51 protein-coding genes (1 of these 51 only partly in view) are annotated in these 57,671 nt (G+C 67.3%); 32 read left to right on the top strand and 19 right to left on the bottom strand.

All coding sequences use genetic code 11. The annotated features are described in order from the left end of the window. Positions 1-76 precede the first annotated feature (76 nt). From Pla123a_RS20085 to Pla123a_RS20055, 8 genes are all read left to right on the top strand, one after another. The gene (locus Pla123a_RS20085; protein ID WP_146590342.1) at positions 77-3,109 is read left to right on the top strand and encodes a hypothetical protein; all 3,033 of its coding nucleotides are present in this window, start codon (positions 77-79) and stop codon (positions 3,107-3,109) included. Positions 3,110-3,115: 6 nt separating this feature from the next. Then, positions 3,116-4,150, top strand: coding sequence for a hypothetical protein (locus Pla123a_RS20080; RefSeq protein WP_146590341.1), 1,035 nt, complete (start codon positions 3,116-3,118; stop codon positions 4,148-4,150). Positions 4,151-4,353: 203 nt separating this feature from the next. Further along, complete coding sequence (locus Pla123a_RS20075) at positions 4,354-5,142, top strand: MotA/TolQ/ExbB proton channel family protein (protein ID WP_146590339.1); 789 nt, start codon at positions 4,354-4,356, stop codon at positions 5,140-5,142. 50 nt (positions 5,143-5,192) lie between these two features. Continuing rightward, positions 5,193-5,660: an ExbD/TolR family protein gene (locus tag Pla123a_RS20070; protein WP_146590337.1), complete on the top strand. Its 468-nt coding sequence runs from the start codon at positions 5,193-5,195 to the stop codon at positions 5,658-5,660. An 83-nt stretch (positions 5,661-5,743) separates the two neighbouring features. Next, positions 5,744-6,232, top strand: coding sequence for an ExbD/TolR family protein (locus Pla123a_RS20065; protein ID WP_146590335.1), 489 nt, complete (start codon positions 5,744-5,746; stop codon positions 6,230-6,232). A gap of 157 nt (positions 6,233-6,389) precedes the next feature. Next, positions 6,390-6,521 (top strand): hypothetical protein, encoded by a 132-nt coding sequence (locus tag Pla123a_RS25205; protein WP_261342767.1) that lies wholly within the window; start codon positions 6,390-6,392, stop codon positions 6,519-6,521. A gap of 21 nt (positions 6,522-6,542) precedes the next feature. Next, entirely contained in the window at positions 6,543-6,905 is a 363-nt protein-coding gene (locus Pla123a_RS25200; RefSeq protein ID WP_315852886.1) for a YdeI/OmpD-associated family protein, read from the top strand. A 260-nt stretch (positions 6,906-7,165) separates the two neighbouring features. Beyond that, a complete protein-coding gene (locus tag Pla123a_RS20055; RefSeq protein ID WP_231956568.1) occupies positions 7,166-8,197 on the top strand; it encodes an arabinan endo-1,5-alpha-L-arabinosidase in 1,032 nt (343 codons plus the stop codon). A gap of 38 nt (positions 8,198-8,235) precedes the next feature. Here Pla123a_RS20055 and Pla123a_RS25195 read toward each other — a convergent pair whose 3' ends face one another. From Pla123a_RS25195 to Pla123a_RS20040, 4 genes are all read right to left on the bottom strand, one after another. Beyond that, the gene (locus Pla123a_RS25195) at positions 8,236-8,367 is read right to left on the bottom strand and encodes a hypothetical protein (protein WP_261342766.1); all 132 of its coding nucleotides are present in this window, start codon (positions 8,365-8,367) and stop codon (positions 8,236-8,238) included. Between the two features lie 30 nt (positions 8,368-8,397). Next, complete coding sequence (locus Pla123a_RS20050) at positions 8,398-8,658, bottom strand: type II secretion system protein (protein WP_146590331.1); 261 nt, start codon at positions 8,656-8,658, stop codon at positions 8,398-8,400. A gap of 133 nt (positions 8,659-8,791) precedes the next feature. Further along, positions 8,792-9,469, bottom strand: coding sequence for a class I SAM-dependent methyltransferase (locus tag Pla123a_RS20045; RefSeq protein WP_146590329.1), 678 nt, complete (start codon positions 9,467-9,469; stop codon positions 8,792-8,794). A 120-nt stretch (positions 9,470-9,589) separates the two neighbouring features. After that, positions 9,590-11,800 (bottom strand): glutamine synthetase III family protein, encoded by a 2,211-nt coding sequence (locus Pla123a_RS20040; protein WP_146590327.1) that lies wholly within the window; start codon positions 11,798-11,800, stop codon positions 9,590-9,592. Positions 11,801-12,493: 693 nt separating this feature from the next. On the opposite strand from Pla123a_RS20040, the gene Pla123a_RS20035 reads away from it, so the two are divergent. Together Pla123a_RS20035 and Pla123a_RS20030 are read left to right on the top strand one after the other, a co-directional pair. Beyond that, positions 12,494-13,612 carry a potassium channel family protein gene (locus Pla123a_RS20035; RefSeq protein ID WP_146590325.1) on the top strand — a complete coding sequence of 373 codons (1,119 nt, stop codon included), beginning with the start codon at positions 12,494-12,496 and terminating at the stop codon, positions 13,610-13,612. Between the two features lie 306 nt (positions 13,613-13,918). Continuing rightward, positions 13,919-15,808, top strand: a complete 1,890-nt coding sequence (locus Pla123a_RS20030) for a hypothetical protein (RefSeq protein WP_146590323.1) — start codon at positions 13,919-13,921, stop codon at positions 15,806-15,808. Between the two features lie 16 nt (positions 15,809-15,824). Here the strand turns inward: Pla123a_RS20030 and Pla123a_RS20025 are convergent, their stop codons facing one another. The 6 genes from Pla123a_RS20025 to Pla123a_RS20000 all read right to left on the bottom strand — a co-directional run bounded on the left by Pla123a_RS20025 (position 15,825) and on the right by Pla123a_RS20000 (position 23,193). Then, complete coding sequence (locus tag Pla123a_RS20025) at positions 15,825-16,226, bottom strand: SMI1/KNR4 family protein (protein WP_146590321.1); 402 nt, start codon at positions 16,224-16,226, stop codon at positions 15,825-15,827. Further along, positions 16,226-17,473 (bottom strand): diaminopimelate decarboxylase, encoded by a 1,248-nt coding sequence (locus Pla123a_RS20020; protein ID WP_146590319.1) that lies wholly within the window; start codon positions 17,471-17,473, stop codon positions 16,226-16,228. Before Pla123a_RS20020 ends, Pla123a_RS20025 begins: the two co-directional genes overlap by 1 nt. A 158-nt stretch (positions 17,474-17,631) precedes the next feature. Beyond that, positions 17,632-18,534 (bottom strand): hypothetical protein, encoded by a 903-nt coding sequence (locus Pla123a_RS20015; protein WP_146590317.1) that lies wholly within the window; start codon positions 18,532-18,534, stop codon positions 17,632-17,634. Positions 18,535-18,640: 106 nt separating this feature from the next. Continuing rightward, on the bottom strand, positions 18,641-19,525 hold the full coding sequence (locus tag Pla123a_RS20010) for an NAD(+)/NADH kinase (protein WP_146590315.1): 885 nt from the start codon (positions 19,523-19,525) through the stop codon (positions 18,641-18,643). 22 nt (positions 19,526-19,547) lie between these two features. Then, positions 19,548-21,245 carry a SpoIIE family protein phosphatase gene (locus tag Pla123a_RS20005; RefSeq protein ID WP_146590313.1) on the bottom strand — a complete coding sequence of 566 codons (1,698 nt, stop codon included), beginning with the start codon at positions 21,243-21,245 and terminating at the stop codon, positions 19,548-19,550. Positions 21,246-21,333: 88 nt separating this feature from the next. Next, positions 21,334-23,193 carry an adenylate/guanylate cyclase domain-containing protein gene (locus Pla123a_RS20000; protein ID WP_146590311.1) on the bottom strand — a complete coding sequence of 620 codons (1,860 nt, stop codon included), beginning with the start codon at positions 23,191-23,193 and terminating at the stop codon, positions 21,334-21,336. 232 nt (positions 23,194-23,425) lie between these two features. Between Pla123a_RS20000 and Pla123a_RS19995 the strand changes: the two genes are divergently transcribed. The 6 genes from Pla123a_RS19995 to Pla123a_RS19970 all read left to right on the top strand — a co-directional run bounded on the left by Pla123a_RS19995 (position 23,426) and on the right by Pla123a_RS19970 (position 31,351). Continuing rightward, positions 23,426-24,967 (top strand): hypothetical protein, encoded by a 1,542-nt coding sequence (locus tag Pla123a_RS19995; RefSeq protein WP_146590309.1) that lies wholly within the window; start codon positions 23,426-23,428, stop codon positions 24,965-24,967. Between the two features lie 247 nt (positions 24,968-25,214). Further along, positions 25,215-26,786, top strand: a complete 1,572-nt coding sequence (locus Pla123a_RS19990; protein WP_146590307.1) for a hypothetical protein — start codon at positions 25,215-25,217, stop codon at positions 26,784-26,786. 84 nt (positions 26,787-26,870) lie between these two features. After that, positions 26,871-29,603 (top strand): protein kinase domain-containing protein, encoded by a 2,733-nt coding sequence (locus tag Pla123a_RS19985; protein WP_146590305.1) that lies wholly within the window; start codon positions 26,871-26,873, stop codon positions 29,601-29,603. A gap of 113 nt (positions 29,604-29,716) precedes the next feature. Further along, positions 29,717-30,319: a 3-keto-disaccharide hydrolase gene (locus Pla123a_RS19980; protein ID WP_146590304.1), complete on the top strand. Its 603-nt coding sequence runs from the start codon at positions 29,717-29,719 to the stop codon at positions 30,317-30,319. Positions 30,320-30,511: 192 nt separating this feature from the next. Then, positions 30,512-30,706, top strand: a complete 195-nt coding sequence (locus Pla123a_RS19975) for a hypothetical protein (RefSeq protein WP_146590302.1) — start codon at positions 30,512-30,514, stop codon at positions 30,704-30,706. Positions 30,707-31,066: 360 nt separating this feature from the next. Continuing rightward, the gene (locus tag Pla123a_RS19970) at positions 31,067-31,351 is read left to right on the top strand and encodes an antibiotic biosynthesis monooxygenase family protein (RefSeq protein ID WP_146590300.1); all 285 of its coding nucleotides are present in this window, start codon (positions 31,067-31,069) and stop codon (positions 31,349-31,351) included. Positions 31,352-31,459: 108 nt separating this feature from the next. Here Pla123a_RS19970 and Pla123a_RS19965 read toward each other — a convergent pair whose 3' ends face one another. The 4 genes from Pla123a_RS19965 to Pla123a_RS19950 form a co-directional block, all read right to left on the bottom strand. Then, a complete protein-coding gene (locus tag Pla123a_RS19965) occupies positions 31,460-32,188 on the bottom strand; it encodes a hypothetical protein (RefSeq protein ID WP_146590298.1) in 729 nt (242 codons plus the stop codon). 128 nt (positions 32,189-32,316) lie between these two features. Continuing rightward, positions 32,317-33,126, bottom strand: coding sequence for a hypothetical protein (locus Pla123a_RS19960; protein ID WP_231956567.1), 810 nt, complete (start codon positions 33,124-33,126; stop codon positions 32,317-32,319). Between the two features lie 435 nt (positions 33,127-33,561). Next, on the bottom strand, positions 33,562-34,338 hold the full coding sequence (locus Pla123a_RS19955; protein ID WP_146590295.1) for a 3-ketoacyl-ACP reductase: 777 nt from the start codon (positions 34,336-34,338) through the stop codon (positions 33,562-33,564). 112 nt (positions 34,339-34,450) lie between these two features. Beyond that, the gene (locus Pla123a_RS19950; RefSeq protein WP_146590293.1) at positions 34,451-35,830 is read right to left on the bottom strand and encodes a glycoside hydrolase family 88 protein; all 1,380 of its coding nucleotides are present in this window, start codon (positions 35,828-35,830) and stop codon (positions 34,451-34,453) included. A gap of 293 nt (positions 35,831-36,123) precedes the next feature. Between Pla123a_RS19950 and Pla123a_RS19945 the strand changes: the two genes are divergently transcribed. The 10 genes from Pla123a_RS19945 (at position 36,124) to Pla123a_RS19900 (ending at position 47,029) form a co-directional block, all read left to right on the top strand. Continuing rightward, positions 36,124-36,939 carry a glycosyltransferase family 2 protein gene (locus Pla123a_RS19945; RefSeq protein WP_146590291.1) on the top strand — a complete coding sequence of 272 codons (816 nt, stop codon included), beginning with the start codon at positions 36,124-36,126 and terminating at the stop codon, positions 36,937-36,939. Between the two features lie 106 nt (positions 36,940-37,045). Further along, positions 37,046-37,807, top strand: coding sequence for a hypothetical protein (locus Pla123a_RS19940; RefSeq protein WP_146590289.1), 762 nt, complete (start codon positions 37,046-37,048; stop codon positions 37,805-37,807). Between the two features lie 24 nt (positions 37,808-37,831). Then, entirely contained in the window at positions 37,832-38,842 is a 1,011-nt protein-coding gene (locus tag Pla123a_RS19935) for a glycosyltransferase family 8 protein (RefSeq protein ID WP_146590288.1), read from the top strand. A gap of 13 nt (positions 38,843-38,855) precedes the next feature. Next, positions 38,856-39,671, top strand: coding sequence for a glycosyltransferase family 2 protein (locus tag Pla123a_RS19930; RefSeq protein WP_146590286.1), 816 nt, complete (start codon positions 38,856-38,858; stop codon positions 39,669-39,671). A gap of 46 nt (positions 39,672-39,717) precedes the next feature. Then, complete coding sequence (locus tag Pla123a_RS19925; protein ID WP_146590283.1) at positions 39,718-40,398, top strand: methyltransferase family protein; 681 nt, start codon at positions 39,718-39,720, stop codon at positions 40,396-40,398. A 140-nt stretch (positions 40,399-40,538) separates the two neighbouring features. After that, a complete protein-coding gene (locus tag Pla123a_RS19920) occupies positions 40,539-41,435 on the top strand; it encodes a peptidylprolyl isomerase (RefSeq protein ID WP_197528136.1) in 897 nt (298 codons plus the stop codon). A 606-nt stretch (positions 41,436-42,041) separates the two neighbouring features. Next, positions 42,042-42,944 (top strand): diacylglycerol/lipid kinase family protein, encoded by a 903-nt coding sequence (locus Pla123a_RS19915; RefSeq protein WP_146590281.1) that lies wholly within the window; start codon positions 42,042-42,044, stop codon positions 42,942-42,944. Positions 42,945-42,979: 35 nt separating this feature from the next. Continuing rightward, a complete protein-coding gene (gene kdsA, locus Pla123a_RS19910; RefSeq protein WP_146590279.1) occupies positions 42,980-43,816 on the top strand; it encodes a 3-deoxy-8-phosphooctulonate synthase in 837 nt (278 codons plus the stop codon). Between the two features lie 53 nt (positions 43,817-43,869). Further along, positions 43,870-46,062, top strand: a complete 2,193-nt coding sequence (locus tag Pla123a_RS19905; protein WP_197528135.1) for a transglutaminase domain-containing protein — start codon at positions 43,870-43,872, stop codon at positions 46,060-46,062. 7 nt (positions 46,063-46,069) lie between these two features. Next, positions 46,070-47,029 (top strand): bile acid:sodium symporter family protein, encoded by a 960-nt coding sequence (locus Pla123a_RS19900; RefSeq protein ID WP_146590275.1) that lies wholly within the window; start codon positions 46,070-46,072, stop codon positions 47,027-47,029. 14 nt (positions 47,030-47,043) lie between these two features. Here Pla123a_RS19900 and Pla123a_RS19895 read toward each other — a convergent pair whose 3' ends face one another. Then, on the bottom strand, positions 47,044-49,725 hold the full coding sequence (locus tag Pla123a_RS19895) for a PAS domain-containing protein (RefSeq protein WP_146590274.1): 2,682 nt from the start codon (positions 49,723-49,725) through the stop codon (positions 47,044-47,046). 230 nt (positions 49,726-49,955) lie between these two features. Here Pla123a_RS19895 and rpmE point away from each other — a divergent pair, with 230 nt between their 5' ends. From rpmE to Pla123a_RS19865, 6 genes are all read left to right on the top strand, one after another. Then, positions 49,956-50,189: a 50S ribosomal protein L31 gene (gene rpmE, locus Pla123a_RS19890; protein ID WP_146590271.1), complete on the top strand. Its 234-nt coding sequence runs from the start codon at positions 49,956-49,958 to the stop codon at positions 50,187-50,189. Between the two features lie 57 nt (positions 50,190-50,246). Then, the gene (gene prfA, locus Pla123a_RS19885) at positions 50,247-51,320 is read left to right on the top strand and encodes a peptide chain release factor 1 (RefSeq protein ID WP_146590269.1); all 1,074 of its coding nucleotides are present in this window, start codon (positions 50,247-50,249) and stop codon (positions 51,318-51,320) included. A 91-nt stretch (positions 51,321-51,411) separates the two neighbouring features. Continuing rightward, on the top strand, positions 51,412-52,296 hold the full coding sequence (gene prmC, locus Pla123a_RS19880) for a peptide chain release factor N(5)-glutamine methyltransferase (protein WP_146590268.1): 885 nt from the start codon (positions 51,412-51,414) through the stop codon (positions 52,294-52,296). Positions 52,297-52,323: 27 nt separating this feature from the next. Continuing rightward, positions 52,324-53,100 carry a DUF4261 domain-containing protein gene (locus Pla123a_RS19875; RefSeq protein ID WP_146590266.1) on the top strand — a complete coding sequence of 259 codons (777 nt, stop codon included), beginning with the start codon at positions 52,324-52,326 and terminating at the stop codon, positions 53,098-53,100. Between the two features lie 54 nt (positions 53,101-53,154). Further along, complete coding sequence (locus Pla123a_RS19870) at positions 53,155-54,165, top strand: hypothetical protein (RefSeq protein ID WP_146590264.1); 1,011 nt, start codon at positions 53,155-53,157, stop codon at positions 54,163-54,165. Positions 54,166-54,255: 90 nt separating this feature from the next. Continuing rightward, on the top strand, positions 54,256-54,996 hold the full coding sequence (locus Pla123a_RS19865; RefSeq protein ID WP_146590262.1) for a hypothetical protein: 741 nt from the start codon (positions 54,256-54,258) through the stop codon (positions 54,994-54,996). Positions 54,997-55,051: 55 nt separating this feature from the next. On the opposite strand, the gene Pla123a_RS19860 is transcribed toward Pla123a_RS19865, so the two are convergent. The 4 genes in view from Pla123a_RS19860 to Pla123a_RS19845 are tightly spaced (at most 57 nt apart) and all read right to left on the bottom strand, a layout consistent with a single transcriptional unit that may run on beyond the window. Next, entirely contained in the window at positions 55,052-55,582 is a 531-nt protein-coding gene (locus Pla123a_RS19860) for a hypothetical protein (RefSeq protein ID WP_146590260.1), read from the bottom strand. Between the two features lie 57 nt (positions 55,583-55,639). Then, the gene (locus Pla123a_RS19855; protein WP_146590258.1) at positions 55,640-56,662 is read right to left on the bottom strand and encodes an ABC transporter substrate-binding protein; all 1,023 of its coding nucleotides are present in this window, start codon (positions 56,660-56,662) and stop codon (positions 55,640-55,642) included. A 35-nt stretch (positions 56,663-56,697) separates the two neighbouring features. Next, the gene (locus tag Pla123a_RS19850) at positions 56,698-57,534 is read right to left on the bottom strand and encodes an ABC transporter permease (protein ID WP_146590256.1); all 837 of its coding nucleotides are present in this window, start codon (positions 57,532-57,534) and stop codon (positions 56,698-56,700) included. Further along, on the bottom strand, positions 57,531-57,671 hold the final stretch of the coding sequence (locus Pla123a_RS19845; protein WP_146590254.1) for an ABC transporter ATP-binding protein. Its footprint extends 663 nt past the window's final position; 141 of the gene's 804 nt are visible here — the last part of the coding sequence; the start codon falls outside the window, past its right edge; it ends in the stop codon at positions 57,531-57,533. Before Pla123a_RS19845 ends, Pla123a_RS19850 begins: the two co-directional genes overlap by 4 nt.

Below are 57,671 nucleotides of genomic sequence, written 5' to 3'. Positions count from 1 at the left end.
CGCTTATAGTCAGGGGATGCGTCCTCCGCGCGACGACTCCGCTCGCTGCCGCAGCCTTGTCCCCCCTGCCTTTGCTATGCCCATCCGGCGAATCTCCACGGTTCTACTGCTAGGTCTCGCGCTGTGCGTCTGGCCCCGCCGCTCGCAGGCCGCCGACGACACCGCCGAGTTCCTCGACGCGATGCGGGCGGCAGGGCACTACGAACTCGCGCTGGAGTACCTGGACCTGCTAGAGCAGCCGGGACGCGCCGACCCGGCGGTCCGCGAGCGGATCCCCTACGAACGGGCGGTCACTCAGCTCGAGCACGCCCAGACCCTTAGCTCCCAGTCGGCCCGCGAAGCCGCAGTCAACAACGCCCGGCGCGACCTCAAGGCCTTCACCGAAGCCAACCAGGCGCCCCGACTGGTCGCCGAAGCGAACGCGAAGCTCGCCGGCGTGCTGATCAACGGCGCCGGCCGGCGTGCCGCCGCCGCCGAGCGGCTGTCGGCCGGCGAGCGCAACGCCGAGATCGAGCGCGCGCGGACCGACATCCAGGAATCGCGGCGGCTGCTCGACCAGGCCGAGGCCTCCTACGAGGAAGCGCTCGAGCCGCTCAAGTCGGTTCAACCGGGCAGCCCCGAGGCGCAGCAGCGGTTGCAGCTCCGCTTCCAACTCGCCCAGTCACGGCTCTCCAACGCCCGCGCCCTGAACGAGCTGGCGAAGACCTACCCGTCAGACTCCAACGAGCGGAAGCAACTGCTGGAGAAGGCGGCCAAAGACTTTGCTGCGCTCTACGAGAAGTACGACACCCAGCAGTCGGCCGGCATCGGCTTCTACGCCCACCTGTACGAGGGCCGCTGCTACCAGGAACTCGGACAGCACCGCCTGGCGGACGGCTGCTTCGAGGTGGTCGCCTCGCTGCCGACCGAAGACCCCAGCCTGCGGCGGCTGGTCCGCATGGCCCAGACGAGCCTCGTAGCGGGTTTGACTGCTCAGGACGAAGCCGGCGAGGCGCTCGAGCGTGGCGCCGAGTGGCTGGACGACATCCCCCGCAAGGAGCAGTCGCAGCCCGCGGTGCTGGCCCTGAAGTACGAGCTCGGCCGGGCCGCGATCACCCTGGCGGACGCGGCGACCGACAAGGGCAAGACAGAGGAACTGCGGCGGCAGGCCCGCGACCTTTTTGCAGACGCGTCGCGTGGCTTCAACGAGCACCAGTCGGACGCCCGGCTGAAACTTGTTGCGCTCAACGACCAGCTCGGCGCCGGCCAGGTCGACGCCGCGACCTTCCAAGAGGCCTACCAGATGGGCGTCGACGCGCTGAATGCCGTGTTCGCGACGCAGCTAGCCGCCCGCACGGGTCAGGACGACGCCGGCGGCGACTCGGCTCAGCAAGAACGGCTGCGGGCGCTCGCGTTGTTCCGCCAGGCGCTGCGGCTCGCTGACTCCGAGACGCCCCTCCCCCGACTCAACGACGCCCGCAACAAGCTCAGCTATCTGTACTGGGAGACCGGCGACTACCTGAGCTGCGCGGCGTTGGCCGAGTTCCTGGCGACCAAGCACCCCAGCGACCCGGCCGCCGAGGGCGCCACTAAGCTGGCGATGGCCGCTTTTGAAAAGCTGCGGATCGAGGCCGAGCAGTCCGGCGAGTCGACCGACTTCGCCAGCGATCACATGGTGCGGCTCTGCAAATTCGTCACTCAACGCTGGGCCGGCAGCCCGCTGGCCGACTCTGCGTTCAGCGTGCTGCTCTCGACCGCCATCCGCGACAACCGCTTGGACGACGCGAGGACGGTGCTTGAGAATGTGCCCGCCGAGCGGCGGGCGCCGCTCGAGCTGCGGCTGGCGCTGGCCGGCTGGGAGCAGGCGGCCCGTTCGGGCGCCTCGGCCTCGCCGGCCGAACGCCGCCGCGCGGCCAACGACCTCGAGTCCGCGCTCAATGCCGTCACCCAGCTCGACAACGACGTCGACGTCACCGCGATTACCGGCGCATTGTTCCTGGCTCAGGCCAGGCTCTCCGACGGCGCCGCGGCCGACGCCGTGAAGCTGCTGGAGGACCGCCAGATCGGGCCGCTGGCCTTGGCCAAGCAGGGCGCCCGCACGATCGCCGACAACCCCGGCCTTAAGGCCGAGGCCTACCGCACCGCGTTGCAGGCGTACTTGTCGATGACGCCGCCCCGCACCGCCGACGCGATGAACGTGATGGGCGAGCTTGAGTCGGCTGTTGAAGACAAGCAGGCGCTGACGCGCATCTTCTTCGCGCTCGGAGTGCAGCTGCAGCGGCAGATCGAAGAGCTGCAGCAGGCCGGCAAGACCGCCGACGCGCAGCGGGTTAGCGGCGCGTTCGCCGAGTTTGTCGCCCGCATCGGCGAGGCCGACACCGGCGGCGACTGGACCATGCAGCAGTGGATGGCGCAGACCTACCTGAGGCTCGGCGAGGGCCTCGAGGGCGACGCCGACGACGCCCAACGCAAGCAGTTCTTCGAGCGGGCCCGCGATGGCTTCCGGTCGCTGGCCGAGCGCGCCGCGAGCGACCCGTCGTCCGCCCCCAGCCCGACCTCCTCGCTGGCGGTCCGCATGCAGCTGGGCGCCGCGCAGAAGGGCCTCGGCGAGTACGACAAAGCCATCGAGACCTTCGCCGGACTGCTAGAGGAACGCGAGATGATGCTCGACGTTCAGAAGCTGGCCGCCTACACGCTGCAGGAGTGGGGCCAGCAGGGCGACGCCGGCCACCTGCAAGACTCGATCCGCGGCGCGCGTCCCTCGGTCAAGACCGGCAAGAACCTGATCTGGGGCTGGAGCAAGCTCGCCAGCGTTAGCGGCAAGGTCGCCCGCAGCAAGCCCGAGTACCGCGACCTGTTCTTCGAGTCGTGGCTGAACGTCGCGACCAGCCGCTACCTGGCCGGGATGAAGGCTTCTGGCGATCAGCAGCAGAGGCAGTTCGCCAGCGCCCGCAAGACGATCCTGCTGCTGTCGCGACAGTACTCGGACCTGGGCGGCGAGGAGCGGCGCACGCAGTTCGACACGCTGCTCAAGAAGATCCAACGCGCCGAGGGCGAGAAGCCGGTCGGCCTCTCGGAATTCACCAGCGCGGCCCCTACCAAACTTCCGCAACGCATCACGCTCGGATAATCCTCCATGATTCGCAAGCACTCCCTGACGCTGACCGCGCTCGTCGTGGCGGCGTTGGTCACAGCCACCAGCCAAGCGCAGACCGACCGGGTCCGCACCTACTCCGGCGCGCAGACCGGCGAGGTCACCAAGGTCAGCCCGCTGGGCGTCGTGATCGAACGCGGCGGCCGCGAGACGCCGGTCTCCGTGGCCGACATCCGCAGCATCCAGTACGGCGGCGAGCCCTCGGCGCTGACCCAGGCCCGCGTCAACGCCCTCAGCGGCGCCTACGAGAAGGCGATCTCGAAGCTCGGGGAGGTGTCGATGGCCGACGTCAAACGCGACGAGATCAAGCAGGACGTCGCGTTCTACAAGGCGTACTGCGCCGCCAAGCGGGCCCTGATGGGCGACGGCTCGATGACCGACGCCGGCAGCGAGCTCAACAGCTTCCTCAACGCCAACCGCCAGAGCTACCACTTCCTCGAGGCGACCGAGCTGATCGGCGACATGCTCGTGGCCCTCGGCAACAACGACGCCGCCATCAAGAAGTACGAGCTGCTGGCCCGCAGCAAGATCCCCGCCTACAAGGTCCGATCCGCCGTGCTGGTTGGCAAGGCGCTGCAGGCCGAGGGAAAGCACGAGGAGGCGATCCAGCGCTTCTCCCAGGCCGAGACCATGGCCGGCGACTCGGCCGCCGACAAGACGCAGGCCCTCGCCGCTAAGCTCGGCCGAGCTGTGAGCCTCGGCGCCGCCGGCAAGGCAGACGAGGGCGCCGATCTGGTGCGGTCGGTGATCGCCGAGGCCGACCCCGAGGAGAAGGGCCTGCACGCCGACGCCTACAACGCCCTGGGAGGCTGCTACCTGGCCGCCGGGCAAACCAAGGAGGCGTTGTTCGCATACCTGCATGTCGACCTGCTGTACGACGCCCAGCCCGCCGCCCACGCCGAGGCGCTATACCACCTGGGCGACCTGTGGGACACCATCGGCCAGTCGTCCAAGGCCCGTGAGGCCCGCCAGGCCCTCAAGGAGCGGTACGCCGCCAGCCAGTGGGCTCAGAAGTAAGGCGGAGTGACCCGAGAGTGACCCTGCCGGCCGCCGGACCGCTCCGAAAACCACCGCAGCCCTCCTAACTCCTACCGATTCTCGCCGAACTGCGGGCCCCGCGGCGAGCCGAGCCACCGAGCCTTTGCGGCCCGTGGGCGGCCTGACTAGACTGAAAACTTCTTCGGAACAGAACCTACTCGCGCGAGCGACAGGAGTACCAGATGCGGTTACCAATTGGGCCGCTGGGCCGGACAGGCCTGGCGGGCTTTCTCTCGTTGTCGTTGCTGCTTGGCTCCGTGGCGGTGGTCTCCGTGCTGGCGACCCCCGAGGTCGCGTTCGCCCAGGGCGGCGACGAGGCGGCCGACGCGGCCGCCATCCCCGCTGAGAAGAACTACCTGACCTGGGTCGCCGAGTCGCTCGGCTGGGGCTACAGCATCGTCTTCCTGGCGTTGTCGTTCACGCTCGTGGCGTTGTTCGTCATGAACCTGCTGCAGGCCAGCCGCAGCAACGTCGTGCCGGCGGAGCTCACCGAGAGCTTCGAGGAGCACCTCAACGCCAAGCAGTACACCGAGGCCTACGAGCTCGCCAACGCCGACGAGTCGTTCCTCGGCAAGGTCCTGTCGGCCGGCCTCGGCAAGCTGTCGGCGGGGCAGGGCTACCCGCAGGCCATCGAGGCGATGCAGGAAGTCGGCGAAGAAGAGAACATGAAGCTCGAGCACCGGCTCAGCTACATGGCCCTGATCGGCACCATCAGCCCGATGATCGGCCTGATGGGCACCGTGCAGGGCATGATCAGCGCGTTCCAGACCATCGCCACCACCACGACCGGCGCCCCCAAGCCAAGCCAACTGGCCGGCGACATCTCGACCGCGCTCTTCACCACGCTGGCCGGCCTGATGATCGCCATCCCGGCGATCGCCGCCTACAACATCCTCCGCAACCGGGTCGCCCGCCTGGTGCTCGAGGTCGGCATCGTCAGCGAGGGCCTGATGAGCCGCTTCCAGAAGTAGGCGCCCGCGCCGTTCCCCCAGCGCCCAGCGTCCTCCAACCACCGCCCGCCATGAGAATCACCCGCCGCCGACAGCTCGAGGCTTCCGAGGGCGATCTCACCCCGATGATCGACATGACGTTTCAGCTCATCGCGTTCTTCATGGTGCTGATCAACTTCACCGAGGTCGAGCAGGACCAGCGGATCACACTGCCGGCGAGCGAGCTCGCCCAACCGCCCGACGTGCCGTACGACGAGCCGCTGACCATTCAAATCACCAAGGACGAGACCATCCTCTTCGCCCGGGACGAGCTGGAGCCCGACGCCCTGCTGCCGGCCCTGCGACGCGAGGCCGCCATCATCAAGGCCTACGGCGAGACCAAGAAGCTGTCGGAAGTTACCGTCATCATCCGCGCCGACGAGACCGTCCGCACTGGCGTTGTGCAGGAGGCGATCAGCGCCTGCCAGGAGGCCGAGTTCGAGACCTTCGCCCTCCGCGGCAAGACCAGCGACGAGAACACCTTGATCATGCGTGAGTAGCGACGCACCTCCGCGCGGCCGAGTCGCGACGCTTCATAACATCCTCCCGCTACCAACTGCCGCCCAGCGCCTAGCACCGCATCATGAAGATCCGTCACGCGGACCACCGCGAAAAGATCGAGCTGCAGATGACGCCGATGATTGACATCGTGTTCCTGCTGCTCGTGTTCTTCATCATGACGTTCAAGATCGTGCTGCCCGAGGGCGACTTCAACATCCGGATGCCGCTGCCGAGCGAGAACACACAGCCGCAGCCGCTCGAGACTCCCACGCTCCGCCTCCGGTTGGCCGCCAACGACAACGGCGAGCTGGCGTCGGTCCAGATGGGCGAGAAGTCGTTCGGCAACGGCCCCGACGCGTTCGCCCAGCTGCACCAGTACCTGCGGTCCATCGTCCAGGACGACGGCGGCCCCGGGGCGGGCGACGAGCCGGAGGTCGAGATCGACGCCGACTACAACCTCCGCTACGATTACACCATCCGCGCCATCACCGCCATCAGCGGCTACATCGAGAACGGCGATCCCCACACGCTGGTGGAGAAGATCCGCTTCACGCCGCCGAAGAAGCCATAGACGCAGGGCCCGCGGGCCCGCATCATTCATGACTCCGCGGCGAATGAACCCGCCGCATTGAGCCTGCCCACACAGAAACCGGCCTTCGGTTGGTCGGCCTCGGTCTGTGCGGCGCCGGGATCAGTAAATAGGTGGCCTGACGAGTCGGATCACGCCTATGAGCACCGCGAACGCAAAAGTCGACGACTACCTGAAGTCGCTCAAGAAGTGGCGGGCCGAGCTGACCGCTCTCCGGCGGATCGTCCTCGCAGCCGGGCTGCAGGAGGACTTCAAGTGGCGCCAGCCCTGATACACCTCCGGCGGCAAGAACATCGTCATCCTCGGCGAATTCAAGGATTGCTGCACCCTCAGCTTCTTCAAGGGCGCCCTGCTGAAGGACCCGCAGAAGATCCTTGCCAAGCCGGGCGAGAACACCCGCGCGGCGCGGGTCGTCCGCTTCACCGACACCGAGGACGTTGTCGCGCTCGAGAAGGTGCTAACCAAGTACCTAAAGGAAGCCGTGCGTATCGAGGAGTCTGGCCAGCGGATCGATTTCGAGCAGGGCCGCGAGGTCGAACTCCCGCTAGAGTTCCAGGACGCGATCGACCACGACCCAGCCCTCCGCGATGCGTTCGCGGCCCTGACGCCAGGTCGCCAACGCGCGTACCTGCTGCACTTCGCCGGCGCCAAGTAGGCCGCCACCCGCGCCGCCCGGATTGCTAAGTTTGCCCCGCAGATCCTCGCCGGCAAGGGGATCAACGACTGCACCTGCGGCCACACCAAGAGGCCGCCCGGGTGCGACGGGTCGCACAAGCATTTCGGCTAAACGCGGCGTTCTCGCCCGCGGGTCCGCCGCTGCCCTGCTAAAATCGGGTTGGTGCTCTCGCCCAACCACCCGATCTCACCACGATGCCCTAGAATTAATTCAGCCCCTCCTCAACGATGCCCAACACCGTGACGAACGCCCTTGCTCTTCGACCTACGCTGGCCGCTGTTCTGTTGCTCGCTGCCGTAGCGTTCAGCGCACGCGGGGCGCGTAGTGAAACCAGCGCCCGCGAGGGACTGCTCAACGGCGCCCCCGACCCAACCGGGGTGGCGGTCACCAGTGACGACGGCAAGACCGTCTATTATGTCGCCGCTACCGGCGAGGGCGTGCAGCTGCTCCGCAGCACCGACTTGGTGCACTGGACCAAGTCGGGCCGCGTGTTCGAAGACGCCGTGCCCGCCTGGGCCGCCCGCGACGTGCCCGGCACGCAGGGCATCTGGGCTCCCGACCTCAGCTACCACGACGGGCTGTACTACCTGTACTACAGCGTCTCGACGTTCGGCAGCCAGCACTCGGCGATCGGCCTGGCGATCAACAAGTCGCTCGACCCGGCGAGCCCCGACTACGCCTGGGAGGACCGCGGCAAGGTGATCGACTCCGACGCCTCGCGGACCGACTTCAACGCGATCGACCCGGCGCTGCTGGTCGACGAGGACGGCCGTTGGTGGCTGTTCTGGGGATCGCACTGGGCGGGCCTCAAAGTCATCGAGGTCGACCCGTCGACCGGCAAGCCAAGACAGGCGGCCGAGATCCTGCCGGTCGCCGCCCGGCCCGACACCCGCTCGCACGCCATCGAGGCGCCGTTCGTCTACTTCCACAACGGCTACTACTACCAGTTTGTTTCGTGGGACGGCTGCTGCGACGGCGCTAAGAGCACCTACAAGGTAGCGGTCGGACGCAGCCGTCAACCAACCGGCCCGTACGTCGACGCCGACGGACGCAGGATGCTCGACGGCGGCGGCACGGTGGTGCTGCAGAACAGCGAGCGTTGGCGCGGCCCCGGCCACAACGGCGTGATCGCGACCGACCAGGGCGAGTGGATGGTGCACCACACGTACGACGTCGAGAACCTCCAGGCGCAGCGGATCTTGCAGGTCCGGCCGCTCACCTGGACCCAGGACGGCTGGCCCAAGGTCGGCGAGCCGGTGTCAGCGCCGTAGAGCGGGTCGGGTAGGCTACCGCCATTGCTGGATTACGCTCACCACTCCGAGTACCGCCGCACACCGTCGCTCGACATGCCGTTCGAGTTGGCGATGAACTCGCCAGTCTGGTTGTCGTAGCACCAGCCCGTGGCTCCCCCGACCGACAAAGCTGTCCCAGTGGTCTTCACGGCGACGCTGCTGCTGCCCTTCAACTGGTTCTATGGGAACGGCGTGGTCAGGTAAGCGCCGACATCCGCCAGGAAGGTCGCCTCGGTTCCGTCCGCCCCGGGCAAGGCGCCCTGCTGGGCCCTAAAGTACGAGATCGCTTCTCGGACGACGGCAAGATTGTGCCTGAGCGTGCTCTCGCAAGCATCGCCGGCGGTGTCGAACATCCGCGGCGCAGCGACCGCCGCAAGAATCCCGAGGATGAGGACCACAATCACCAGTTCAACAAGAGTAAACGCACACCGGCTCCGCATGCAGAACTCTACATTGGCGTTCCGTTAAGTCCGCAGGGACTACTCGTTTTTCGGAAGTCCGAGGGGCCGGATCCCCGCCTCGTGGGGCCGCGGGCTTCCTATTGTGGCGGCTGAAATCCCCGCTGCGACTCGGCTACGACTTCTGGCCCACAAGGATCAGCGAGGACGGTCGGGACCCGTCTTGGGCGGTCGGCTCGACAATCTGAACGATCTTAAGCCCACAACAGCTAAACAGCCGCACCCACGACGCCAGCGTGCGGAAGTACCAACGCGGCGCGTCTAAGAAGCCCTCGCCAAGCCCGTCCCAGAACCCGTCCCGCCATCCGTCTTTGTAGGGGAGGTCGCCCGGCGCCGTGATCGGGTGGAGCGTCTGCACCACGCAGTGCCCGCCCGGGTTGAGCATCTCCGGGATCCGGCCGAAGAGCCGCTCGACCGAATGGTCGGTGAACAACGAGAAGTTGCACACCACGGCGTCGAACCGCCGGGGCACCGAGCCGGCGGCCAGCTCGTCGTAGGAGTGTTGCTCGAAAGCGCCGCCACCGACGGCCCGGGCCTGCTCTACGAGATCGACGATAGCGTCGACGCCTAGCACGTCGGCGCCCCGCTTGGTGAGCTCTCGGGCGAGCCACCCCTCGCCGCAGCCGACGTCGAGCACCGACCTTGGCTTGAGCGTCGTCACGGCGTTGACGATTGCCTCGTTGGTCACCGCGACGCGGCTCGCGATCTTGTCGCCGCGGACCGCGTCGGCCCAGGCGGTAGCGTTCGCCCGCCAGGCGTGGATCATCGCCTGTTCGTTGGGGTGATTGGGCATGGGGTGGCCGGGCGGGAAGGTCGTGCGGGGGCGGTAACGAAAAAACCGGCCGGGCGACGGTCCGCGCGGGGCGGCCGCCGCCCGGCCGGTAGGCGGGCAAACTAATTGAGCAGTGCCGAACTACTTGATGAACAGCATCTCCTGGTAGGTCGGCAGCGGCCAGAGGTCGTCGGCCACGACCGCTTCCAGCTGGTCGGCGTACTTGCGGACCTCAAGCATCGCGGGCAGCACGTCCGTGCAGCAGTGGTTGACCTCCTCGCAGCCTTCCTTGGTCGCCTCGGCAAGCGTTGCAATGGCGTCCTGCAAGGACTTTACCAGGCCGGTCATCTTGTCGAGGGTGTTGGTGTCGAACTCGTAGCCGAGGGCCTTGAGGTTCGTGCACGTGGTGGCCAGCTCGTTCTGGTAGCGGATGGCCGCCGGGAAGATCATCTTGCGGGCAATCTGCTTGGTCAGGTTCGACTCGACGTTGACCGTCATGCAGTACTGTTCGCAGTAGGTCTCGTAGCGGCTCTCGAGCTCCCGCTCGCTCAGCACCTCGTAGGTGCTGAAGAGCTTCTTGACCTCGTCGGTCAGCAACTCGGGCAGCGCGTCGGCGGTGGTCTTCAGGTTCTTCAGGCCACGCTTCTCGGCCTCGGCGTGCCACTCTTCCGAGTAGCCGTTGCCGTTGAAGATGATGTCGCCGCACTCGGACATGATGTCCGAGAGCAGCGACTGCACCGCGCCGTGCAGCTTGCCTTCGTCGCCGCCGGTGGCCGACTCGAGCTGCGAGGCGCAGTAATCGAGCGACTGGGCGATGATGGTATTCATCGCCACTAGCGGGCCGGCGATCGAGAAGTTGGAGCCGACCGCACGGAACTCGAACCGGTTGCCGGTGAAGGCGAACGGGCTGGTGCGGTTGCGGTCGCCGGCGTCCTTGTCGAGCGGCGGCAGCGTGTCGACACCGACCTCGAGGTTCCCCTTCGGCAACGAGCTCTTGGCTCCGCCGCCCTTGATCTGCTCGAACACGTCCTGCAGCTGGTCGCCGAGGAAGATCGAGAGGATCGCCGGCGGGGCCTCGTTGGCGCCCAGACGGTGGTCGTTGCCGGCCGAGGCGACAACCGCCCGCAGCAGGCCCTGATGCTTGTAGACGGCGCGGATGACCGCGGCGCAGAACACCAGGAACTGGGCGTTCTCGTGCGGCGTGTCGCCCGGGTCAAGCAGGTTGCCGTGCTCGCTGGAGCCGAGCGACCAGTTGACGTGCTTGCCGCTGCCGTTGACGCCGGCGAACGGCTTCTCGTGCGTCAGGCACTCCATGTCGTACTTCTTGGCGACCTTCTTGAGCACCAGCATGATGAGCTGCTGGTGGTCGGTCGCGACGTTGGCGGTCTCGAAGATCGGCGCCAGCTCGAACTGGCCGGGGGCGACCTCGTTGTGCCGGGTCTTGACCGGCACGCCGAGCTTGAACAGCTCGCGCTCGACCTCAAACATGAACGCCAGCACCCGCTCGGGGATGGCGCCGAAGTAGTGGTCGTCGAACTCCTGGCCCTTGGGGGGAGCGGCGCCGAACAGCGTGCGGCCGGCGTTCACCAGGTCGGGGCGGGCGTAGAAGAAGCCCTTGTCGACCAGGAAGTACTCCTGCTCGGGGCCGGCCGTCGAGGCGACAAACGCCTTGGTGTCGTGGCCGAACAACTTCAGGATGCGGTGCGCCTGGGCGTCCAGGGCCTGCATGCTGCGGAGCACGGGGGTCTTCTTGTCGAGCGCCTCGCCGGTCCACGACACAAAGCAGGTCGGGATCGCCAGCGTGGTGCCGTTGGGGTTCTCCAGGATGTAGGCCGGGCTGGTGACGTCCCAGATGGTGTAGCCACGGGCCTCGTGCGTCTGGCGGATGCCGCCGGACGGGAAGCTGGAGCCGTCCGGCTCGCCCTGGATCAGCTCCTTGCCACTGAACGAGGCGAGCGTGCCGCCGTCGTCGGTGGGCGACATGAAGCTGTCGTGCTTCTCGGCGGTTCCGCCGGTCAGCGGGTAGAACACGTGCGTGTAGTGGGTGGCGCCCTTCTCAATGGCCCAATCCTTCATGGCCATCGCCACGACGTCGGCCACGGTCGGGTCGAGCTTCTCGCCCGCCTCCATGGTCTTCATCAGCGACTTGAAGATCGCCTTGGGAAGCCGCTTCTTCATCTGCGACTTGCCAAACACCATGGACCCGAACACGCCCTCTGGCGAGCTGTTGGCGAAGTCCAGCGCGGGGCTCGACTGACGGTAGTTGATGGCCGCTGAGATGGCGGACTGCCGCGTGGAGCTGCCGCTGCTACTCGAGGAGCTAGTCTGGGAGGGGGTCGAGGTCGTGCTCACTTGGGGTCTCCTGGGATGTGGAGGAGGACGTTGGAGGGCGGTCGCGAGGGAGCCGCCTGTGAACTAGCCGATGTGGGGTAGGGGCCAGACTCGAATCGCGTGTCCGAACTCAGGCTGGCGTGCTGGAACCGGTAGGCCGCCACGGTACGAGGCCTGCCGCGCCGGGCAGAGCTGAGCATACGGCATAAGCACCGCTGCTATCCAGTGCCACCGGCTCAACAAACTCGATACTTTTGACCGGCAGGCCGGTACTTCTGGCCATACTTCTGAACGGATCCACAGCAGCCCCGGAAACCCGGCGCAGGACCGGGCGGACCGTCGACGCAGACTCGCTGCGACCACGGCCCGAGGACGCGGCTTGAGCCACGGAGATTCGATGGGAGAGGTCTCCTTGAAACTTGGGTCCGCCTGGGCGATACGCCCCACAACAAGAAAGGAAACGGGCGCCGGCTGGTAAGTCCGAAGCCACGGCACGCGAAATGCAAACCGTGCGCCAGTCGTGCTATCACCGCGGCCTTCGCGCCGTGAGGTGACGATACAAACTGTTCAAAAATAAGAAGTTCTGGCGATCCGCGGCGTCCCCAGCGGTAGGCGCGACCGCGGCGAGCGGCGTTCGCGTAGCTTATTCCTTGGGCAGGGTCGCCTAGCGTCTAGGCAATCCCGACCTCAACTGTCCGCACCCGCAGGAGATGTGTGGAAACCCCGCCGCCATCGACACCGCCGGCTGCCTGGCAGAGAACGCCGATCTCGGGACCGATCCGCAAGATCATCACCGGCCTGGCGTTGTTCCTTGCGATTTGCCTGATCGCGGTCACCGGCTACGTCGCCTCGGGTTGGCAGCTCGACGACTCGATCTACATGGTGATCATCACCATATTTGGGGTCGGCTACGGCGAGATCCAACCGGTCGACTCCCCGGCCGAACGGGCGCTGACAATCCTGGTAATTATTGCCGGTTACGGCGCCGTCATTTACACGGTCGGCGGTTTCATGCAAATGCTCATCGACGGCGAGCTCAACAAGGCCCTAGGGGCGAGACGAATGACCAAAGACATCCAGCGGCTTGAGGGCCACACCATCCTGTGCGGCGCCGGCCGCGTCGGCACGATCCTCGCCCAGGAGCTGCTGGCCGGCGGCAAGCCATTTGTGCTGATCGACTCAGACGCCGTCCGCCTGCAGGAGGCCCAGGACCGCGGCTACCTGGTCGTCAGCGGCGACGCGACCGAAGAGTTCGTCCTGCAGCAGGCCGGTATCGAGCGGGCGTCGGTCCTCGCGACCGTGCTCTCGCAGGACGCCAACAACGTGTTCGTGACCATCACCGCACGGGAGATGAACCCCAACCTGACCATCATCGCCCGAGGCGAAAACCCCCGCACCGAGAAGAAGCTGCTGGGCTGCGGAGCCAACAAGGTAGTGCTGCCGACCGCGATCGGGGCCAAGAAACTCGCCCAGATGATCATCCGCCCCAGCGCCGAGAACATCCTCGATCAGCTCACGACCCAGTCCGACATGGGCGAGGAGCTCGGACGCATCGGCCTCCGGTTCGAGGAGCTTGAGGTAACCGCCGACAGCGCAATCGATGGCAAGCGGCTGGCCGACATCGAGCTCCGCGGCAACCACGGCTTCCTGATCGTTGGCATCCGCCAGGCCGACGGCGCCACGACGCTCCACCCGCCCGACAGCACGCAGCTCGCCGCCGGCGACGTCGTGATCATCCTCGGCCACGGCGACGAGATGCCCGAGCTCGCGTCACGCTTCAAGAGCAAACGCGACAAGATGACCTACCGCGGCGTCACGATCGACGCCAATTAGTACGTCTTCCCTGAGCTTACTTCCTCCGCGTCGCCATTTGCGTGAGCACGAATCCGGCAGTGTACGGAAGGGTTTCGTGCGGGACTTCCGGTCACGCTACAGGAATTTCGTTCGTGCCGCTGGCGCTAGCGTTGTGTGTGGCGGGTTTGTCCCGCCGACGTTGATCTGCCCTTAGAGCGAAGCTCGGCACGCCCGCTTGGCGATTCGGCCACGCCGGTAATTGCCGCAATTCGGCAACCGGCGTTACGACTCCCGCCGGCTGCCGTCTTTCGCTGTCCACTCAAGACCAAGTGGGGGGAGTAGATGATGCAGACCAACCTTGTTGCCCTGCTGCTGTCGGCGGTTTGCCTCCAAACAGCGGCGGCCTCAACCGCAGAGTTCAGCCCGGCAGTGACGCGGCTCCCGTACCCGCCCGACACCTACGATCTGCGATTCACCGCCTGGTCGGGCGATATTCAGTTCAACAGCCACTCGCCGCTGAAGTCGCTCGCGGCGTTCTACCTGCGGGAGATGGCCGACCGCGGCTGGCGGCTCGACGAGTCGGAGGTCGAGGTCGACGACGACTCCATCGAGCTGCTGTTCACCCACGACAGCGCCGAGGTCGACCTGCGGCTCAGCCAGTGGTCCAAGGAGGTGCGGGCGAGGCTTGATTGTGAGGAGCTCGACTTCGCCGGGGTCGACAACCCCGCCAAGTTGGCGGCCGCTGGCCTGCCGGTGCCGCCCGGGGTGATGTTCGTTCACCAAAATCTCACACTCCCCGCTGACGCCCAGCCTCCCAAGTTCGACGAAGACGGCGCGACGGTGGTCTCTCCGCAGGGTCTGCAGGAGGCCTACGACTACTACTGCGACCAGGTACGCAAGCTCGGCTTCCGCGAGTCACGCCGACCGATTCTCACCGACACCCGCCGGTACACCGAGTTCCGCAAGGGCGCCGACGAGGTGAGCGTTAATGTCTTTACGCACGCCGCCGGCTCGCGGAGTGTGCTCGAGTACGAGAGCTCACGCCCCGCGCTCAGCAAGCCGCCGCTGGCGGCGGTCGCGTCACTGCCGATCGGCAACCCGGCCGCCGCCGGGGGGTCGACACAAGCAGGCGGGCCGACGCAGGCCGCCACAGCGATGGCCAAGACGCCCGTTAGCGTGGCGGCGAACTCCGGCCAGGCAGTCGTCATCCACGGAGGCCAGAAGTATACCTTCAAGAACGTCGCGTGCTTCCAGACGAAGGACCGCGGCGGCTTCGCGACCGAGGTGGTGTTCGCCTCGAAGCCAGTCCCGCTGGCCAAGCTGCAGCAGCTCCTCAGCACCGAGGACGACCCCTCGCTGTGGGACCTCTATGATGATTTCGATGGCCCGGACTACCTGATCCTGCAGCTGGGCGACTACGAGAGCTTCTCGTTCTCGGTCCCCGGGGTCGGCATCGGCGGCAAGCAGCCGGAGAACTATAAGAACGAGATGACCATCGCCAACGGCCGCGTGCAGGGCGCCTGGACCGTGCAGCCCGAAACGATCCTCAGCCGCCAGTTGTCGATCACCGCGACCATCGACGCGGCGTTGCTCACCCCAACAACCCGGATCACCTCGATGCCAACCGAAGTCGCCGCGGGGCCGCAGCCCGCTGATGCTTCAACAGCCGGCCATGCGGAGGTCCCGTTCCCAGACAGTGTCGACGGGCACAGCCGCGAGGGGTCCAACTACCGCAAGACCTACACCGCCGAATCAACCGAGCCGTGGCCCGTGGTCAGCAAGTTCTACCAGCGAGAGCTGCCCCAGCAGCGCTGGACGCAGGTCAGCGTCAGCGATGGCAAGCTAGTGTACCGCGGCGAGGGCCGTGAACTGCGGGCCGAGATCAAGCCCGCGGGCGCCGGCAGCAGCATCACTATCGTGACGCTCGACTCAGCGAAGGCCGAGCGGGACGGCTTCTTGCCGGAGCGGGGCAAGGCCAGGCTCGTCCTCGGCAACGCCCATACCCAGGCGGTCAGCTACCAGATCGGCAAGACCAACTACCCGCTCAAGCCAGGGCAGGGGGGACGTGACCCGAAAGACGCCCTCAACTACACGGTCACCCCGGCGACCTACACCATCGTCATCAAGATCCCCGGCGAGGCCGACCAGACCGAGAAGCTAACGCTCGAAGAGGGGAGCACGTGGGGGATCATCACGCTGCCGACGGGTGGGTACCTGCCGATGCGGATGTACTGATGAAAGCCGGCGGGAGTCAATCGCAAATCAAATCAACGAGTTCGTCAAACGTCGACGCAATCGGAAGAACAGACTCGGTAAGATTCGAATTGGTCATATCGAGCGCGACCACCGGCCACGGCGCCGTCGACCTGGTGTCAAACGCGATGTACTCACCGGCCCCGTTGCTGCCGATAACGATGAATCCGGGGAAGAACTCTTGATAGGTCGCGTCTCGCCAGTGGCGTACCGTATCTGGCGCCGAATCGAGGCACAGGTTGTACGGCTGAACGCTCAATGAGCCTTCGCCACCATCCGACCAGGACAGGAACTCGCAGTAAGATTCCGGCAGCGAGTCACCGAACTCTGATCGCAGCTCTGCGATGGATTCAGACGTCGCCCCCGGCAGTCGAAACCACAGGTCCGAAAGGTCCCGCATCAGAACTCCAGCGTCGCGAACAGATCGTCCAGCGTCTCCCCACGCCGGATCATTTGCAGCGTGCCGTCTTCCTTCAGCAGGTACTCCGGGCTCCGCAGCTTGCCGTTGTAGTTGAACCCCATCGAGTGACCGTGGGCGCCGGCGTCGTGGATGGCGAGGTAGTCGCCCATCTCGACCTTCGGCAGGTCGCGCTGCACGGCGAACTTGTCGTTGTTCTCGCACAGCGAGCCGACGACGTCGAACTTGCCGACCGACGGCTCGCCGCTCTTGCCGAGCACGGTGATGTGGTGGTACGAGCCGTACATTCCTGGCCGCATCAGGTTGGCCATCGACGCGTCGACGCCCAGGTAGTCGCGGTACGTGTGCTTGGTGTGGATCGCTTTGGTGACCAGCACGCCGAACGGGCCGGTCATGCAGCGGCCGTTCTCCATCATTACCTTCAGGCCGTCGAGGGCCGAGCCGACGATCACCTCCTCGTAGGCGCCCTTCACCTTCGAGCCGAAGCTCTCGAGGTCGACCGGCGTGTCCTCCGGCTTGTACGCGACGCCGATGCCGCCTCCTAGGTTGACCATCTCCACGGCGACGCTGGTCTTCTTGTGGATCTCGATCGCCAGCTCGAACAGCATCCGGGCGTTGGCCACCAGGGCGTCCTCGCTCAGCTCGTTCGAGACGATCATCGCGTGCAGGCCGAACCGCTGAACGCCGTTCTCCTTGAGCTTCGCGTAGCCCTCGATGAGCTGCTCGCGCGAGAAGCCGAACTTGGCCTCGGTCGGCTTGCCGATGATGGCCGAGCCCTCGCTGAGCGGGCCCGGGTTGTAGCGGCAGCTGATCAGCTCCGGCAGCCCGACCTCGTCCCGCAGGTACTCGATGTGGGTCAGGTCGTCGAGGTTGATAATCGCGCCCAGGTCCTTCGCCTTCTGGTACTCGTGGGCCGGGGTGTTGTTCGAGGTGAACATGATGTCCTCTGGCCCGGCGCCGATGCGCTCGGAGAGGATCAGCTCGGCAAGGCTGCTGCAGTCCATGCCGCAGCCCTCCTCGAACAAGATCTTGAGGATGTGCGGGTTGGGGGTCGCCTTGACGGCGAAGTACTCGCGGAAGCCGGGGGCCCAGGAGAACGCCTTGATCAACGCCTGGGCGTTGCGGCGGATGCCGGCCTCGTCGTAGACGTGGAACGGCGTGGGGGTCTCGGCGGCCAGCTTAAGCAGGGTCGCTTCGGGGATCGGCAAGGTCTTCGAGGTAGTCGACATCGGCAGCTTCGCGGGCAGGCAGCGTGGGAAGGGTGAGGCGTCCCGCCGCACGGATACGCGGCGGGATCCTCCAGAATCCCAGACTCGCCGCGCAAAGTCGAGGCCCCAAACGCGCAGCCCGACCCCCAAAACCGTCGGCCCGCAGGCGCCGCCCGCCGCTACTTCTCGTCGGCCGTAGTGGGGCGGCTGGCGACCGTGGCCGACTCGTCCCGCAGACGCTCGGACATCTGCATCTGGTAGTGCATGCTGCTGGCCGGGCCGGCGAAGCCGAGGACCCGCTTGTCGACGTCGTACTCCTGGCTGATCACCCGGCCCTTGGCGATGTCGAACCGCACCGTGCCGTCGATGAACCGCTGGGCGAGCTGGCCCTCGACTTCCGGCTGCACCGGCGAGAGGACCTGGAACTTCGACTCGATAACCGCCACCCCGTTGGTGACGCTCGCCAGGCGGAAGTGCCGGCGGGTCTTGACGGCCTTCGTACCGCCCTCGGACAGGTTCACCTTGATCTCGACCGGCTCGTCCCACGTGTCGCCAACGGCGACCGGGCCCTCCGGCAGCAGCACGGCGAGCGGCGCGTAGGGGTCGGCCGCCGGCTGGTGGTGCTTGATCTCATGCTCGACCACCTTGCCCCACGGCGTCAGCCGGATGTGGCTCAGCGGCACGCCGACCGCCTTGGCCGCGTCCTCGAAGCCGGCCGGCGGGGTCGAGTCCTTGGTGCTGTCGTACTTCATCTCCGCCCGCTCGGGCAGGCGGTTGGTCATCTGCAGCTCCTCGACCACGTGCTGCAACTCGATCTCGCCATTAGGCAGCACGTCGATGACCTTCCAAGCCTTAACCGACGCGCTGCGGGTCTGGGCCTTCTGGGTCGAGCCCTCCATGGTCGAACGGATCAGCGCGTTGTGCTCGATGTCGTACCGCAGGACGTCGCCGATCTGGAACTTGTAGTGCAGCGTGTGCTTGGCAGTTTCCTCCGAGGCCGCCCGGGCGGGGCAGGGGAGGGCGGCAACCAGGGCGGTTGCGATGAGCAGCGACAAGCGGGCGGCGTATCCGGTAAACGACATCCTGAAGGTCCTTCCTGAGGATGAGGGGGGCGAACGGTCGATCCCGCCAACATAATCGATCGCGGCCCGCTGGCTTAGAGCAGTTCGCCAGCATCCGAGCGTGCTGCTAGCAGCGGTCGTCGTCCTCGGGGTCGCGGGGCCGGCGGCCCCAGCCGAGCTTGTGGCGGAGCGTGCGGTAGTAGCTCTGCCCGCTGACCTCGACCAGCTGGAACACCGAACGGCTGCGGCTCACCCGCACCCGGTCGCCCGGCGTCAGCGGCGCCACGACCTGCCCGTCGACCAGCAGCGTCGTGCCGTCGTTGGGGGCCGGCACGACGACCTCGTAGACGTGGTCGGCCGAGTCGACCACCGGGCGGTTGGTCAGCGTGTGGGGGCTGATCGGCGAGATGACGAACGCCTGCAGGTCCTTCCGCAGGATCGGGCCGCCGGCCGCCAGGTTGTGGGCGGTCGAGCCGACCGGGGTGCTGATGATCAGGCCGTCGCAGTTGTAGGTCGCGACCAGGTCGCCGTCGACGTAGAGCTGGGCCTCGAGCATCGAGAAGGGCGGGCCGGCCAGCACCGCCACCTCGTTGAGCCCCAGCCGCGAGACCGCCGAACCGCCCTCGTTGACCACCTCGCACTCGAACATCAGGTGGTCGATCAGGTTGTGCCGCCCGGCCGCCAGCTCGGGCAGCGCGGCGTCGAGCTGCTCGGGCTGCAACGCCGCCAGGAAGCCGAGGTTCCCCAGATTCACGCCGACGACCGGCAGCTGGTGGTCGCCCATCAGCCGCGCGGTGCGGAGAATAGTGCCGTCGCCGCCAAGGGTGACCGCGAACTGCGCCCCCTCGGGGTGGAACACCTCGTCGAGGTCGTCCTGCACAGACGTCACCGTGAAGTACCGCTTGAGGTCGGGCAGCAGCGCCTCGGCGCGTTCGCGGAGGTGGGCCCGACCGCCGTCGAAAATGACAACCGCCGTCGGAAGGTCTGCCGCTGGGGGCTTCGTAGGAGCCAAAGGTTCGCCGGTTCTTGGTGGGTTAGGCCGGGTTGCGGCCAAAGCAGGTCAGGCACATGTCGTCGCTCTGAGCAAAGCCGTCTACAAACGCCCGCACGTCCTGCAGGATGTGCTCGCCCAGCTCCGTGACGTTGGCCGCGCTAGCGGCGGCGACCTTGGCGAGCCGCTCGATTCCATAGAGGTCGCGGCGGGAGTTCATCGCCTCGCTGAAGCCGTCGGTGAACACGGTCAGCACGTCGCCGGGGGCGAGCGTGCGGGTGAGCGACTCGTACTCGTAGCCGTCGTAGACGCCGATCGGCAGGCCGGCCTCCTCCTCAGAGATCTCGACCACCGAGCCGTCGGCCCCGCGGAGCATCGGCGCCATGTGCCCGGCGTTGACCAGCGTCATCTCGTGGCTCTTGGGGTCGACGACCGCAAAGATCATCGTGACGAACTTGTCCTCCCAGCCCTGCTGGACGAACAGCGAGTTGACCCGCCCGACGACCTTCGCCAGGTCGGGCTCGCTGGCCAGTGTAAAACGCACATCGCTCGACAGGCGGGCCATCAGGATCGCCGCCGAGACCCCCTTGCCCGCCACGTCGCCGACGATCACGGCGAAGCGGCCGTCGGGCAGCTGGATGTAGTCGTAGTAGTCGCCGCCGACCTGGCGGGCCGACTCGTAGTAGGAGAAGAAGTCGTAGCCGGCGGCCTCGGGGGCGCGGGACGGCAGCAGCGCCCGCTGCATCCGCGCGGCGAGCTCGAGGTCCCGCTGCAGGGCCCGCTGGGCGACCACCTGCTCGTGCATCGCCGCGTTGTCTATCGCCACCGCGGCCTGCGAGGCGACCGCGGCGAGGACCTCGAGGTCCTCGTCCATGAAGCGGCTGCGTTGGTTGGTGGTGTCGACCTGGATGACGCCGAGCGAGTCCCCGTCGGAGTCGATGAGCGGCGCACAGAGCATCGAGCGGATCTCGAACTCGGCGATGCTTTGGGCCATGCTAAAGCGTTCGTCGCTGGCGGCGTCGGCCGACAGGATCGCCTGCTGCGAGGTCATCGCCTGCTCGACAATCGTGCGGCTGAGCCGCGGCGCCTCCTCGTCGTCCGACTTGCGGCGTGACCGCCACGAGACCGGCACCAGCGGCGCGTCGGCCTCCGGCCGCATCACGACGAACGCGCGGTCGGCCTGCACAAAGATCTTGAACAGGCTGTCGAGCAGCTTGGGCAGGATCTCCTCGACCGAGAGCGCCTTGCCGAGGTTGTTGGAGATCTCGACCAGCGCGGCGAGCTTGACCTCGGGCTGCGCGGACATCGACCAGCTTTTCGAGCCGGGTCCGAGGTCGAGGGTCGCCATGACGTTGGCGCTGGCGGCGCCCTGCTCGTCAGAGTCGTTGACCAGCTGGGCCAGGCACGACTCGTCGCCGAGGGTGGTCTCGCCGCCGAGCAGGTTCATCGGCTGCTCGGAGTGGAACACAAACTCCTGATCGCACACGGTGACCCGGTCGCCCTCGCGGAGCGGCGTCGGGGCAACCACCGCCTGGCCGTTGAGCTGCGTGCCGTTGCGGCTGCCGAGGTCCTTCAGCAAGAACTGCCCCCGCTCCCGCAGGACCGACGCGTGGCGGCGGCTGACCGCAGCGACGTCCACGGCGATCTCGCAGTCCGAGCTGCGGCCGATGACCGACTCGTCGCTCAGCAGGTCGAACTTCTTGCCCGGGTTCACGCCGGTTTCAATCGTCAGGAACGCCATGGCGGTGAGTAGGGAAGGGTTGGCGTTAGGTGGACTGCGGGAGACCTGAATCTTACGACAGCCGCCCGAACGCCGCAATCTGGCCGGCTCAGCCCGGCTTGCGGCTGAGGTCCCACACGTGCTGGAAGCCGGCGCCACCGGTGCGGATCGCCTCGATCACGCGCGACAGCAGCATCAGCGTCGGCTGGTCGTGCGGCCGGGCCGCCAGCGCCTGGGTCAGCGAGGCCGCCGCCCGGTGCAGGTCGCCCCCCTGGCACAGCGACAGCGACTCCGCGTACGCCGCGGTCGATTCGCGCCACGCCTGGTCGGGCGCGGCAGGCAGCTCGTGCAACTGGATCTCCTGCGAGATATTGTTCAGCCGCGCGTGCCCCAGCGGGCGGCTCTCGAAGGCGCCGGCCGCGGCCCGCGCGGTCGCCTCGGTGATCAGCAGGTCAACGCCGATGCGGCGGGTGGCCTGCTGGACGCGGGCGCCGATGTTGACCACACTGCCCAGCGCGCCGTACTTGAACTTCTGCCGCGAGCCGATGTTGCCAACCCGCGCGGCGCCGGTGTTGATGCCGATGCCGACCTGCGTTGGGCACTGGATGACCGCCTCCCACTTCGCGCTGAGCTCCGGCAGCCGTTGCAGGATGTTCACCGCCGCCTGGCACGCCCGCTGCGCGTGGTCGGGCTGGGCTGCGGGCGCCCCCCACATCGCCATCATGCCGTCACCCTGGAAGTCGACCAGCACGCCCTGCTCCTCTAGCACGCAGTCGGCCAGCAGGCTCATCACCTCGTGCAGCCACTCGAGCGTGGTCGGGGCGCCGGCGCGTTCGGTCGTGCTGGAGAACGAACAGAGGTCCGAGAACAGCACGCTGATCTCGATGTCCTTGGCCTCGAGCAGCCCCGGCTGGGCGGCGAGCGTGCGGGCCAGCTCGGGCGTGAAGAACTGCTCTAGCTGAACCTGGGCCGCCACGGCGACCTTCTCCTGCTGCAGCCGGGCCAGCCCGGCCGCCACGCTCGAGGCCAGCAGCTCGACCAGCATCGCGTCGAGCTCCGAGATCACGTACCCGTCGGGCAGGTTGCCGCGGCGTTTCTCGCCGTAGAGCGCGGCCACGACCTCGCCCTGGGCGTTGAGGATCGGCGCCGCGACGATCGCCGCCACCTCGGCGCGGGTGACGCCGGTCTCCGAGAGCTGGGCGCCGGGCTGCGAGCGGAAGGTCATGCCCCCCTCGCGGACGCGGTCGAGCATCCGCCGGCTCGGCCGCCAGCCGACGGTCGAGTCCTCCTTGACGTGCCCGGCCGTGACCCGCCAGTCGCCGCCGGTCCACTCGACGATGCTGGTGGCGTCGAGGTCGGCGATGCTGGCGGCGGCGATCACCGCCTGGTTGAGGAAGTCGGGCTGCGAGGCGGCGCTCTGGAACACGTTCATCACCCCGCGCAGCCAGGCGACCAGGTTCTGGGCGTCGCTCGCCCCGGTGGCGGCGCCCTCGATCAGGTCGCGGAGCTTCTCCGGCTCGGCCGAGTCGGAGCCGGGCGCCTGGGTCTTGGCGCCGAGTCCCTCGAACTGCTGGTCGTCGCGTTCCTGCTCGATCCGGACCACCCGGTCGCCGAGCGTGAGCAACAGCGGCAGGTCGACCCGCTGGCTCTCGCCGGGCGGCAGGGTCAGCCCGCCGGGCGCGATGATCGACGACGAGCGGCTGATGTTCTCGCACCGCAGCCCGCCCTCCATAGCGAGCTCCAGCCGGACGTGCTGCCGCGAGACCTCGGTCTGAGCCAACGGCGCGATCACCACGCGGGTGGTCTCGCCCTGGTGCGAGCGGTGGTAGGGCCGGGCCTCGCCGGAGCGCTGCCTGCCCAACTCGACCGGACCGTCAAAGTCCATCTCGAAGACGAGCTGGTGGGCCTCGAACACGCGGAGCGTGTACCGGGGCGACAGGATTGGTTCGCCGTGCAGGGTGAAGGACATAGGCGTTGGTATCGCCAGGGGGAGCTGGCCGGCAAACTCGACGGATCCGGAAACACCTAGGCAGCCGCTAGGACGGTTTTCTGCATTACTCGGATAACTGTAACAAGCGGGCGCTAGCAGAGCAAAGCAGGCGGCATATGTCGCAGAATCAGGTCGACCAGGTAGAAACCTGAGAACGATTAAGAACCAGACGAGTTGAATAACCTCACCCACGCGTTCGTCTGGTGTCGCTATGAGCAAAAGCCTGCCTGCCTTGCTGACGGCTGTGATGCTGTGGGCGGCCGCGCCGGCGCTGGCAGGCGCCCCGGCTCTCTCGCTCGCTGAAGGTGACTACGACGCCCGCCTCGCCCTGGGCGGCGTCGGCGACCCCGACGAGCCGCTCGAGTTCCCGATCTCCCTCTGGAACGACGACCTCTGGGACCCGGCCGTCCGCGCCGTGCAGAACACCACGCCCGCCCCCCCCGAGACGTCGCGTTTCACCCGCTCCCGCGGCGACCGCCCCCGCTTCACAACCACCTCACTCCGCACCGGCGGCGCGCGACTGGGCATGACGGCTGGCCTGGCGAGCGTGCCGTATATGATCGGAGACACCGGCGCGGGCACCTGCTTGTCGTTCGCGACCATCGGCTACTACGAGGCCGATATCTCGCACCCGACGCTCACGTGCAGCCGTCTGAACATCGCCGAGAACAACCGCGCGCTGGTCAGCGACCGCGCCTACTTCAGCTACCGACACTTCCACAACGCGTCGCCGGGGCGGGTGTTTGAATTGTCGCAAAACCTCGACATCGACCGCTTCACCCTCGGGATCGAGAAGACGCTCGGCGACGGGAACTCAAGCGTCGAGCTCCGCATCCCGATCGAGGACCGCATCACCTCCAATATGGTGACCCGCGCAGTCGACAGCGATTTCGACGGCTTCCTGGAGGGTGATTTCTCTGTGCTCGGGGGCCGCGAGTTGGAGCTGGCTAACATCTCGGCCATCTTCAAGACGATGCTTGCCGAGCACGAAGGGTTCTTGCTATCGGCCGGCATGGGTGTCACCGCGCCGACCGCCAGGGACGTGCGACACAAGGTCGACATCCAGAACCTCTTTTTCAGCTACTTCGACCTGCCCGACCCCTTCGTGACGCTCAGCACTTACCAGCTCGACACGCACTTCACCAACGAGTCTTGGTACCTGTCGCCGTTCTTGGCTTGGTCTAATCGGCAGCACCGCAGCCGCTTCTTCCAGCAGGGATTCTTGCAGGTAGAGATCCCAACCAATCCGATGCGGGTGAGGTTCACCGACAACGGGTCGGCGTCGGTTGTCTCGTACGACGGGGTCAACCCGGCATTCGGCGCGATCTGGACTCTCGACGGGCAGGTGTTCAACTCGGTGCTGAGGGACCTGCACGCTCAGCCGCTGATGCGGGTCAACCTGGGCGGCGGCTATTTCCTCATCGACGAGTCTGATGACCACGGCTTTTTTGAGCAGCTGATCGCGATGGCCGAGCTCCATTACACCACGACGCTGCAGGACGCCAAACTCGCGAGCATCCCGCTTGACTTTGTCGGTGTCGACCCGTCGGGAGATTTCACCGGCGCCTTCGACGCGTTTGACCCCGTGATCGGCAATCTCAACAGCCGGGTCGACATCCTTAACGGCGTCTTGGGCGTATCGGCCCGGATTAACGGGACCCAGATCACCAACGGCTTTACAATGCCGCTGCGCACAGGCGACAACCGGGCGTTCGACTTCGAATACAACCTCCAGATCCAGCGACCGTTCTGACTGCCCGAACCGACCCACGACGGCCGCATCGGATAGATCTCTCGACCAACGGTGGTCTCTTCCGAATCAGGCGCGGCAACCCTTGCCCAACCGGCGCCGCTTGCCATCCCCCGTCCCGCGTAACCCGCACGGTGTCGCGCCGCGGCGACGACGCAGGGCCCGGCGCCGCACAATCGGTTCCATTCAAAACCACGGCCTAGTCGATCTAGATGGCAAGCCCCTTTCAGATCCCCCCCGCAGTCGTCTCATGGTGAACCCCCTTAGCCTCGCCGCGATCGCCGCGTCTGCCATCCTGGCGGCATCCCTACCCGCCGGTGGAGGACAGATTGCCAGCTTGGGCGAGCCGTCTGCTCTTGCAGACATCGACGACCGCCAAGAGGGCCTCGGACAAGGCGACTCAATCTCGGCGAGCGCCGAGTCCGAATGGGGCGAGGTTGATTGGGAGTCGGTCCCCCGCGACCCGTTCGTGCTGCCGGCTCAGAACACGGCCCCGGCGACTGCGCCGGCGCGTCGATTCACGCCCACGCAGTCGGCTCGTCCCCGTTTCTCCAACGCGTTGCTGCGGAGCGGCGCGGCGCAGACCGGCGTCTTCGTCGGGCTGGCCAGCGTCCCGTACATGATCGGCGACACCGGCGCAGGGACCTGCTTGTCGTTCGGCACCACCGGCTACATCGAGGGCGACCTCTCGCACCCCACGCTCACCTGCAGCCGGCTCAACATCGCCGAGAACAACCGCGCGCTCGTCAGCGACCGTGTCTACTACAGCTACCGGCACTTCGAAAACACCACGCCCGGACGGATCTTCACGTTCAGCCAGAACCTGAATGTCGACCGGCACACGATCGGCGTCGAGAAGTCCCTGGGCGACGGCGTCTGCAGCGTCGAGCTCCGCGTGCCGCTCGATCAAAGGCTCACCTCGAATCCGACCTCGACGATCATCGACTCAGATTTCGACGGCTTCATCGACCCCGAGACCTTCCAGATCCTCGGCGGCCGCGAGCTAGAGCTGGCCAACATCTCGGCGATCTTCAAGGTGATGCTGGCCGAGCACGAGGGCTTCCTGCTCTCCGCGGGCCTCGGCGTCACGGCCCCGACGGCCCAGGACGTGCTGTACACGGTGGACGTCGAGGACATCGTGCTCACCTACCCGAACGCCGGGATGCCGTTCGCCTCGCTCAGCAACTTCTTCACCGAGACCCACTTCACCAACGAGACCTGGTACCTGTCGCCGTTCCTGGCGTTCGCCAACAAGCCGTCGGGCAGCCGTTGGTTCCAGCAGGGTTTTGCCCAGGTCGAGATCGCCGCCAACCCGTCGACCGTCCGGTTCACCGACTTCGGGTCGTTCAGCATCGTCGACGACGACATCAGCGGCGGCTCCCCGGACTTTGTCGGGCTGTGGACCGTCAACGGCGCCTTCGGCGGCTCTGCTCTGCTCCAACTGCGGGCCCAGCCGCTGATGAGGCTCAACCTGGGCGGCGGGTACTTCCTGATCAACGAGCAGGACCACCACAGCTTCTTCGACCAGCTCGTCGCGATGGCCGAGCTGCACTACACCACCACCCTGCAGGACGCCAAGCTCGACCGCATCCCACTCGGGCTAACGGTTTTCAGCGGGACCAACACGGTGGTGGACGTCGACGCGTTCGACCCAGTAATCGGCAACCTCAACAGCCGCGTCGACATCCTCAACATGGTGCTTGGCCTATCCGCCAAGGTGCGGGACACGACCGTAACCAACGGCTTTACCGTGCCGCTGCGGACCGGCGACAACCGCGGGTTCGACTTCGAGTACAACCTGCAGGTCCAGCGGCAGTTCTAACCCGGCGACGCGGCTCGAAACCGGCCGCGGGACGGGCTATCCTAGAGGGATCGCGTTCCCCGCCGCGCCCTGGGCTACTGCCGAATGGACTCTACCTCCGACCTCGACCTGCTGTTCGGCGCCGCCGCGGTGCAGCTCGGCCTCGTCACGCCGGACCACCTGGCGGACGCGGCTCAGCTCGACGGGCAGGGTTCGCTGCGGGAACGCCTGGGGCGGCTCGGCGTGCTGACGTCGGCCGGCGCCCAGGCGATCGAGCAGGCGGTCCAAGACAACCTGGCCAATGCCGGCGGCAACGCCAGCCGCGCGGTCGCCTCGCTGCCGCTCGAGCTGCAACAGCTGCTCGACGGCGACATCACCACCGCGCCGTCCGCGCCCCAGACCGGCGGCGGTTCTGGCGAAGACCCGTTTGTCACCAGCGACTCCTCGACGCGGCAACTCGCCTCGTTCGAGGCGCGACGCTTCACCATCCTCCGCCCGCACCAGCAGGGCGGACTCGGCTTGGTTTCGGTCGCTCGAGACTCCGACTTCAACCGCGAGGTCGCGCTCAAGGAGATCCTGCCGGCCGCCGCCGACGACCAGCACCACCGCCGCCGGTTTGTCCGCGAGGCCGAGATCACCGGCGCGCTCGAGCACCCCGGCGTGGTGCCGGTGTACAGCCTGGGCCAGTACGAGGACGGCCGGCCCTACTACGCGATGCGGTTTATCCACGGTGCCGACCTGCAGCAGGCCCTCGAGGCCTACAAGCGGCTGCCGGCCGCGAAGCAGCCGCTCCGCTTCCGCCAGCTCCTGGGCTGTTTCGTCGACGTCTGCCAGACGATCCACTACGCCCACAGCCGCGGCGTGCTGCACCGCGACCTGAAACCGAGCAACATCATGCTCGGCGACTACGGCGAGACCCTGGTCGTCGACTGGGGCCTGGCCAAGGCCTCGGGCGAGAACAACGCCGGGGAGCTTGCCGGCTCGGCGCCGGTGGTCGAGCTGTCCGGCAAGACGCCGGTCAACATGACGGCCGACGGCCGCGTCATCGGCACGCCGATCTACATGAGCCCCGAGCAGGCGAGCGGGCGGCTCGACCAGATCGGCCCTACCACGGACGTCTACTGCCTGGGCGCGACGCTCTACCAGCTGCTGACCGGGTCGCCGCCGTTCGACCCCAGCAACGCCAACCTGCTGGCCGACGTCCGCAGCGGGGCGTTCGCGCCGCCGCGGCAGCGGTCGGCGAACGTCCCCAAGCCGCTGGCGGCGATCTGCGAGAAGGCGATGGCGACCGACCAGACCGACCGCTACCCAACAGCGGGCGAGCTGGGGCTCGAGGTCGAGCGGTGGCTGGCCGACGAGCCGGTGCTGACCTACGACGAGCCGCTGCCCGCGCGGTTCTGGCGGTGGGTCCGCCGTCACCGGGCGTTGGCGCTGAGCGTGATGACCGCCGCCGTGGTGGCGGTGGCCGCGCTGTCGGTAGGGGTGGCGCTGCTCAGCTCGGCCAACCAGAAGATCACCGCCGCCAAGCTGCTGGCCGACGACAACCTGCGCGAGGCGGTCGTCCAACGCGAGCGGGCAGAGGAGAACGCCGCGCTGGCCCGCCAGGCGGTCCGCGACTACTACGTCCGCGTGAGTGAAGAAACCCTGCTCAACGAGCCCGGCATGCAGCCGCTCCGCAACGACCTCTTGCGGCAGGCGCTCGACTACTACCAGGGCTTCCTCGCCGAGAGTTCGGAAGACCAGCTGCTGCGGGGCGAGGTCGCCGCGGCCCACTTCTACGTCGGCAAGATCACCGAGGTCGTCGACGACCCGGCCGAGGCCGTGCCGCACTACGAGCAGGCGGCCCAGGTCCAGCAGCAGCTGGCCGAGGCGCCCAACGCCCCGCCCGAGGCCGCGGTTCAGTACGCGCTGACGCTCAACGCCCTGGGCCGGGCCCACCAGAAGCTGCAGCGGCCCGACGAGGCGTTCGACTACTACGAGCAGGCGATCGCTATCCGCCAACGGCTCGCCGAGCAGCAGCCCGACTCGGCCGAGCGGGCCCGCGAATTGGCCAGCAGCGTGATGAACGTCGGCTTGCTGTTTGCGTCGCACGGCGATCAGCAGGAGGCGCTCGAGCGGCTGCGTCACGCGCAGGCCATCCGCCTCGCCCACGCCGACGACGACAGCCCCAATGCGCTGTTGATGCGTGACATGGGCATGGGCGCCCTCAACACCGGGTTGGTCCTGCTGCAGATCCAGCAGCCCGACGAGGCCGCGGACGCCCTCCGCGACGCCATCGCTAGGTTCGAGGCCGCCAACACCGCCGCGCCGGCCGACATCACCAACGTGTCGCGGCTGGCGACCTGCCGAAGGGTCCTGGCCGACATCCACGCCGCCCGGAACGAGACCGACGCAGCAATCACCGAGTACCGCGCCGCCGCCGAGCTGATGACCAGCCTCGTCATCCGCAACCCCGAAGTCACGGCGTACCAGCTCGACCTGGCCGGCGTGCGGATGAACCTCGGCATGCTGCTCACCGGCGTGGGCCAGCCCGAGCAGGCGCTCGACGAGCTGCACTCGGCCATCGAGCTGCTCGACGTCCCGCCGGAGGAGTCGCCAACCCCACGTCAACGCCGCGACCTCGGCGCCGCCCAACGCGAGGCGGGGCGCCTGCAACTGGAACTGGGCGACCGGGACGCCGGACTCGCGACCCTGAGGGCGTCGCAGCAGACGCTCAAGACCCTGGTCCGCGAGCACCCGGGGAAGCAGGAGTTTAGCGCCGAGCTCTCGAAGACCAACGAGGCGGTTTCTGAGGCCGAGGAGCAGCAGCCGGAAGAACCTACCGAGAAGGCGGCCTGAATTAAGCCGCACTCTTGCATCGTGCGCTGCGGCGCCTCACCATGAAGCGACGCCGCGGACCGCTGTCTGCCTGCGGCGCGACTCGCCAATCTCTCCTTCTCTGAAGCGACTTCATGCAAGCCTACCGCAACCTCGTGCTCACTGTCCTGGCCACCCTCGTCCTGGTCCCGTTCGCGGCAGCCGACGAACTCCCCTCGGCGTTTAACGGCCAGGACCTGTCGGGCTGGAAGACCAAGGAGGCCGAGAACCTGTGGTGGTCCGCCGACGACGGGGTGCTGAGCGTCAAGAACGACCCCAAGCAGCAGCCGTCGATCCTGTGGACCGAGCAGTCGTACGGCGACTTCGTGATGCAGATCGAGTTCCGCTTCGGCGAGGGGAACGTCGACTCCGGCGTGTTCGTCCGCAACGAGACCGACCAGATCCAGATCGGCATCTCCGGCTCGCTGAAGCGCGACATGACCTGCTCGCCCTACATCGCCGGCAAGGGCTACCCGGTCGAGGCCGAGCGGATCAGCGAACTGCTCAAGCAGGACGACTGGAACGCGATGACGCTGGTGGCCGTCGGCTCGCGGTACGACGTGTGGCTGAACGGCGCGCACGTGATGTCGTACGAGTCCGACACCGCCGACAAGACCGGCCCGATCGGCCTGCAGCTGCACGCCCAGCGCGAGATGGCGATTGATTTCCGCAACATCCGCATCGCCGAGCTCGACTAGCCGCCGCTGCGGCGGACGGCCTCATCATCGGGCAAACCTTGCGGAGGCGGCGTCGGTTTCTCACGCGGCCGTAGTGGAAACTACGCAGCCGGTGAGAAATCCTTGGGGGCCGCTCCCCACAAGTGATAGGGTTTTCTGCGAGAGACGAGCTGGTCTCACCGTCACCCACTCCGCCCGTCTACGGAACGCACCATGAGCCAACCCCAGCACCGCGGCATCGAACTCACCTGCGAAACGATCAAGGATCCTTCTGGCGAGCCGACCGAGCACTGGTGCGCGTGCGTCGATGGCGACTCGATCTGCGCCGTCAGCGAGGACAAGATCCGCACGCTGATCGACGGCGTGCTAGAGGACGAGGCCGAGATCCGGGCGGAGATGGCCAGCTAGGCATCGCTCTTGGCCGGTCACGCGCTCACCGCGGCATGACTCTTCTAAGGCCGGCTTGCCACAGATCCCGTCCAGCAACCGTCGGTGGAAGCCGTCGGGTTTCGGATTGCCAGGGGGGATTGGCCGAGCACCGTCGTCTCTACGCCTACTCATTCGCCGCTACGTGTTGGAGTGGCGACTGGTGGCAGCCAGCAGATGGCAATGCCGTCGATCGGCCGCAGCTTCTCTCCCTCAGGAGCGTGAGAAATCCGTCCCAAAGTCGCCGGGCCTTGTGGCGTCCGCGTGATTGGCAGATAGTGTCTGCGGTGGCCCCGCGAGGCCGCCGCTGATTCTTCACCTATCTACACGGAGTGCTTTCCCATGATTACTGTCGGCATGAACTATCACGTGATCGAGGGGAAGCAGGCCGACTTTGAGGAGAAGTTTGCCGGGGTCATCGACGCGCTCAAGGCGGCCGAGGGCCACGACAGCTCTACCCTGTGGAAGGACGTCGCGGACGACGCCTCGTACCTAATCACCAGCGAGTGGTCGAGCGAGCAGGCCTTCACCGACTTCATCCGCAGCCAGGCCTTCAAGGATGTCACAACCTGGGGTAAGGAGCAGATCCTGTCGGGCCGGCCGCAGCACAAGGTTTACAAGCACTAAGAGGGGCTTGCCGTGCTGCCGGGACGCGGGCGACTAGTCGCTCCCAGGGCCCAGAAGAGGCGTCTGACGGCCGCTCAATAGCTGGCAAACCTTGCAGGCCTCATCGCGTCACCGCCTGACCCGAATGACAAGCACGGCCAGCAGGCACGAGAGCAGCGCGCACGCTCCGGGCTCGGGGATGATGTCGCCCTGAACCGCGAAGTAGTGGTTTCTAAACGTGGTGTACTGGTTCGACCAGCCAGTTCCGGGCACGTTGCCGCTACGGAAAATGTAGTTGGCGTGGGCGTGGTCCAGGTTGTTTCGTGCCGCACCTCCAATGCCGAGGCTCTTGTCCGAGCCGAAAAGTCCCGTGCCGAACACCATTGCGTACCACCCCTGTTGCAGGGGCACGTCCAGCGATCCAAACGCCACGTCGGAGTTCTCCGGTAGATCGATCAAGGTTACACCTTTGACATCGGGTGTGGATAGGTCGAACGAATCGGGGAAGTCCGTTTCATCGTCGAGCGCGACAATCGCTCCGAAAATGGTGACACGTGGCCCATTGGCGGGGCCGTTTGCTCCCAGGCCAATCACGTGCCCCCCGATAGCGGCGACCCTGGAGGCTTGCGGCAGATAGAACCTCGCCGCCTGAAAAACGTCGGATGAAATCGACGTCCCAGGCACCTCTTGGTTAAGAAACTGCTGAGCCGTGATCCCTGTCGGACCCAGTATGCTGGTCTCGTATAGCAGGACCGCGGGCGCCCTGTCTGAAAACGTCGCAAGAGCCACGAGACACAACGTGGCCGACTTCAGTGCGTTGAAGAGCCTGGTTGAGTTAGGAAACGCTGCGTCGTACATGGTAGCAGTTGGATTCAAGAGTTGAGATCGTTTGCGGGCCTTGGGGGTTCTCGCCGATGTAGCGTACAGCCAGCACGATCCGTTAGCAGGCGACGATTAAGCTTCGTGTCGGTGGCAACGTATTGCTACTAATGGCGGGAACGCCACCATGCGCCGACCACCAGGCACCAGAGCAGTGCGCCCGAACCGGGCTCTGGCACAACAACGCCCTCCACCACGAAGCGCTGGTTGCGATCGTAAACGCCTCCCTCGGTCCAGTCAATTCCATCGTAGGGAGACTGCCATCCAATGTATCTGGGATCGCCTGTACTTGGATTGTTCTGCACAGCCGCGGCGAAGCCGAGGCCGCGGTCTGACCCCAAGAATCCGCCGCCGAGAACCAGAGCGTACCAGCCAGCGTCGAGAGTGAGGCGCAGTTCGCCGTACACATCGGCGGATGTGCGCGGCGGCGTGATGAGCGTGCTGCCTAAGAAATCCGGCGTCGAAAAATCGGCCGAGTCGGGCATATCGGATTCACCACTCAAATTAACAACCGCCGCGAAGATATCGCCCCGTCCTCCCTCTTCGCTGCCACCGAGCCCTAAGCCAATCAGGTGACCTCCCACGCGGGAAACCTTGGACTTGCTGGGCAAGTAGAAACGCACCCCCTGAAACCCACCGGGATAAATGTTGCGGCCGCGGACGATCTGGTCCTGGACCTCTTGGAGGCTCACGCCGGTGGGTCCTAGCGTTGCACTTTGGTAGAGGATTGCACCGCTTGTCATCTCTGTCAGCACAAAAACCACAGCCAGGCCCGCGACGCGAGTAGCAGCGAGAACATATTCAAAAAAATCTTGGTTCATTTGGTTGGCCTTCATGAAGCAGGTGAAGCTGTGCGCCCCACTTGCGGCATAACGCCGGGAATTGTGAATAGGCAACACGACTTTCCAACGCAACACTCGCGGATGCCGTCGGGATTGCGGATCGCCAGCGGTGCGGCGGCAGGGTCGGAGAGAGATGCTCGTTCACGGATAGTGCAGTGCGAGGGTGCCCAAGATTGCCGCCTTCTCGCCCGGATTGTTGCTGAAAAGCAGACTTCCGCGCGGTCTAATGCAAGGTGGTCTCCTCCGCACGCGGCACAGCCAAGGGCGCCAAAACCTGAGTTGGCATAATCGCCAGCCCCCCAGAAGGCCGTAGCACCGCGGGCGAAGGACTCCAAAGCCAGCGGCATTAAGCCCACGCACGGCGGACAAAACCCCCGCCGACACTGCGCGGCCACCACCGCAAACCCGACTACAGAAGGGACTTACAGCCATCTCAATGAACTAGCCGCCGGGGTTTTGTCCCCTCCGCTCGATATTCCGGACTAAACCCACGGCCCAGGGAAGCGGCGTTTACAGCCGCTGGGAGGTGAGGCCGCCGTCGATGTACAGGACGTTGCCGGTGGCGTAGCTCAGCCCGCCGGAGGCCAGCGTGGCGACCGCTCGGCCGATGTCCTCGGGCAGGCCCCAGCGGGGTTCGACGGTGAGGCCCTCGGAGATCAATTTGTCGTACTTGTCGGTCACGCCGGCGGTCATGTCGGTGCGGATCACGCCGGGGCGGACCTCGTACACCGGGATGCCGTGCTCGCCGAGGCGGGCGGCCCAGAGCTGGGTCGCCATGCCGACGCCGGCCTTGCTGATGCAGTAGTCGCCGCGGTTGGTCGAGGCGACTACCGCGCTGATCGAGGAGACGTTGACGATCGTCGGCTGCCGCTCGGCGTCCTGCTGCCGCTGCTCGATCATCCACTTGGCGACGGCCTGCGTCAGGAAGTACGGCCCACGGAGGTTGATCGAGATCAGCCGGTCGAACGACTCGGGCGATGCGTCGAGCAGGTCGGCCCGCACGTCGGGCGCGACGCCGGCGTTGTTCACGAGCACGTCGAGCCGACCGAAGCGGTCGCGGATGGCGTCGAGCATGCGGGCGTGGTCGTCGAGATTGGCGACGTCGGCCTGGCAGTAGAGGGTCTCGGCGGGGGAGAGGCCGTGGATCGCTTCGGCGACGTCGGACTCGGGCCGGCGGCCGTTGATGACCAGGCTCATGCCTCGCGCGGCGAGCGCCTGGGCGATGCCGTAGCCGATGCCGCGGCTGCCGCCGGTCACCAGCGCAACGGGTTTGTCGTGGGTGGGCATTTTTGTCGCTCCAGCCACTGAAAAAGGGGACAGGCACGCTGGTTCGGCGCCTGGCCGGTGGGGCTTATGGCCCGCAGGTCGCGAGCCAGTCCCCATTTTCAGCGGCGTTAGTCTAGGGGCCGAAGAAGGTGTAGTACGGTTCGCCCTTGGCCAGGCGTTGGACCAAGAGGGCGGCCTCGCGGAGGTGGTAGTCGCCCCACATGCAGGCCTCGCCGTTGGGCACGCCTTGGTCGGGCGCCTGGTAGTCCCAGCCGTTGGGGCGGTGGTAGATCGAGTGCAGGAGCAACCCTTCGTGCGAACCGTCGGTCGACAAGTAGGGCTCGGCGAGCAGCGTCCGCAGCGAGGTCAGCGCGGCCGCCCGGTAACGCTGCGCATCGACCGACTCGCCCCGGGCGTCGAGCACGCTGGCGAGCCGCAGCAGGCCCTGGGCGCCGATCGCGGCGGCCGAGCTGTCGACCGGCTCGTGGTCGTTGTAGGGGTCGGCGGGGCGGTCGAGGTAGTCGCCCATCGCGGCCAGGCCGGGGGCGCCGGTGTCCCAGTAGGGCACGCCGCAGACCGGGGTGTGCTCGATGAAGAAGTCGCAGGTGGCGCGGGCCGCCTTGAGGAACACTTCCTCAACCGCGGCGCGGCCGCCGAAGGGCTCGAGCTCGGCGTCGGGCCGGGTGGCGAGCCACTCGAGCTGCTCGGGGTAGCCGACCATCGCCCAGGCGAGGCCGCGGGTCCAGGTCGAGAAGGGCGAGTAGCCCTGCTGCGTCGACGGGGCGCGGTAGTCGCCGTTGTTCACGTTGAACAGCGACTCGTGGGCCGTGCGGCCGCGCAGGTCGTACGTGTCGCGGTCTTCGCCGTACCAGATATTGAACTCGGCGGTCGCCAGGGCGTGCTTGATGATCCGCTCGAGCAGGCAGATCGGCTCGTCACGCTCGCCCATCAGCTTGTGGCCGAGCTGGTGCGCCACGGCCAGCGCGCGGCAGGAGCGGATTGTGTCCACAAACAGCGACTGCGGCCCGTTGAACGAGTAGATGTAGCCGCCGCCGCTCTTGGTGGTCGCCCAGCGGAGCGCCTGCACCGAGCCGCTCGCCTGGATCGCCATCTCGTAGAAGCGGCGTTCCCACTCGGAGGCGTCGTGCTTGCCCTCCTTGGCCAGCCGCAGCAGGGCGCCGTAGGTGCTGATATTGTTGAAACCGTGGTCGTGCACGCCGGCGTGCGTGACGTGCGGCGCCATGTAGCTAGCGGTGCGGTCGCGGCCGAGCTCGAGGAACCGCCGGTCGCCGGTGGCGTCGTACTGCAGGATCAGCGAGCCGTACTGGAAGCCCTGGGTCCAGTCGGTCCAGCCCTGGGCCTGGTACTGGCCCTTGATCGTGAACACCGGCGATGGCGCCCCCGCCTGCCAGCGTCCCTCGATGCGGTCGAGCCGGTCGGCCGAGGCGGACCACATGTTCTCGATCGCGGGCAGCAGGTCCTGGGGGGTGAGGCTGTCGTCAAGTTGGATCATCGGGGCGCCTGTCGGAGGGAAGAGAATCACCGCAAGCCCCCTAGAATGGCCCACCTGTGATTGCTCTGCAAGCGCCGCTGCACGCAATCGCCCGGCGGTTGCTCGCGAAACGCCCCGGCGTTTGTGTGACAGGAGATCCCGCTGAGAAAGCGGGGCGCCGCCGCAACAAAAGCTGCAACTCTGCCGGTGGGCTCGACGATAACGCCTACGTAAACCTTAACGCCGCAAGTCCTCTTCTCAATCGAACCCCGCACCGGCTTCCCCGAGGCCGCCGTGCTGGGGCAGCACCGCTCATGCAGATCAGCATCATTCTCAGCACGTACAACCAGCCCCTGTGGCTGACCAAGTCGCTGCTGGGCTTCGTGCACCAGCGACGCCTGCCTGACGAGATCGTGATCGCCGACGACGGCTCGGGTGAGGAGACCCGCCGCGTGGTCGAGAGGTTTCGGCGCCTCGCGCCCTTCCCAATCCGCCACGTCTGGCACCCCGACGACGGGTTCCGCAAGACCCGCATCCTGAACCTGGCCCTGGCAGAAGCTAGCAGCGACTACCTGATCTTCTCCGACGGCGACTGCGTGCCGCGGGGCGACTACGTCGCGGCCCACGCCAGGCTGGCCCGCGCCGATTCGTTCTTGTCGGGCGGGCTGGTGCGGCTGTCGCTCGCGGGGAGCGAGCAGATCGATGAGCCCCTGATCCGCAGCGGCCGCTGCTTCCGCCCCGGCTGGGTCGGGCGGCACGGCGGGGTGAAGCCGTTCCGGCTGATGAAGCTAGCAGCGACCGGGCGAGCGGCCCGGTTGATCGACCGCACCACCAAGGTGCTGCCGAACTGGAGCGGGTCGAACGCGTCGTGCTGGCGCCGCGACGCCCTGGCGGTCGGCGGCTTCGACGAGCGGATGAAGTACTGGCGAGAAGACTACGAATTCGGCCAGCGGCTGATCAACCTCGGCGTCACCCCGCTGCAGGTCCGCTACTCCGCGGTCACGCTGCACCTAGAGCACGAGCGCGGCTACGTCGACAAGCAGATCATGAAACTCAACGAGCAGATCCTCGAGCAGACGCGCATCTCCGGCAAGACGCGCACCGAGCACGGCCTCGCCGAGGCCGCGTAGCGGGCGTGCTAGCACCGCGTTCGGCATTGGCGCCGCGTCGTGGTCCCTTTACAGTCCCCGCCGCTCGGGCGACCGCCGGGGCCGAACCAACGCCCTGGAGGCGACCATGCGTCTGTCGAAACTGCTCACCGACCGCCTGTCACCGAGAGCGATGATGCGCCGCTGGGCCATCGCACGCACCGGCCGCACCGTGCAGGCGGGCCCGTTCCGCGGCATGCAGTACATCGACCAGGCGTTCGGCAGCGCCTACCTGCCCAAGGTGCTGGGGACTTACGAACGCGAGCTCTACCCGGCGCTCGAGCAGGTCTTCGACGGCGACTACGACACCCTCATCGATATCGGCGTGGCCGAGGGCTACTTCGCGGTCGGCATGGCTTCCCGCACGCGGGCCCGCGTGGTGGGCTACGAGTGCGACGCGTCCGCGTCGGCGATGGCGTTGGAACTCGCCAAGCTGAACAACGTCGGCGACCGCTTGGAGATGCGGGGCGAGTGCACGCCTGCGGAGCTCGACACGCTGATCGCCTCGTCGCGTCGGCCGTTCCTGCTGTGCGACGTCGACGGCTACGAGACCACGCTGCTCGACCCGAAGCAGGTCGCCTCGCTCGCGCGGTGCGCGATGCTGGTCGAGCTGCACGAGTTCGCCCGGCCCGGCGTGACCGCGGAGTTCCTCCGCCGTTTCGAGCCGACCCACGAGATCGAGGTCTTGTGGCAGACCCCCCGCACAGCGGCCGACTTCCCCTACGAGGGGTTCTGGACCCGCGTGCTGCCGTCGCGGTACCGCCGACACATGGTCGACGAGCTGCGGCCGTTCGAGCAGGCCTGGATGTGGATGACGCCCCGCGCCGCGCAGGCGTCCGCCGCCGCTTAGCCCCCCCCAACGGAGCCCCACACCGTGCCGATCCCGATTGTCGTCGCCGCCGACGAGAGCTTCGCCGTTGGGGCTGGCGTGCTGATGCAGTCGGTCATTGAGACTACCTCCGAGCGGGTGCACTTCTACTTCTTCCACGACGCGCTCACGCCGGCCTCCAGGGCGCTGATCGAGCAGACGGTCGCCGCCAGCTCGCGGAGCGATCTGACGATGGTCGACGCGGGCCGCGCGCTCGCAGCGCTGCCAGCGCCGCAGCGGACCGACGCCTACACCAAGATGACCTACGCCCGGCTGCTGACGCCGGACTACGTGCCTGCGGATCGCGCAATCTACCTCGACTCCGACACGCTGGTGCGGGCCGACATCAACACCCTGTTCCAGCACGACATGGCGGGCCGACCGGTCGCCGCGGTCCGCGACTACGCGGCGGTCCGGCTGTCGCTCCGCAGCCAAGTCGAACGCGACTACTTCAACGACGCCACCGACGGACGCGGCGTCGACGACTACTTCAACGCCGGCGTGCTGCTCTTGGACCTGGCGCGGCTCCGCCGCGAGGGGCAGCTGCAGCGGTCGTTGGAGCTGGTTGCCTCGAGCAGAAAGCTCCGCTTCGCCGACCAGTGCGCCTTGAACCTGGCGATCCGCGGACAGTACACGCCGCTCGCGGAACGCTGGAACACGAACGTTGCGCACCAAGGGATGACGCGGGACCCGCTCGCCCCAGCGTCGCTCCGCCAGCGCGTGCAGGCCGCGTTCGATGCGCCGGCGGTGCTCCATTACGTCGGCCCCAAGCCGTGGACCATGTTCCCGACCGTGCTCAAGCGTGAGCACCAGGAAGTCTTGCGTCGTTCGCCCTGGCGCAACTACCGCCAGCCAATGAGCACCCTGAGCTGGCAGCAGAAGCAGCAGCTCATCAAGGCCTGGCGGAGCCGGGCGGTGAGCGTCCGCATCCGCAGCAGCGAAGTCAACATCCAGCTACTCGGCCGACAGCTTGTCCACTGGACGCGCGCCGAACCCACGCCCTCAAAAGCCGCCTAGCCGGCCCCCAGTGATGAAAACCAGCGTCATCCTCAGCACGTACAACCAGCCGGAGTGGCTCACCAAGACCCTGTGGGGCTACGCCCACCAAGAGCTGCGGCCGGACGAGATCGTGATCGCCGACGACGGCTCGGCCGACGCCACGGCGATGGCGATCGAGTACGCCCGCGGCGAGACCGGGCTCAACCTGCGGCACGTGTGGCACGAGGACCTCGGCTTCCGCAAGACCAGCATCCTCAATCGCGCCATCGAGGCGGCGACCGGCGACTACCTAATCTTCTCTGATGGCGACTGCATCCCGCGCAAGGATTACGTTTCCGTCCACGCGCGGCACGCCGCCCCTGGTCGGTTCCTGTCCAGCGGCGCGGTCCGGCTTTCGATGCCCGGGAGCAGAGCCGTGAGCGAGGTCGACATCGCGATCGGCCGTTGTTTCGAGCGGGCCTGGGCGTCGCGGCTCGGTGGCGTGACCTGGGCCCAGCGGCTCAAGATGCTCCGCCCGGGCGTGCTGCCGGCGGTGCTCGATCGCCTCACCACTACCCGCCCGACATGGAACGGCAACAACGCCTCGTGCTGGAAGGCCGACGCCGTCCGGGTGGGCGGGTTTGACGAGCGGATGCAGTACGGCGGCGAGGATCGGGAATTCGGCGAACGGCTCGTCAACCTGGGGATCGTGCCGAGCCAGCTCCGCTACCGGGCGGTCCTCCTGCACCTCGACCACTCACGCGGTTACGTCGAGCCCGATATGGCCGAGCGCAACCGCGTGATCCGCGCCACCACGGTCGCGATGAAACGGGTCCGCACCGAGCACGGGCTGAAAGCGGCCGCCTAGCAACCCGGCGGCTTGTCGGCCACGTCGGTTGCTCTAAGCTGCGGGTATGGTTGATCTGGGTGCCAAGACCGTCGCGCTGGTGCTGCTGCTCGCCGCTGCGCTGTTCGGCGGGGCGGGGCGGCTGGCGTGGCCCGCCGGCTGGCTGCTGATCGGGTTGTACACGGCGTTCGTCGGCCTGGCGTGCGCCACGGTCGACCCGGACCTGCTGCGGGAACGCGCCCGGCCGGGACACAACTTTGAGCACGCCGACGCGCTGCTCGCTACCTGCGGCTTCCTGCTGCTGTACCCGATCACGTTGGCGGTCGCCGGCTTCGATGCGGTCCGGCTCGACTCGGTCCGGCTCGGCGGCGGCGCGGCCTTCTTCCCCGGCGCCTGGCTGGTCGGCGCCGGCGCGTTTGCGGTCGGCTACTGGGTGGCATTGCGGGCGATGCAGACCAATCGGTTCTTCTCGACCTTCGTGCGGATCCAGTCCGACCAGGGCCACACCTTAGTGACCGACGGACCGTACGCCGTGGTCCGTCACCCCGGTTACGCGGGGATGCTGCTGGCGCACTTCGGTATCCCGCTGCTGCTCGGCTCGTGGTGGGCGTTCGTCCCGGTGCTGGCGGGCGCCGCGGTGTTTGTCGTGCGGATTATGAGGGAGGAAGCGGTCCTCTCCGCCCGGCTGCCGGGTTACGACCGCTACCTCCAGACCCACAAATGGCGCCTTGCGCCCTGGGTGTGGTGAAGCGGCCGCGAGTTCGTGGACGCATCAGGCGTGCGTGGGTAGCATGCAGGGAGCGACTTTTCCGACACACACCATGAATTCCAGGCAGCGCAGGCCTCCAACCGGGGCACGACGGAGCGCTCCGGCGGAGACTGCAACCAGTGAGCTTCCCTACGTTTTTCTCGCTCTCGCGCCGCGCGGCGTTGATCGCCGTGGCCGCTGTCGGCGCCTTCGCTTGCGGCCACGCGGACGCGGTGGTGGTGCGGTACTCGACCAACCTCGGCGATATTGACGTGCGGCTGTTCGGCACGGCCACCCCGTTGAGCGTGGCGAACTTCCTCAACTACGTGAACGACGGCGACTACTCCGACAGCATCATCCACCGCAGCGTGTCCGGATTTGTCATCCAGGGAGGCGGCTACCGCTGGCTTCCGGACGGCAACCTTGAGCCCGTACCCGCTGACGCGGCGGTGCAGAACGAGTTCGGCATTTCTAACCTGCGGGGCACGCTCGCCTACGCCAAACTGGGCGGCGACCCGAACAGCGCCACCAACGGCTGGTTCTTCAGCCTCAACGACAACAGCGGCAACCTCGACAACCAGAACGGCGGGTTCACGGTCTTCGGCCGCGTACTCGGCGACGGCATGGACGTTGTGGACCTGATCGCGAGCCAGCAGGTCGTGAACGCCGGTTCGCCGTTCGACACGCTGCCGGTCCTGGACTCGTTTACGCCGCCCAACATCTTCCGGAGCGACCTGGTGTTCGTGAACTCGGTCTCGGTGCTCGACGTGCCCGACGGCGACTACAACTTCGATGGCGTCGTGGACGCGGCCGACTACACGGTCTGGCGTAACTCGAACGGCTCGACGACCGAGGTCGAGGCCGACGGCAATGGCGACGGGATCGTGAACACGCTCGACCTGCAGCTCTGGGAGGTCGCCTACGGAGCTGCGGCCGCTTCTCTGACCGCCGGCGGCTCGGCGGCGCCTGAGCCGATGGCCGCCACGCTCGCCCTGGTCGCCGGGGCAACCTCGATTGCCTGCCGGACGCGGCGGTAGGCGGCGCAAAAAAAAGCGGGCCTCGAATGAGCCGGCTCCACACCGACCGGTCATGTCGGTCAGGGGCAATTGACCCGACATGCCACCATCATTCGAGGCCCCGCGGGCCAGCGTTGTTGGCACGGGGAGCCAATCGGCCCCCCGCTGCCGCATCTAAATAGCAGTTGGCGTGCCGCTGGACTTGCCCCGCGGCGTGGAACGGACACCGACCGTGCCTTAAGCACAACGCACGGCTAGCTTTAGGGTGAGACAATCCAACCTTAACTTCTCTCGCACGCGGCCGTAGAATACGAGTCCTAAGATGAGACAAGCCCCAACCTGCAGAGCAAATCGCTACGAGTGAGGCGGACTTACTCATTGATCCGGTTACCAACGTCTTCGGGGCGGGCGACGCCGCCGGCTCGGCTCGAAATGAGACTCACGCACTAATCGGGACGACACGCCCCCGCACCGCAGCCGCAATTCAGGCACACGCCCATTAGCTCGCTCGCCCCCAACTCGCCGCCCCACAAGCCGTCCGCGGGGGAGGTGTCGAGTGGCGACCGCCCCATCGCCCAGCGACCCGTCGCCCAGCCACTCGACTCGGGCCGCCGCCGAGTGGTGTTGATGGTGAATCGCAAGGCCGGGGCAGGGCGGGGCGCGAAGACTCTCGCCAGGGCCGAAGCCGGACTGGTCGCCGCCGGGCTCGAGGTCACCCGGGTGACAAGACCCGATGAGCTGCACGACTGCGTAACCGGCGCCGCCGACCAGCTGCGGGCGGTGGTCGCCGCGGGGGGAGACGGCACCGTCGGGCTAGCGTTGAACCAGACGCCCGCCGGGACTCCGCTGGCGGTCATGCCGGCCGGCACTGAGAACCTGCTGGCGAAGTACCTCGAGCAGCGGGCGCGTCCGGCCGAACTGGTCGAACTGCTCACGACCGGCGTCGTGATCCGGCTCGACGCCGGCGAGGCGAACGGTCGGCTGTTCGCCTTGATGATCAGCGCCGGGCTCGACGCTTTTGTGGTGCACCAATTGCACAAGTCGCGTCGCGGGAACATCACCCACCTGGCTTACGCCAAACCGACCATCGATGCGCTGCGTATCTACAACTACCCTAGTCTGCGGACGACCTGGCATGACCCAGAGAGTCGGCAGGAGGCCTCGGCAACCGGGCGGTGGCTGTTCGGCATGAACCTGCCACGCTACGCTCAGGGGTTGCCGATCGCCCCGGGGGCGTCGGGTATCGACGGGCTGATCGACCTGTGCGTCTTCAGCCGCGGCTATATCTCGTCGGCGGTGTGGTACCTGTGGCACATGCTCCGCCGCCGGCACCAGCGGCTGCCGAGCGTGACCATGGCGCGGTGCCAAGAGTTCGCGGTCGAGGCCGACCCCGGCGTCGAGGCGCCCTACCAACTCGACGGCGACCCGGGCGGGTTCCTGCCGGTCACGGTGCGGTCGATCCCCGGTCGGTTGACCTGCGTGGTCAAGCCGAGCGTGGCGACTCGGCTAGGATTCGACCTCCCCGACTAGTACCCCCAGCACCCTCCACTCGAACGAAAACGTCCGTGCCCAACTCTACCGCCACGATCGGCCCCTACCAGTGCGGCGAGGGTCAGCCCCTGCTGCTGATCGCGGGCCCCTGCGTCATCGAGAGCGAGGAGCTAACGCTCCGCATCGCCGAGTCGCTCCGCGAGGCGGCCCGGTCGTCGAATCTGCCGCTCCCGCTGAATCTGGTTTTCAAGGCGTCGTTCGACAAGGCCAACCGCACGAGCCTCGACGCCTACCGCGGCCCGGGCCTCGAGGAAGGCCTGCGGATCTTGGAGAAGGTCCGCACGCAGACCGGGCTGCCGGTCACGACCGATCTGCACGAGTCAAGCCAGGCAGCGGCGGTCGGCCAGGTCTGTGACCTGCTGCAGGTGCCGGCGTTCCTGGCCCGCCAGACCGATCTCTTGACCGCCGCCGCGGCGACCGGCAAGGCGGTCAACGTGAAGAAGGGCCAGTTCATGGCGCCGTGGGACATGAAGCACGTCGTGACGAAACTGGCCGGCTCGGGCTGTGAGAACATCCTGCTCACCGAGCGCGGCACCTTCTTTGGCTACGGCCGGCTGGTCAACGACCTGCGGGCCCTGGTCCAGATGCGTCAGCTCGGCGTGCCGGTGGTGTTCGACGCCACGCACAGCGTGCAGGAGCCGGGCGGGCTCGGCGGGGCGACCGGCGGCAACCGCGAGATGGTCGAGCCGCTCGCCAAGGCCGCGGTCGCCATTGGCGTCGACGCCCTGTTCCTCGAGACCCACCCCGAGCCCGACAAGTCCCCCAGCGACGGCGCGAACATGGCCCCGCTCGATCAAATCCCCACGTTGCTCCGCCGCATCCTCGCGATCCGCGAGGCGGCCCACTCCTGATGAACGCGAATACCAAATCTCACGCTGTTCTGCGTACGCTTACCTGCACGCTTATGCTCGCCGCGTTGGCCGCGGGCGTTTCTGGCTGCCGCAAGCGGGTGGAGTCCCGCTTCTCAGCCGGCGACGGCGGCGTCGGCTCGGCCCGCGAAGACGCCGCGATGCTCGAGGCTGACTTCGCGAAACTAAACAACCTGCCAAACAACTTCCCGCTCGAGCTAAGCCCCCCGACCGTGCTGCTGGACTCCCGCTTCAGCAGCAACGGACAAGACGTGCTCGTCACGGTCACGCAGCCCGAGGGGGTCGCCGGGGCGCCCTGGAACGTGCTTGAAATCGCCAGCGGCAACGCCAACTTCCGAGACCTGGGGGTCTCTTCCGGCGACACCGTCAAGCTTTACATGTTCCCCGACAGCGAGTCGCGTGAACGGCAGAACGCTACGGGCGAGATCGACGCCCAGATGGTGAGCCACGAGGCGACCGACCTCGTCGTCGCCCAGGTGCTGGGCGACCGCCGCCTGCAGGTTGTTGACAGCGTGCGGCCGCCGCGTGACCTGACCGTGTGGATCTCCGAAGAGGTGTTCGCCAACCAGCCCGGGGTCGGCATGGCCGGCCTGGACACCCTGCGGGACCTCGGCAAGGTCACCGCGTTCGGCGTGAAGATCCCGGCCGAAAACCTTCCGCTCAACATCCTGGCCGAAAGCGTGCCGACAATTGCGTGGCCGCCCCGCATCGAGATCTGGCGGGTCAAGGACGAGCGGATGAAGGCCATCAACCGCGCGTTGGGCGCGTACGCCAAGAACGGCGAGCCGCCGCTCGGCTGGGAGCCGACGCCCGACGCCCAGGAGATCACCCGCCTGACCGAGAGCTTCAACCGCTGGCTCCGCTCACGCACCAAGGCCGCCGACAGCGTCGTGCAGCCTCCCGCGCGGGTTGAGACGCTGCCGGAGGCCCTCCGTAACGACGCCGTCCTGCAGGACTACCTCAGCGGCGACGCCCTCAACCGCAACTCCTTTGCCGACCACGAGGGGCGGCTGATTCAGCAGGCCGCCTGGTGCCGCGACATCGGCTCGTGGGCCGCCGGCGACGCCTTCGACCCGCTTCCCCGTGCGACCCGGCTGTTCGACTGGGTAGTCCGCAACGTCACGCTGACCGACAGCCCCCGTGTCCGCAACCACCACCCGTGGGAGACCCTCCTCTACGGTCGCGGCGGCGCGGCCCAGCGCGCCTGGCTGTTCGCACAGCTCTGCCGCCAGCAGCGGATCGACTGCTGCGTCGTCACCCTGCCAATCGGCGAGGGCAGCGACGAATGGCTGTGGTGCGGCGTGGTCGATCACGGCGAGCTGTACCTGTTCGACCCGCAGCTCGGCCTGGCGCTGACAACCCCAGCGGACGAGCCGATTGCGCTGTCGTCCCTGCGAGAAGACCCATCGCTACTGCGGGGCTTCGACCGCCCCGACTCTGACTACCCGGTGTCGGCCGACGCCCTCGCGCAGGCGAGCTTCGCGGTGGTGTCGGAGCCGCTCACCATGAGCAGCCGCGCCGCCCAGCTCCAGGAGCAGCAGAGCGGCAGCTCGGCGATCGTGCTGCACGTCGACGCCGACGCGGCGGCCGAGCAGCTGCAGCAGGCGGCCGGAGTCGACGAGGTCGGGCTGTGGCCGCACCCGCTTGCCAACCTGCGACGCGAGCTCCGCATCGCAGGCTCGGACAGCGTCGCGGCGGAGAAGACCCGCAGCGCCGCGGCGCTCGACCTGCAGCCCTTCGCCTGGACGCCGCAGCTCTGGAAGGCGCGGATGCTGCACATCCGCGGCATGCTCGAGACCGAGCGCGAGGCCAAGAAGAAGGGCGTCCTGCACGACCCAATCGACGACCACCGCGCCGCCGCCCAGCTCTACCTCAGCCCGCGGGTCAGACCCTCAGAGAAGAAGCTCGACACCCGCGTGCTGAACGCCGAGCGGCTGCGGATCTACCACCGCAACAAGGCCGACGCCACGCTGTGGCTGGGCGTCCTGAAGCACGATCAGGGCGAGTACACGCAGGCGGCCCAGTGGTTCGAACGGGTCGACACCGAATCCCCCGAGAACACCCACCTGGCCGACGCGGTCCGCTACGGCAGGGCGCGGGCATTGGAGGCGCTCGGCCAACGGGAAGAGGCCGCCAGGCTGCTCAGCGAAGACACATCGCCGCAACGATTCGGCAACCAGATCCGCGCGGCGCGGCTGCTCGGCGCCGGGTCGCAGCCAGCAGAATAGGACCCCGATGCGGCGTTTCTTCGCTCAACGCTGGTTCCTGTTCGTGCTGATGACGCTGCTGCTGGGGGGGCTCGCGCTGTGCGGCCCGCTGGCGTTCCTGCCGCGGCTGACGCCGAAGCTGGTCGTGATCGGCGTGGTGATGCTGGCGACCTCGCTCGCCACCAACTTTGGGCTGGTGCTGCGGGCGCGTGACAGCTGGCTGGCGGTCGGATTGGCGTTGCTGGTAAACGCCGGCGTGGCGCCGCCGCTGGGCTGGCTGATCGGCCGGCCGCTCCCGCCGCCGCTGGCGGAGGGACTGGTCGTGGCGATGACGGTGCCGTGCACCATCGCCGCGGCGATCGTCTGGACCCGCCGCGGGGGCGGCAACGACGCGGCCGCCGCACTGACCAGCATGATCTCCAACTTCTCTTGCTTCCTGGTTCTGCCGTTCTGGACCGGCCTGCTGATGGGGGCGACCGTCGACATCAAGCCGCGGGAGCTGATGATCAAGCTGCTCCTCGGCATCGCGGCGCCCATGGTGGCCGGTCAGCTGATCCGGGCGCCGCGGCGCGTGGGGGCGTGGGCCGATCGCCAGAAGCGGTTGCTCAGCCTGATCGCCCAGTGGGGCGTGCTGTTCATGGCCCTGCTCGGCGCCATCGAGGCCGGCAACGCGATGCGCGGCAGCGAGTTCCGCCCCACCTCGGGCCATTGGCTGCTGCTGGTCGGCATGATCATCGTGCTGCACATGGTGCTGCTTGCGGTGGCGGCCGCCGCCGGCTGGGCCGCCCGCCTGGGGCCGGCCGACGCGTTGGCGGTCACCATCGCCGGCAGCCAAAAGTCGATGGCGGTGGGGGTCGGGGTCGCGTTGCAGTTTGGCCCGATGACAATCTTCCCGCTGATCACTTACCACTTCGCTCAGCTGCTGATCGACACCGTCGTGGTCGATCGCCACCGGCGGAAGACCGGCCCCGAGCAGCCGCCGGCGTAGAGCAGGCCGGCGCTCTAAAGTTCGGCGAGCACCCTCTCGAGGGCGCCGATGTCGGCGGGCTTCACCAGCCGCCGATCAAAGCAGCCGTCTCGGCCGGGATCGTCGCGGGCCTCTCGACTGTACCCCGATAGCGCGACGATCGCGGGCCGTTCGCCCCCCCGCTCCCGCAGCCGCCGGGCGACCTCGTAGCCGTCCATCCTCGGCAGCCCGATGTCGAGGAACACCAACTCGGGGCCGAAAGTCTCGGCGGCCGCGAGCGCCTCGGGGCCGTCGGCGGCGGTCTCGATCTCAAACTCGCCCAGCTTGCCGAGCAGCCGGGACAGCAGGTACGCCGCGCTCTGGTTGTCGTCCACAATCAGGATCTTGCGGGGCCGGCTGACCTCTGACGCGTCGGGCGACCACGACGCGGCGGACACGCCCGTCGGGGCCGCGATGGTCGGCAGTGTCACCGTGAACGTGCTGCCGTGCCCCAGGCCCTCGCTGGCGACCGTCACGGACCCGTCGTGCAGGCGGATCATCTGCTCGACGACTGTCAGGCCGATGCCGAGCCCCCCCTGCGACCGATCGAGCGAACGGGTCGATTGCGTGAACAGCTCAAACACGTCCGGCAGCAGCGACGGCTCGATCCCGATGCCCGTGTCCGCGACCTCGATCACCGCTTTGTCCCCGGCGGCCGAAGTCGTGAGCGTGACCCGACCGCAGTCCTCGGTGTACTTGGCGGCGTTGTTCAGCAGATTGCCGAGCACCTGCGCCAGGCGGGCGGCGTCGGCGTCGAGCCAGATCGGCTCGGGGTGCTCGACCAGGCGGAACTCGTGCCGGCGGTCGTCGAGGAACGGCCGGCAGGCCTCGACCGCCTGCGTGATCACCTGCCTCACTTCGACCGGGGCCTTCTGCAGCGTGATCTTGCCCCGCATCACCCGCGACACGTCCAGCAAGTCGTCGATCAAGCGGGTCAGCTGCGAGGTCTGCCGCCGCATGATCTCCAGCGCCCGCGACTGCTCCGGCGTATTCACGCCGAGCAGCAGCAGGTCGAGCCCGCTGCGGATAGGCGCCAGCGGGTTGCGGAGCTCGTGGGCGAGCATGGCGAGGAACTCGTTCTTCTTGCTGTCGGCCTCGCGGAGGGCCTCCTCGGCGTCGCGTTGGTCGGTGATGTCGGTGTTGGTGCCGAGCCACCGGACGATCTCGCCCTGGGCGTCTCGCATCGGCATCGCCCGCGAGAGGAACCAGCGGTAGCGGCCGTCGCGGCCCCGCAGGGGAAAGGTGTCCTCCCAGACCTCGCCGCTGTCCCAGCATTTCTGGATCTTCTCTGCCACGCGGTCGACGTGGTCCGGGTGGTGCACCTTCTTCCACCCCCAACCCTGCATCTCTTCGAGGGTCGTGCCGGTGTACTCGTACCAGCGGCGGTTGTACCAGAAGATGTACCCCTCTGAGTCGGCCATCCACGCCAGCTGCGACATATGGTCCGCGAGCGCCCGGAACCGCTCCTCGCTCTCTTCCAGCGCCTGCTGCACCGACTTCAGCAAGTCCATCCGGACGTTGACGCCGATCATCCGCTCGGGTGTTCCGTCCTCACGGTAGAAGAACCTGGCGTGCCCCGACATCCAGCGGTGCGATCCATCGGGCAGGATCGCGCGGAACTCGTACGCGCAGTCCTCGCGTCGCTGCTGCATCCACTCGGCGACGTTCTGGCGGATCTTCTCGCTATCTTCCGGCAGCACCCGCTTCGCCCAGTCGTCGAAGGTCCCGCCGAACCGGCCCGGCTCAATCCCGTAGAGCTCCTCGAGCTCGGGGGACCAGTAGACCCGGTTCTCGAGTATGAGCCACTCAAACACCCCGGCGCCGCCGGCCCGCTGAGCAATTGTCAGCCGCTGCAGGCTGTCTAGGTGATCCCGTTCGGTCTGCTTCTCTGCCGACACATCGTGCACCTCGACCCGGTAACCGCAGAGCTGGCCGGCCGCGTCTTGGATCGTCTCAACCGACGTGCGGCTCCACAGCACACCGCCGTCCTTCTTAAGGTAGCGTCGCTCGCACGCCCGGGACGTCAGCGGACCAATGGGGGCCGGCGGCGAATGGCGATCCTGGGCGTGAGCCAGATCGATCAGGGTCCGCTCCGCCAGCTCCTGCTCGGTGTAGCCGAGCAACCGCTCCATGACCTGGCTGGCCGCGACCACTTGGCCGTTTAGGTCGGTGATCAGCTCACCGTAGGAGGCTTCGTCCCTCCGCAGACCAAGCAAGGGGACGAGCGACTGGGCGGAATCGTCGTCCGCAGCCGGACGGTCGGGCTCATCGACAACGGCCCAGGAGCCTGCGTACCCGGCCAGCTTTCCGGCGGAATCGCGACGCGGCTCGCCCCGGTCGGCGACCACGAAACGCGTCCCGCCCAGCTCGGCGGTGTAAAGCAGGCAGAACGGCTCGCCTGCCTGGTAGGCGTCCTCAATCTGGCGGCCAACGCGGGCAGCAGACCCCTGCTGCACGGCTTCGGTCCAGGTCCACTGCTCGGCTGCGCCGGCGTCCAAAAAACGCTGTCGGGCGTAGCGGTTGAGCCGCCGCTGGGTCCAATCCTGCCCGCTCGCCCATAGCAGAACCGGCGCCCCGTCCGCGGCGCGGATGTAGCCGGCAGGGTCAAAAGGGTCGCCCGCGGCGTCCCCCGCCCGGCCCGTTGCCGTCGGTTTCCTGGTGTTTTCGGGGCTATCCATCGGTGTGGCGGACTGCGTGAACGGCGAAAAATCCTGCTATTTCTATAACCCGCATCCGCTGCCGTGCACAGGTCGCCCCGAGAAATCCCTCTGCTCGGTGGGGCGTTGGGCTTGAGTGAGCCGCTGTAGAGCGGTATTCTTAAGGATTCTTCCAATCCCACGCACCCCGCCGGGCGATACCAATCCCAGCGGACCGCGGCATAGGCACAGCAAGTCTCAGGGCGAGCACGATGAAAGACGGCATCCACCCCAACTACCAGGACACGGAAGTTCACTGCGGTTGCGGCAACACGTTCACAACGCGGAGCGTCCGCAGCGAGCTGAAGGTGGACATCTGCAGCGCGTGCCACCCCTTCTTCACCGGCAAGATCAAGTTCGTGGACACCGCGGGCCGGATCGACAAGTTCAAGAAGAAGTTCGCCGGGGCCGGCTACGCCAGCCTGGGCAAAAAGGGGAAGAAGTAGCTGGCGGCCGGCGGCTGACGTCCCTGCCCCCTGCCTTCCGACTCCCTCCCCTCACCCATGCGCGACCTCCTCGACTCTAAACTGGCGCGCTTCGAGCAGCTAGAACGCGACATGATGGACCCCGCCGTGCAGGCGGACTCCAGCCGCATGTCGGCGACCGCGCGCGAGCACGGCTCGCTCGCCAGGCTGGCCGGCAGGTACCGGCACTTCAAGGACATCGCCAGGCAGATCGCCGAGGCCCGCGAGATGGCCGACGGCGACGACTCCGACATGCGGGAGCTGGCCGAGGCCGAGCTGCCCGAGCTGATCGGAGAACGTGAAGGGCTGTGGGACGAGCTGCTCGGCATGACCATCGGCGGCGAGGACGCCAACCGCGCCCGCTGCATCATGGAGATCCGGGCCGGCACCGGCGGCGACGAGGCCGCCCTCTTCGCGCGTGACCTGTACGAGATGTACAAGCGGCACGCCGAGGCGAAGGGCTGGAAGATGGAGGTCATGGACGCCAGCGCCACCGAGCTGGGCGGCTTCAAGGAGATCAGCCTGTCGCTCGAAGGCGAAGGTGTTTACCGCGAGCTGATGTACGAGTCGGGCGGGCACCGCGTGCAGCGCGTCCCCGAGACAGAGACCCAGGGCCGCGTGCACACCTCGGCCGCCACGGTCGCGGTGATGGCCGAGCCGGAGGAGGTCGAGGTGACGCTGACCCCCGAGGACTACCGGCTCGACAAATTCTGCGCCAGCGGCCCGGGCGGCCAGCACGTCAATAAGACCGAATCGGCCGTGCGGCTCACGCACCTCGAGACCGGCATTGTTGTGCAGTGCCAGGACGAGAAGTCGCAGCACAAGAACCTCGCCAAGGCGCTCCGCGTCCTCAAGAGCCGCATCTACGACCACCGTAAGCAGGAAGAGGACAAGAAGCGGTCGGACGAGCGGAAGAGCCTGGTCGGCTCCGGCGACCGCAGCCAGCGGATCCGCACCTACAACTTCCCCCAGAACCGCCTGACCGACCACCGCATCGGCCTGTCCCTCCACAAGCTCGACCAGATCATCGCCGGCGACCTGCAGCCGGTCACCGACGGGCTGATCGACTACGAACGGCAGCAGCAACGCGATCAAATGGGAGGGCTGGACTGACGAAAGGGAAAAGGCGAATGGGGAGAGCCGACCAGCTGGTCTTGGCGCCTTGGTTCGCCTTTCGGCATTCCCCTTTCCCCTTTGCGAAGCCATGCCCGACGCCCCCTGGACCATCGGCCGCCTGCTCAGCTGGACCACCGACCACTTCGCCAAGGTCGAGTCGGACTCCGCGCGGCTCGACGCCGAGGTGCTGCTGGCCCACTCGCTGGGCCGCGAGCGGATCATGCTCTACGCCTCGTTCGACGAGGTCCCGCCCGCCGACACCCGCGACAAGTTCAAGGCGCTCGTCAAGCGTCGCGGCGAGGGCGAGCCGGTCGCCTACCTGGTCGGCAGCCGCGAGTTCTACTCGCTGCCGTTCGAGGTCACGCCCGACGTGCTCATTCCCCGGCCCGAGAGCGAGCTGATCGTCGTGACGCTGACCGACCGTGTGAAGGAGCGGCCCGCGAGCGACAACCGTCTGAAGATCGCCGACGTCGGGACCGGCAGCGGCATCCTGGCGGTCTGCGCCGCCAAGTACATCCCCAACGCCGACGTCCTGGCGATCGACCTCAGCCCCGCCGCGCTGGCGGTCGCCAAGCGCAACGCCGAGCGGCACAAGGTCAACGACCGCGTCTACTTTGTCGAGGCCGACCTGTTCCCCGCGAACAAGCCCGACATGCGGCTCGACTACATCGTCAGCAACCCGCCGTACATCACCACCGACGAGATGCAGGAGCTCGACACGGACGTCCGCGACTACGAGCCGCACCTGGCGCTGCACGGCGGCGCCGCGGGGACCGATGTCATCGAGCGGCTCCTGCCCGCCGCCGCCCACCACCTCAAGCCGGGCGGGTCGTTGCTGATGGAAATCAGCCCGATGATCGCCCCGCGGGTGGAGGAGCTTATCGACCAGACCCCACGACTCGAACGCCGGCCGACCGTCCGCGACCTGGCGGGTCACGCGCGGGTGGTCGAGGCCGTGCGAAGCAACGACTGAGATTCAACGACGACTAAGTTTGGACGAATGAGCACCATGCACCCAGGCTCCCCTTGGCTCGCGCTGGTCACCCTGCCGGCGGAACGACTGCCGGACCTCGAGCAGGTCTGCGAGATTCTTTCGCGTGACTTCTCGGAACAGGCGCCCCCAGAACTCACCAGCGAGAGCGAGCGCAGCGTGACTTTCCGCTGGGGTTCGATCAACGGCAACTACACGCTGGTCGACCGCCCGATCCCGTGGGAGCGGCTCGAGGGCCCGTGCGCGACCGCGTGGTACTGGCCGGAGGCCGAAGAGGACCTGCGTCCGCATACCCACCACCTGTTCCTCACGCTGCTGGACGACGACAAGAAGCCGATCCACACCGCCACGCGGATGACGCGGCTGACGGCGGCGCTGGCGACCGCGGCCGACGGCACCGGCATCGTGTGGGGACCGAGCGGCCAGGTGCACCGCACCGAGGACTTCGCGAAGCTCGCCTCGGTGATCACGCCCGAGGACCTGCCGCTGCACCTGTGGGTCGACTTCCGCGTCGCTCAGCACGAGGACTCCGAGGCGCTGTCGCTGTTCACCACCGGGCTCGAGGCGCTCGGGCACCGCGAGTTCGAGGCGCCCTACTACGACGGCGACTCCCAGCGGCTGGCAGGCACGGCTTACAACCTGGCGCACTACGTGCTCGAGAAGGGCGCGGTCCTCAAAGACGGCGAGGCGGTCGGCCTGCCGGACGGCGGCCAGGTGAACGTGAACGTGGGGCCCTCGATGATCGACCCCGACCAAGAGGTCGTGCAGCTGACGTTTGACTCGTAGCGCTGCGGAATCCTCGGCAGAAGCAGTATCGCGACCGTGTGCTAGACTTTCTGCATGATTACTCGAATCATCATGCCGGTAGCCGTCTTGGTAATTGCTAATACAATTGCCCTCGCGGACTCGTACTCGCTCACTATCGTCACTGGCGACCGGGCCGCGATCACCGCGCCGCAGCAGTGGGGTCGACGCCTGGCCGAGGCCGGCATCACCAATGTGCGGATCCGCGGCGGCCGTTCGGGGGATCAGGCCGCCATCGAGGAGTCGACGCTCGGCTCCGGCACGCACTACCAGATCACTGGGGTGCTGAATTCGGGTGGCAAGCTCGTGCTCCCCGGATCCTCGTTCACGATGAGTCAGACCGCGGCCCTGAAGGACTACCTCGACCGCGTGCTGGCCGACGGCGGCCAGGCGATGACCGCCGCGCGGGGCCAGTTCGGCCTGACCAAAGAGCAGTTCGAGGACGCCTTCACCAAGCTCGGCAAGCCGATCACGTTCTCTACCGCGGGCAAGCCGCTGGCGGAGCTGACCAACCAACTAAGCCGCGACACCGGACTCGACATCGAGGTCGACCCGCTCGTCGCCGCGACCTTCAAGCGGCTGCCGTGCCGCGACGAGCTGCAGACGCTGTCGTACGGCTGCGGGCTGGCGATCGCGCTCAAGGCCGAGGGGCTGGCGCTGGCGCCCGAGAAACCCCGCGGCAGGCCGGTCCGGGTGGCGATCAAGCTCGCCGCCGACGCCGACGAGGCGTGGCCCATCGGCTGGCCGACCAAGGCGCGCGGCACCGAGCTGGCGCCGAAAATGTTCGAGAAGATCAACGTCGAGATCGAAGGCTTCTCGCTGCAGGAGGCGATCGACGCCATCGCGCCGCGGATCGAGATGCCGGTGCTGTGGGACCACGCGGCGATGGCCGCCAAGCGGATCAACCCGGCGGAGGTGGAGGCCAAGCTGCCAGCCGCTAACATGCCGTACTACCGCATCCTCAGCAGGCTGCTGTTCCAGGCCCGGCTGCACGGCGAGGTGAAGGTCGACGAGGCCGGCACGACGTTCTACTGGATTAGTCGTTAACGGGCTTCACCTAATCTTCACCCAAGCAACGGCACGGCCCGGCGAACCACTCTTGTCGGACACCGGTTCTCTCCTCCCCAACGAGTAACCATGGCAGACACGCCGCTCATCCCGCAGCAGTGGACGCTCCCCGAGGTCATCCGCAACCGCGTCGGCGACCAGGTCGGCCGCCAGCGGGCGATGGTGCACGACGGCCACCTGCTGCTGGTGCTGCACTCCCCGCCGCTCCCCGATCAGGACGAACGCGAGGGCCGGCTGATCTGGCGCAGCCCCGAGGGCGAGTGGCGGCCCAAGTCGCTGCGGCACGGCGAGTCGCCGGTCGGCGAGCTGATCGACGAGTACGACAAGCTGCTTGACCGGATCGACGCCGACGAGGACCTTGCGCAGTCGGCCGCCGAGTACTTCGACCTGCTGACGCTGCTCAACCCGCTGGTGCGGGCTTCGCACAACCTGCACCAGGCGTTGCAGCAGGCCCGTGAGGAGCTGCCCGAGGTGCGCGAACTGATCCTGCTCCGTGACCGCGCGTACGCGGCGTCGCGGCGGGCCGAGCTGCTGCAGGCCGACGCCCGCAACACACTTGACTTCGTGATCGCCCGCCGGGCCGAGGAGCAGGCCGATTCGAGCCGGCGGCAGGCCAAGGCCGCGCACCGGCTGAACGTGCTCGCCGCGTTGACCTTCCCGCTCTTGACGCTGTGCGCGGTGTTCGGCGCCAACCTGGGCCACGGCCTCGAGCAGTGGGACCGGGTGGCCGCGCCGATCCCGATACTGGCGGTGGTCGGCGGCGGCCTGCTGCTGGGGGCAATCTTGGTGGGGTACGTTACGCGGAAGTAGTCGCGGAGACCCAAACTTCCGCCTCCGCAGCGACGGGCCGGACGCCCGCGGCCAACTAGTGCTGGTGGTCGGCGTGATCGTCGCCGTCGTGATCGTGATCGGCGTGCGCGTCGGCCGGGAGCCAGCCCTCGAGCTTCTGCATGGCGGCGTCGATCTTCGCGCTGACGTCGTCCCAGGTGACCTTGTCGCCGCCGTGCATCACGTCGTCGAGTTTGGCGAAGCCGTCCATCAGGTCGTCGGTAACCTGCTTGACCTCGTCAGCCGACCCGACGCCCGCCTTTTCTGCCAACGCGGGAATCGAAAGAATCACGTGGCCGATCTCGTGCATTGCGTCGTGCGCGTCACCGGGCTTGTCGGCCTGGAACGACGACTTGATATCCGCGGCCATGTGCTCCAGTTCCTCGTATGCGCCCACCAGGGTCGTGGCGTGCTCGTGGCCATCGCCGTGGTCGTGGTCGGCGTGGGCAGCCGCGTCGCCCTCCGGCGTGCTGACGGGCCCGGGGCAGCCGGTGAGGGCCATCGCCACCAGGGCCGCGACCACCGAAGAAACCGCCTGTTCGAGGTTCGCGTGCTTCAGATGCTTCATCGCCTGTCCTTTAAAAAAATCGAATACGCAAGGGAATGATAACCGGCCGCCGATCGGCTATTTGTCGCCGGCAGCCCGTTGGTCGCCTGCAACCCTGGGACGCAGGTCGAGCCCCACGCCTTGGTTGACGAATTGTAGCGTGACAGCGTCGTCGGGGTCGATCTCCCCGGCCTTAAGCAGGCCCGAGTCAACCATCTTCTGGTAGAAACGGCGGACCCGCTCGAGCCGCATGGCGCCTATGCCGTTCTCGACCGCTTCGCCCGAGTCGACGAGGCCCTGGGCCTTCATCTGCTTAAGCGAGAAGGCGATCTGAGCGTCGGTCATCGCGCCGTTGTCACGCTTGATCAGCTCGTTTGCCGCTCGATTGTCTCCGTACAGGTAGTCGTACCAGCCCCTGATCGAGGCGTCGACAAACCGCTGGACACGTTCGGGCTGGCGGTCGATTGCGGCCTGCGGGGCCTCGATCACGGTGGAGTAGCTGTCCCAACCGTGGTCGGCCAGCAGGAACACGAGCGGCGCCTCGCCGGTCGCCTCCTCGACGCGCATCGGCTCGGCCGTGGCGTAGCCCTGCTGGATCCAAGTCTTGTTCGCGAGGAACGGCGCGAGGCTGTGGTTGTAGGGCCGCAGGTTCCGTTTCTGGAAGCCGTGGGCGGCCTCCATCCACAGGAAGAAGCTGTAGCGGCCGGTCGCCGCCATCAACAGCGGCGCCTTGGTCAGGTCCGACCACTGATCGTAACCCTGGCCGCGGTGGGCGATTAGGCACTGCGGGTCCTTCTGCAGCATCGCGGCCACCACCCGGGTGGGCGTCTGCTGCTTGACGGCGTCGAACGCCTGCAGCAGGTTGGTGCCGATTAGGAAGTCGACGCGGCCGGCGGCCAGCAGCGGCCGGTTGTTGATCTGAGGCCCGCCCTGACGGATCTTCACGTCGAAACCGGCATCGCGGTACGTTCCGTCGGCCAGGGCTTGGTAGAACCCGCCCAGTTCGGGCTGGGCCTTCCAGTTGAGCGCCAGCGTGACGTTCTCGAGCGCCGCCGCGGGGGAGGCCGCCAGCAATACAATGAGGCAGAGGGTGCGTTGCATGCCCTCACTCTAGCAGAGGCCACCGCGGCTGACGATTACCCCGCGACCGACCCGCCCTCTCGCGAGGAGACGCGCCGTTCCTGCCGGCTCGACAGCAGCCAGCCGCTCAGCAGGTGCGTGGCGAAGTAGAACACCACGCCTGTCAGCGAGATGATCGCCAGCGCCGCGAACGCCCGTTCGGTGTCGGAGCGGTACTGGGCTTCGAAAATAATGGTCGCCAGACCGGGGTGCTCGACCGCGGCGGCGGTGACGAACTCGGCCACCACGGCGCCCACCAGGGCCAGGTTCACCGACACCCGCAGCCCAGCCAGGAAGTAGGGCAGGGCGGTCGGCGCCAGGAGCAGCCGCAGCCGCTGCCACCGCGAGGCGCCGTACAGCCGGAACAGGTCCTCGTGCCCGGCGTCCGCGGCGCGGAGCCCCACCGCCGTGCCCGACAGGATCGGGAAGAATGCCACGATCCACGCGCACAGCAGCATCACCCACCGCGGCTCATGGATCCAGATCAGCAGCAGCGGCGCAATCGCCAGCAGCGGCGTCACCTGCAGGGTCACGGCGTACGGGAACAGGCTCAGTTCCAGCACGCGTGAGGTCGAGAACAACGCGGCCAGCAGCACTCCGCCCAACACGGCGGCCGCCAGCGCAATGAGCATTGTCGTGAGCGTCACGCCCCACGCGGCCAGCAGCGGCTCGCGGTGCTCCCACATCGCCTGCGCGATGCCCGACGGCGTCGGCAACAAGTAGGGCGAGATCTCCTTGACCCGCACCACGATCTCCCACGCCGCCAACACGACGGCGCCGAGCGCCAGCGGCGCCGCCAGCCGCAGCACGCGGCGACTCCAGTGCGGACCGTTGTTGCTTGCTGCGTAGCTCATGACGCGGCCCCTTTCGCGGTGGGGGCCTCGCCCATGGCGTGGTGCAGCGCATCGGACGCGCGGGCGCAGAGCTCGAGGTATCGGCTGGTCGAACGCACCGACTCGTCGCGCGGCCCCGGCAGGTCGACCGTGATATC

The sequence above is a fragment of the Posidoniimonas polymericola genome (genome assembly GCF_007859935.1).
GTDB classification, from domain to species: Bacteria; Planctomycetota; Planctomycetia; order Pirellulales; family Lacipirellulaceae; genus Posidoniimonas; species Posidoniimonas polymericola.
The sequence above is the reverse complement of the archived record's forward strand: the minus strand, read 5'-3'. Positions and strand labels throughout refer to the sequence as shown.

Coding starts and splice junctions, on each gene's coding strand:
- Pla123a_RS20045 (WP_146590329.1), bottom strand. CDS start 9,469: ATGCCCAATCACCCCAACGAACAGGCGATGATCCACGCCTGGCGGGCG.
- Pla123a_RS19855 (WP_146590258.1), bottom strand. CDS start 56,662: ATGCAACGCACCCTCTGCCTCATTGTATTGCTGGCGGCCTCCCCCGCG.
- prmC (WP_146590268.1), top strand. CDS start 51,412: ATGCCCGACGCCCCCTGGACCATCGGCCGCCTGCTCAGCTGGACCACC.
- Pla123a_RS20075 (WP_146590339.1), top strand. CDS start 4,354: ATGCGGTTACCAATTGGGCCGCTGGGCCGGACAGGCCTGGCGGGCTTT.
- Pla123a_RS19925 (WP_146590283.1), top strand. CDS start 39,718: ATGGTTGATCTGGGTGCCAAGACCGTCGCGCTGGTGCTGCTGCTCGCC.
- Pla123a_RS19980 (WP_146590304.1), top strand. CDS start 29,717: ATGCAAGCCTACCGCAACCTCGTGCTCACTGTCCTGGCCACCCTCGTC.
- Pla123a_RS19870 (WP_146590264.1), top strand. CDS start 53,155: ATGATTACTCGAATCATCATGCCGGTAGCCGTCTTGGTAATTGCTAAT.
- Pla123a_RS19940 (WP_146590289.1), top strand. CDS start 37,046: ATGCGTCTGTCGAAACTGCTCACCGACCGCCTGTCACCGAGAGCGATG.
- Pla123a_RS19895 (WP_146590274.1), bottom strand. CDS start 49,725: ATGGATAGCCCCGAAAACACCAGGAAACCGACGGCAACGGGCCGGGCG.
- Pla123a_RS20070 (WP_146590337.1), top strand. CDS start 5,193: ATGAGAATCACCCGCCGCCGACAGCTCGAGGCTTCCGAGGGCGATCTC.
- Pla123a_RS25205 (WP_261342767.1), top strand. CDS start 6,390: ATGAGCACCGCGAACGCAAAAGTCGACGACTACCTGAAGTCGCTCAAG.
- Pla123a_RS19900 (WP_146590275.1), top strand. CDS start 46,070: ATGCGGCGTTTCTTCGCTCAACGCTGGTTCCTGTTCGTGCTGATGACG.
- Pla123a_RS19930 (WP_146590286.1), top strand. CDS start 38,856: ATGAAAACCAGCGTCATCCTCAGCACGTACAACCAGCCGGAGTGGCTC.
- Pla123a_RS20085 (WP_146590342.1), top strand. CDS start 77: ATGCCCATCCGGCGAATCTCCACGGTTCTACTGCTAGGTCTCGCGCTG.
- Pla123a_RS19945 (WP_146590291.1), top strand. CDS start 36,124: ATGCAGATCAGCATCATTCTCAGCACGTACAACCAGCCCCTGTGGCTG.
- Pla123a_RS19860 (WP_146590260.1), bottom strand. CDS start 55,582: ATGAAGCATCTGAAGCACGCGAACCTCGAACAGGCGGTTTCTTCGGTG.
- rpmE (WP_146590271.1), top strand. CDS start 49,956: ATGAAAGACGGCATCCACCCCAACTACCAGGACACGGAAGTTCACTGC.
- Pla123a_RS19990 (WP_146590307.1), top strand. CDS start 25,215: ATGGTGAACCCCCTTAGCCTCGCCGCGATCGCCGCGTCTGCCATCCTG.
- Pla123a_RS20050 (WP_146590331.1), bottom strand. CDS start 8,658: ATGCGGAGCCGGTGTGCGTTTACTCTTGTTGAACTGGTGATTGTGGTC.
- Pla123a_RS19965 (WP_146590298.1), bottom strand. CDS start 32,188: ATGTACGACGCAGCGTTTCCTAACTCAACCAGGCTCTTCAACGCACTG.
- Pla123a_RS19850 (WP_146590256.1), bottom strand. CDS start 57,534: ATGAGCTACGCAGCAAGCAACAACGGTCCGCACTGGAGTCGCCGCGTG.
- Pla123a_RS20000 (WP_146590311.1), bottom strand. CDS start 23,193: ATGTCCTTCACCCTGCACGGCGAACCAATCCTGTCGCCCCGGTACACG.
- Pla123a_RS19915 (WP_146590281.1), top strand. CDS start 42,042: ATGGTGAATCGCAAGGCCGGGGCAGGGCGGGGCGCGAAGACTCTCGCC.
- Pla123a_RS20030 (WP_146590323.1), top strand. CDS start 13,919: ATGCAGACCAACCTTGTTGCCCTGCTGCTGTCGGCGGTTTGCCTCCAA.
- Pla123a_RS19995 (WP_146590309.1), top strand. CDS start 23,426: ATGAGCAAAAGCCTGCCTGCCTTGCTGACGGCTGTGATGCTGTGGGCG.
- Pla123a_RS19975 (WP_146590302.1), top strand. CDS start 30,512: ATGAGCCAACCCCAGCACCGCGGCATCGAACTCACCTGCGAAACGATC.
- Pla123a_RS19905 (WP_197528135.1), top strand. CDS start 43,870: ATGCTCGCCGCGTTGGCCGCGGGCGTTTCTGGCTGCCGCAAGCGGGTG.
- Pla123a_RS20015 (WP_146590317.1), bottom strand. CDS start 18,534: ATGTCGTTTACCGGATACGCCGCCCGCTTGTCGCTGCTCATCGCAACC.
- Pla123a_RS19865 (WP_146590262.1), top strand. CDS start 54,256: ATGGCAGACACGCCGCTCATCCCGCAGCAGTGGACGCTCCCCGAGGTC.
- Pla123a_RS20080 (WP_146590341.1), top strand. CDS start 3,116: ATGATTCGCAAGCACTCCCTGACGCTGACCGCGCTCGTCGTGGCGGCG.
- Pla123a_RS20065 (WP_146590335.1), top strand. CDS start 5,744: ATGAAGATCCGTCACGCGGACCACCGCGAAAAGATCGAGCTGCAGATG.
- Pla123a_RS19985 (WP_146590305.1), top strand. CDS start 26,871: ATGGACTCTACCTCCGACCTCGACCTGCTGTTCGGCGCCGCCGCGGTG.
- Pla123a_RS20025 (WP_146590321.1), bottom strand. CDS start 16,226: ATGCGGGACCTTTCGGACCTGTGGTTTCGACTGCCGGGGGCGACGTCT.
- Pla123a_RS19970 (WP_146590300.1), top strand. CDS start 31,067: ATGATTACTGTCGGCATGAACTATCACGTGATCGAGGGGAAGCAGGCC.
- Pla123a_RS20005 (WP_146590313.1), bottom strand. CDS start 21,245: ATGGCGTTCCTGACGATTGAAACCGGCGTGAACCCGGGCAAGAAGTTC.
- Pla123a_RS19955 (WP_146590295.1), bottom strand. CDS start 34,338: ATGCCCACCCACGACAAACCCGTTGCGCTGGTGACCGGCGGCAGCCGC.
- Pla123a_RS19950 (WP_146590293.1), bottom strand. CDS start 35,830: ATGATCCAACTTGACGACAGCCTCACCCCCCAGGACCTGCTGCCCGCG.
- prfA (WP_146590269.1), top strand. CDS start 50,247: ATGCGCGACCTCCTCGACTCTAAACTGGCGCGCTTCGAGCAGCTAGAA.
- Pla123a_RS20020 (WP_146590319.1), bottom strand. CDS start 17,473: ATGTCGACTACCTCGAAGACCTTGCCGATCCCCGAAGCGACCCTGCTT.
- Pla123a_RS19875 (WP_146590266.1), top strand. CDS start 52,324: ATGAGCACCATGCACCCAGGCTCCCCTTGGCTCGCGCTGGTCACCCTG.